At 72.1% G+C, this 55,164-nt stretch carries 54 protein-coding genes and 2 pseudogenes (1 of these 56 cut by a window edge); 23 read left to right on the top strand and 33 right to left on the bottom strand.

Annotated features, from left to right (window positions below; genetic code table 11):
• Positions 1 to 112 precede the first annotated feature (112 nt).
• The 5 genes from FGW31_RS06335 (at position 113) to mgt (ending at position 5,504) form a co-directional block, all read left to right on the top strand.
• On the top strand, positions 113 to 1,051 hold the full coding sequence (locus FGW31_RS06335; RefSeq protein ID WP_142192335.1) for a carbohydrate ABC transporter permease: 939 nt from the start codon (positions 113 to 115) through the stop codon (positions 1,049 to 1,051).
• Positions 1,048 to 1,881 (top strand): carbohydrate ABC transporter permease, encoded by an 834-nt coding sequence (locus tag FGW31_RS06330; protein WP_142192334.1) that lies wholly within the window; start codon positions 1,048 to 1,050, stop codon positions 1,879 to 1,881. Before FGW31_RS06335 ends, FGW31_RS06330 begins: the two co-directional genes overlap by 4 nt.
• Positions 1,881 to 3,161, top strand: a complete 1,281-nt coding sequence (locus FGW31_RS06325) for an ABC transporter substrate-binding protein (RefSeq protein ID WP_142192333.1) — start codon at positions 1,881 to 1,883, stop codon at positions 3,159 to 3,161. Before FGW31_RS06330 ends, FGW31_RS06325 begins: the two co-directional genes overlap by 1 nt.
• A gap of 277 nt (positions 3,162 to 3,438) precedes the next feature.
• Entirely contained in the window at positions 3,439 to 4,218 is a 780-nt protein-coding gene (erm, locus tag FGW31_RS06320; protein ID WP_142192332.1) for an ErmE/ErmH/ErmO/ErmR family 23S rRNA (adenine(2058)-N(6))-methyltransferase, read from the top strand.
• A gap of 89 nt (positions 4,219 to 4,307) precedes the next feature.
• Positions 4,308 to 5,504: a macrolide-inactivating glycosyltransferase gene (gene mgt / locus FGW31_RS06315; protein WP_142192331.1), complete on the top strand. Its 1,197-nt coding sequence runs from the start codon at positions 4,308 to 4,310 to the stop codon at positions 5,502 to 5,504.
• A 99-nt stretch (positions 5,505 to 5,603) separates the two neighbouring features.
• On the opposite strand, the gene FGW31_RS06310 is transcribed toward mgt, so the two are convergent.
• A complete protein-coding gene (locus FGW31_RS06310) occupies positions 5,604 to 6,368 on the bottom strand; it encodes an SDR family oxidoreductase (RefSeq protein WP_142192330.1) in 765 nt (254 codons plus the stop codon).
• A 100-nt stretch (positions 6,369 to 6,468) separates the two neighbouring features.
• Here FGW31_RS06310 and FGW31_RS06305 point away from each other — a divergent pair, with 100 nt between their 5' ends.
• On the top strand, positions 6,469 to 7,317 hold the full coding sequence (locus tag FGW31_RS06305; RefSeq protein ID WP_142192329.1) for a helix-turn-helix transcriptional regulator: 849 nt from the start codon (positions 6,469 to 6,471) through the stop codon (positions 7,315 to 7,317).
• Positions 7,318 to 7,390: 73 nt separating this feature from the next.
• On the opposite strand, the gene FGW31_RS06300 is transcribed toward FGW31_RS06305, so the two are convergent.
• Both FGW31_RS06300 and FGW31_RS06295 read right to left on the bottom strand, forming a co-directional pair.
• Positions 7,391 to 8,821, bottom strand: coding sequence for a M64 family metallopeptidase (locus FGW31_RS06300; RefSeq protein ID WP_142192328.1), 1,431 nt, complete (start codon positions 8,819 to 8,821; stop codon positions 7,391 to 7,393).
• Entirely contained in the window at positions 8,821 to 9,255 is a 435-nt protein-coding gene (locus FGW31_RS06295) for a hypothetical protein (RefSeq protein ID WP_142192327.1), read from the bottom strand. Before FGW31_RS06295 ends, FGW31_RS06300 begins: the two co-directional genes overlap by 1 nt.
• 510 nt (positions 9,256 to 9,765) lie before the next feature.
• Here FGW31_RS06295 and FGW31_RS06290 point away from each other — a divergent pair.
• Positions 9,766 to 10,314, top strand: a complete 549-nt coding sequence (locus tag FGW31_RS06290) for a DUF1697 domain-containing protein (RefSeq protein ID WP_142192326.1) — start codon at positions 9,766 to 9,768, stop codon at positions 10,312 to 10,314.
• Between the two features lie 22 nt (positions 10,315 to 10,336).
• Here the strand turns inward: FGW31_RS06290 and FGW31_RS06285 are convergent, their stop codons facing one another.
• The 15 genes from FGW31_RS06285 to FGW31_RS06220 all read right to left on the bottom strand — a co-directional run bounded on the left by FGW31_RS06285 (position 10,337) and on the right by FGW31_RS06220 (position 25,318).
• Positions 10,337 to 11,074 (bottom strand): sirohydrochlorin chelatase, encoded by a 738-nt coding sequence (locus FGW31_RS06285; RefSeq protein ID WP_142192325.1) that lies wholly within the window; start codon positions 11,072 to 11,074, stop codon positions 10,337 to 10,339.
• A gap of 6 nt (positions 11,075 to 11,080) precedes the next feature.
• On the bottom strand, positions 11,081 to 11,971 hold the full coding sequence (locus FGW31_RS06280; protein ID WP_142192324.1) for an ABC transporter permease: 891 nt from the start codon (positions 11,969 to 11,971) through the stop codon (positions 11,081 to 11,083).
• Positions 11,958 to 12,746 (bottom strand): ABC transporter ATP-binding protein, encoded by a 789-nt coding sequence (locus tag FGW31_RS06275; RefSeq protein ID WP_142192323.1) that lies wholly within the window; start codon positions 12,744 to 12,746, stop codon positions 11,958 to 11,960. Before FGW31_RS06275 ends, FGW31_RS06280 begins: the two co-directional genes overlap by 14 nt.
• Before the next feature lie 36 nt (positions 12,747 to 12,782).
• The gene (locus FGW31_RS06270) at positions 12,783 to 13,886 is read right to left on the bottom strand and encodes an aliphatic sulfonate ABC transporter substrate-binding protein (protein WP_142192322.1); all 1,104 of its coding nucleotides are present in this window, start codon (positions 13,884 to 13,886) and stop codon (positions 12,783 to 12,785) included.
• Positions 13,887 to 14,109: 223 nt separating this feature from the next.
• Entirely contained in the window at positions 14,110 to 15,444 is a 1,335-nt protein-coding gene (locus FGW31_RS06265; protein ID WP_142192321.1) for a sulfate adenylyltransferase subunit 1, read from the bottom strand.
• 2 nt (positions 15,445 to 15,446) lie between these two features.
• Positions 15,447 to 16,382 carry a sulfate adenylyltransferase subunit CysD gene (cysD, locus tag FGW31_RS06260; protein ID WP_142192320.1) on the bottom strand — a complete coding sequence of 312 codons (936 nt, stop codon included), beginning with the start codon at positions 16,380 to 16,382 and terminating at the stop codon, positions 15,447 to 15,449.
• A gap of 118 nt (positions 16,383 to 16,500) precedes the next feature.
• Positions 16,501 to 17,070: an adenylyl-sulfate kinase gene (gene cysC / locus FGW31_RS06255; protein ID WP_142192319.1), complete on the bottom strand. Its 570-nt coding sequence runs from the start codon at positions 17,068 to 17,070 to the stop codon at positions 16,501 to 16,503.
• A 2-nt stretch (positions 17,071 to 17,072) separates the two neighbouring features.
• Positions 17,073 to 17,783, bottom strand: coding sequence for a phosphoadenylyl-sulfate reductase (locus FGW31_RS06250; RefSeq protein WP_142192318.1), 711 nt, complete (start codon positions 17,781 to 17,783; stop codon positions 17,073 to 17,075).
• Positions 17,780 to 17,995: a hypothetical protein gene (locus tag FGW31_RS35520; protein ID WP_142192317.1), complete on the bottom strand. Its 216-nt coding sequence runs from the start codon at positions 17,993 to 17,995 to the stop codon at positions 17,780 to 17,782. Before FGW31_RS35520 ends, FGW31_RS06250 begins: the two co-directional genes overlap by 4 nt.
• Complete coding sequence (locus FGW31_RS06240) at positions 17,992 to 19,689, bottom strand: nitrite/sulfite reductase (RefSeq protein ID WP_142192316.1); 1,698 nt, start codon at positions 19,687 to 19,689, stop codon at positions 17,992 to 17,994. The genes FGW31_RS35520 and FGW31_RS06240 overlap by 4 nt, the downstream gene beginning before the upstream one ends.
• Before the next feature lie 129 nt (positions 19,690 to 19,818).
• Positions 19,819 to 19,902 carry a putative leader peptide gene (locus FGW31_RS36055; RefSeq protein WP_310740011.1) on the bottom strand — a complete coding sequence of 28 codons (84 nt, stop codon included), beginning with the start codon at positions 19,900 to 19,902 and terminating at the stop codon, positions 19,819 to 19,821.
• 127 nt (positions 19,903 to 20,029) lie between these two features.
• On the bottom strand, positions 20,030 to 20,602 hold the full coding sequence (locus FGW31_RS06235; protein WP_142192315.1) for a GNAT family N-acetyltransferase: 573 nt from the start codon (positions 20,600 to 20,602) through the stop codon (positions 20,030 to 20,032).
• Between the two features lie 60 nt (positions 20,603 to 20,662).
• Positions 20,663 to 21,955, bottom strand: a complete 1,293-nt coding sequence (locus tag FGW31_RS06230; protein ID WP_142192314.1) for a hypothetical protein — start codon at positions 21,953 to 21,955, stop codon at positions 20,663 to 20,665.
• Positions 21,956 to 22,179: 224 nt separating this feature from the next.
• Positions 22,180 to 23,445: a GAF domain-containing protein gene (locus tag FGW31_RS06225; protein WP_142192313.1), complete on the bottom strand. Its 1,266-nt coding sequence runs from the start codon at positions 23,443 to 23,445 to the stop codon at positions 22,180 to 22,182.
• A gap of 238 nt (positions 23,446 to 23,683) precedes the next feature.
• Positions 23,684 to 25,318: an acyl-CoA dehydrogenase family protein gene (locus tag FGW31_RS06220; RefSeq protein ID WP_142192312.1), complete on the bottom strand. Its 1,635-nt coding sequence runs from the start codon at positions 25,316 to 25,318 to the stop codon at positions 23,684 to 23,686.
• 89 nt (positions 25,319 to 25,407) lie between these two features.
• Between FGW31_RS06220 and FGW31_RS06215 the strand changes: the two genes are divergently transcribed.
• A complete protein-coding gene (locus tag FGW31_RS06215) occupies positions 25,408 to 26,547 on the top strand; it encodes a YihY/virulence factor BrkB family protein (RefSeq protein ID WP_142192311.1) in 1,140 nt (379 codons plus the stop codon).
• Between the two features lie 19 nt (positions 26,548 to 26,566).
• Here the strand turns inward: FGW31_RS06215 and FGW31_RS06210 are convergent, their stop codons facing one another.
• Positions 26,567 to 27,427, bottom strand: coding sequence for a Rossmann-fold NAD(P)-binding domain-containing protein (locus FGW31_RS06210; protein ID WP_233288530.1), 861 nt, complete (start codon positions 27,425 to 27,427; stop codon positions 26,567 to 26,569).
• A gap of 81 nt (positions 27,428 to 27,508) precedes the next feature.
• On the opposite strand from FGW31_RS06210, the gene FGW31_RS06205 reads away from it, so the two are divergent.
• Positions 27,509 to 28,444: an AraC family transcriptional regulator gene (locus FGW31_RS06205; protein ID WP_142192310.1), complete on the top strand. Its 936-nt coding sequence runs from the start codon at positions 27,509 to 27,511 to the stop codon at positions 28,442 to 28,444.
• 10 nt (positions 28,445 to 28,454) lie between these two features.
• Positions 28,455 to 29,144, top strand: a complete 690-nt coding sequence (locus FGW31_RS06200; protein ID WP_142192309.1) for a DUF6597 domain-containing transcriptional factor — start codon at positions 28,455 to 28,457, stop codon at positions 29,142 to 29,144.
• Here the strand turns inward: FGW31_RS06200 and FGW31_RS06195 are convergent.
• Positions 29,124 to 29,528 carry a VOC family protein gene (locus FGW31_RS06195; RefSeq protein ID WP_142192308.1) on the bottom strand — a complete coding sequence of 135 codons (405 nt, stop codon included), beginning with the start codon at positions 29,526 to 29,528 and terminating at the stop codon, positions 29,124 to 29,126. The two genes, FGW31_RS06200 and FGW31_RS06195, sit on opposite strands and share 21 nt — an antisense overlap.
• Before the next feature lie 201 nt (positions 29,529 to 29,729).
• Here FGW31_RS06195 and FGW31_RS06190 point away from each other — a divergent pair.
• Together FGW31_RS06190 and FGW31_RS06185 are read left to right on the top strand one after the other, a co-directional pair.
• Positions 29,730 to 29,834: pseudogene (locus FGW31_RS06190) on the top strand (IS5/IS1182 family transposase); the annotation flags it as partial.
• Between the two features lie 72 nt (positions 29,835 to 29,906).
• Positions 29,907 to 30,440, top strand: coding sequence for a DUF7822 domain-containing protein (locus FGW31_RS06185; RefSeq protein ID WP_142192382.1), 534 nt, complete (start codon positions 29,907 to 29,909; stop codon positions 30,438 to 30,440).
• Between the two features lie 155 nt (positions 30,441 to 30,595).
• On the opposite strand, the gene FGW31_RS06180 is transcribed toward FGW31_RS06185, so the two are convergent.
• Positions 30,596 to 31,705 (bottom strand): S8 family peptidase, encoded by a 1,110-nt coding sequence (locus FGW31_RS06180; protein ID WP_142192307.1) that lies wholly within the window; start codon positions 31,703 to 31,705, stop codon positions 30,596 to 30,598.
• Positions 31,706 to 31,787: 82 nt separating this feature from the next.
• Positions 31,788 to 32,039: a hypothetical protein gene (locus FGW31_RS06175; RefSeq protein WP_142192306.1), complete on the bottom strand. Its 252-nt coding sequence runs from the start codon at positions 32,037 to 32,039 to the stop codon at positions 31,788 to 31,790.
• A 167-nt stretch (positions 32,040 to 32,206) separates the two neighbouring features.
• On the opposite strand from FGW31_RS06175, the gene FGW31_RS06170 reads away from it, so the two are divergent.
• Positions 32,207 to 33,904, top strand: coding sequence for a helix-turn-helix transcriptional regulator (locus tag FGW31_RS06170; protein WP_142192305.1), 1,698 nt, complete (start codon positions 32,207 to 32,209; stop codon positions 33,902 to 33,904).
• A gap of 293 nt (positions 33,905 to 34,197) precedes the next feature.
• Positions 34,198 to 34,977, top strand: a complete 780-nt coding sequence (locus FGW31_RS06165) for an oxidoreductase (protein WP_142192304.1) — start codon at positions 34,198 to 34,200, stop codon at positions 34,975 to 34,977.
• A gap of 209 nt (positions 34,978 to 35,186) precedes the next feature.
• Here FGW31_RS06165 and FGW31_RS06160 read toward each other — a convergent pair whose 3' ends face one another.
• A complete protein-coding gene (locus tag FGW31_RS06160; RefSeq protein ID WP_142192303.1) occupies positions 35,187 to 36,086 on the bottom strand; it encodes a LysR family transcriptional regulator in 900 nt (299 codons plus the stop codon).
• 151 nt (positions 36,087 to 36,237) lie between these two features.
• Between FGW31_RS06160 and FGW31_RS06155 the strand changes: the two genes are divergently transcribed.
• On the top strand, positions 36,238 to 36,897 hold the full coding sequence (locus FGW31_RS06155) for a ThuA domain-containing protein (protein WP_142192302.1): 660 nt from the start codon (positions 36,238 to 36,240) through the stop codon (positions 36,895 to 36,897).
• On the opposite strand, the gene FGW31_RS06150 is transcribed toward FGW31_RS06155, so the two are convergent.
• From FGW31_RS06150 to FGW31_RS06140, 3 genes are all read right to left on the bottom strand, one after another.
• Positions 36,898 to 37,788, bottom strand: coding sequence for a transporter substrate-binding domain-containing protein (locus FGW31_RS06150; protein WP_233288783.1), 891 nt, complete (start codon positions 37,786 to 37,788; stop codon positions 36,898 to 36,900). It abuts the gene before it with no gap.
• 18 nt (positions 37,789 to 37,806) lie between these two features.
• Complete coding sequence (locus FGW31_RS06145; protein ID WP_142192300.1) at positions 37,807 to 38,556, bottom strand: hypothetical protein; 750 nt, start codon at positions 38,554 to 38,556, stop codon at positions 37,807 to 37,809.
• A 154-nt stretch (positions 38,557 to 38,710) separates the two neighbouring features.
• Entirely contained in the window at positions 38,711 to 39,760 is a 1,050-nt protein-coding gene (locus tag FGW31_RS06140; RefSeq protein WP_142192299.1) for a LacI family DNA-binding transcriptional regulator, read from the bottom strand.
• A 182-nt stretch (positions 39,761 to 39,942) separates the two neighbouring features.
• Between FGW31_RS06140 and FGW31_RS06135 the strand changes: the two genes are divergently transcribed.
• Positions 39,943 to 41,496 (top strand): carboxylesterase/lipase family protein, encoded by a 1,554-nt coding sequence (locus FGW31_RS06135; protein ID WP_142192298.1) that lies wholly within the window; start codon positions 39,943 to 39,945, stop codon positions 41,494 to 41,496.
• 201 nt (positions 41,497 to 41,697) lie between these two features.
• Positions 41,698 to 43,758, top strand: a complete 2,061-nt coding sequence (locus FGW31_RS06130) for a restriction endonuclease (protein ID WP_182674540.1) — start codon at positions 41,698 to 41,700, stop codon at positions 43,756 to 43,758.
• A gap of 125 nt (positions 43,759 to 43,883) precedes the next feature.
• Here the strand turns inward: FGW31_RS06130 and FGW31_RS06125 are convergent, their stop codons facing one another.
• The 4 genes from FGW31_RS06125 to FGW31_RS06110 form a co-directional block, all read right to left on the bottom strand.
• Positions 43,884 to 44,555, bottom strand: a complete 672-nt coding sequence (locus tag FGW31_RS06125) for a hypothetical protein (protein WP_142192297.1) — start codon at positions 44,553 to 44,555, stop codon at positions 43,884 to 43,886.
• Complete coding sequence (locus tag FGW31_RS06120; protein ID WP_142192296.1) at positions 44,552 to 45,427, bottom strand: phosphotransferase enzyme family protein; 876 nt, start codon at positions 45,425 to 45,427, stop codon at positions 44,552 to 44,554. Before FGW31_RS06120 ends, FGW31_RS06125 begins: the two co-directional genes overlap by 4 nt.
• 51 nt (positions 45,428 to 45,478) lie before the next feature.
• The gene (locus tag FGW31_RS06115; RefSeq protein ID WP_142192295.1) at positions 45,479 to 46,039 is read right to left on the bottom strand and encodes a mycothiol transferase; all 561 of its coding nucleotides are present in this window, start codon (positions 46,037 to 46,039) and stop codon (positions 45,479 to 45,481) included.
• Between the two features lie 171 nt (positions 46,040 to 46,210).
• On the bottom strand, positions 46,211 to 46,768 hold the full coding sequence (locus FGW31_RS06110; RefSeq protein ID WP_142192294.1) for a TetR/AcrR family transcriptional regulator: 558 nt from the start codon (positions 46,766 to 46,768) through the stop codon (positions 46,211 to 46,213).
• Positions 46,769 to 46,840: 72 nt separating this feature from the next.
• Here FGW31_RS06110 and FGW31_RS06105 point away from each other — a divergent pair, with 72 nt between their 5' ends.
• The gene (locus FGW31_RS06105; RefSeq protein ID WP_142192293.1) at positions 46,841 to 47,998 is read left to right on the top strand and encodes an FAD-dependent monooxygenase; all 1,158 of its coding nucleotides are present in this window, start codon (positions 46,841 to 46,843) and stop codon (positions 47,996 to 47,998) included.
• A 257-nt stretch (positions 47,999 to 48,255) separates the two neighbouring features.
• Here FGW31_RS06105 and FGW31_RS06100 read toward each other — a convergent pair whose 3' ends face one another.
• Both FGW31_RS06100 and FGW31_RS06095 read right to left on the bottom strand, forming a co-directional pair.
• A complete protein-coding gene (locus tag FGW31_RS06100; protein WP_142192292.1) occupies positions 48,256 to 48,510 on the bottom strand; it encodes a DUF397 domain-containing protein in 255 nt (84 codons plus the stop codon).
• A complete protein-coding gene (locus FGW31_RS06095; protein WP_182674487.1) occupies positions 48,507 to 49,412 on the bottom strand; it encodes a helix-turn-helix domain-containing protein in 906 nt (301 codons plus the stop codon). Before FGW31_RS06095 ends, FGW31_RS06100 begins: the two co-directional genes overlap by 4 nt.
• 28 nt (positions 49,413 to 49,440) lie before the next feature.
• Here FGW31_RS06095 and FGW31_RS35515 point away from each other — a divergent pair.
• Positions 49,441 to 49,854: pseudogene (locus FGW31_RS35515) on the top strand (ATP-binding protein); the annotation flags it as partial.
• On the opposite strand, the gene mmuM reads toward FGW31_RS35515, so the two are convergent.
• Positions 49,853 to 50,788, bottom strand: coding sequence for a homocysteine S-methyltransferase (mmuM, locus tag FGW31_RS06085; protein WP_142192289.1), 936 nt, complete (start codon positions 50,786 to 50,788; stop codon positions 49,853 to 49,855). The pseudogene FGW31_RS35515 and the gene mmuM overlap by 2 nt on opposite strands.
• Before the next feature lie 116 nt (positions 50,789 to 50,904).
• Here mmuM and FGW31_RS06080 point away from each other — a divergent pair, with 116 nt between their 5' ends.
• The 4 genes from FGW31_RS06080 to FGW31_RS06065 form a co-directional block, all read left to right on the top strand.
• Positions 50,905 to 51,738, top strand: a complete 834-nt coding sequence (locus tag FGW31_RS06080; protein WP_142192288.1) for a class II glutamine amidotransferase — start codon at positions 50,905 to 50,907, stop codon at positions 51,736 to 51,738.
• A 131-nt stretch (positions 51,739 to 51,869) separates the two neighbouring features.
• Positions 51,870 to 52,967 carry a glycoside hydrolase family 43 protein gene (locus tag FGW31_RS06075; RefSeq protein WP_142192380.1) on the top strand — a complete coding sequence of 366 codons (1,098 nt, stop codon included), beginning with the start codon at positions 51,870 to 51,872 and terminating at the stop codon, positions 52,965 to 52,967.
• A gap of 1 nt (position 52,968) precedes the next feature.
• Positions 52,969 to 54,381, top strand: coding sequence for an RICIN domain-containing protein (locus FGW31_RS06070; RefSeq protein ID WP_142192287.1), 1,413 nt, complete (start codon positions 52,969 to 52,971; stop codon positions 54,379 to 54,381).
• Positions 54,378 to 55,164, top strand: the 5' portion of a protein-coding gene (locus tag FGW31_RS06065; protein WP_142192286.1) for a rhamnogalacturonan acetylesterase. The gene runs 326 nt beyond the window's last position; 787 of the gene's 1,113 nt are visible here — the first part of the coding sequence; it begins with the start codon at positions 54,378 to 54,380; its stop codon lies beyond the right edge, outside the window. The genes FGW31_RS06070 and FGW31_RS06065 overlap by 4 nt, the downstream gene beginning before the upstream one ends.

Raw genomic sequence — 55,164 nt, 5'->3', positions numbered from 1 at the left:
CGCCCAGTGTCCCATTGGCACAGGTCGCAGGTGTGCGCGGTGCCTTGACGAGGCAGACCGCCTTCACGACCATGACCTGGCCCGACCGAGCCGCGCAGAGGGGCTGAATACCGTGACACCGGTGACCGAGGTGAGCCGACCCGCGCCCCGCGCGCCCGACCGGAGCCCCCGGCCCCGGCGGGCCGTCGACCACGGGCCCTGGTTCCTCGTCCTGCCCGCGCTGATCCCCATCCTCGTCCTCAGCGTCGGCCCCCTGCTGTACGGCATCCTGCTGGCCTTCACCGACGCCCAGTCCGGCCGCACCGAGCCCACCCGGTGGATCGGCACCCTCAACTTCCAGGACCTGCTGCACGACACGCTGTTCTGGGAGTCGTTCCGGATCGGACTGGTGTGGGCGGTCGGGGTGACGGTCCCGCAGTTCCTGCTCGCCCTCGGCCTCGCCCTGCTGCTCCACCAGGACCTCAAACTGCGCTGGCTGGCCCGCGCCCTGGCGATCGTCCCCTGGGCGATGCCCGAGGTCGTCGTCGGCATCATGTGGCGGCTGGTCTACAACACCGACGCGGGCATCCTCAACGAGACGCTGCGCGACCTCGGCCTCGGCGGCGACCGGGACTGGCTCAGCGGCCTGGCGACCGCGCTGCCCGCGGTGATCGTCGTCGGCGTGTGGGCCGGCATGCCGCAGACCACGGTCGCGCTGCTCGCCGGACTGCAGAACACCCCGCGCGAACTGCACGAGGCCGCCGCGGTGGACGGCGCCGGCGCCTGGCGCCGCTTCCGCACGGTCACCTGGCCCGCCATCCGGCCCGTCGCCCTCGCCATCACGGCCCTCAACCTGATCTGGAACTTCAACTCCTTCGCCCTGGTCTACGTGCTGACCAACGGCGGCCCCGGCGGACGCACCCGGCTGCCCATGCTGTTCGCCTACGAAGAGGCCTTCCGCTACGGCCAGTTCGGATACGCGGCGGCGATGGGCTGCGTCATGGTCGCCGCCGTCTCGGTCATGCTGGCCGTCTTCCTCGTCGGCCGGCTCCGCGGAGGTGACGACGCATGAGGACCCGCAAGAGCGCCCGCGCCGGCCAGTACGCGGCACTCCTGGCGTATCTCGCCTTCCTCGCCCTGCCGTTCCTCTGGCTGGTCTCGACGGCCTTCAAGCCGCCGCGCGAACTGGCCGGACTGCACCCGACCTGGATCCCGCAGGACCCCACCCTCGCCAACTTCCGGCAAGCCTTCGACGAACAGCCGCTGCTGCGGGCCGCCCTCAACTCCCTGCTCGCCGCGTTCTCGGCGGCCGTCGTCGCCGTCGTCCTCGCCACACCGATGGCGTACGTCATGGCCCGTCGGCGTACCGCGCTCACCCGCGTCGCGAGCGGCTGGGTCGTGGTCAGCCAGGCGTTCCCGTTCGTGCTGCTGATCATCCCGCTGTTCCTGGTGCTGAAGAACCTGCGGCTGATCGACTCCGTGCCCGGCCTGGTGATGGTCTACGTGGTCTGGGCGCTGCCCTTCGCCCTGTGGATGCTCACCGGATACGTCCGCGCGGTGCCGGCCGAGCTGGAGGAGGCGGCGGCCGTCGACGGGGCCGGGCGGCTGCGGATCCTGGTGTCGGTGACGGCGCCGCTCCTCGCGCCGGGCATCGCCGCGACGGCACTGTTCGCCTTCGTCACCGCCTGGAACGAGTTCTTCTTCGCGCTCGTCCTGCTCAAGACGCCCGAGAAACAGACGCTTCCGGTCGTCCTCACGCACTTCATCGGCGCCGAGGGAGTCGCCGACCTCGGGCCGCTGGCGGCCGCCGCGTTCCTCGCGACGCTGCCCTCCCTGGTCGTCTTCGCGATCATCCAGCGGCGGATCACCAGTGGCATGCTCGCCGGGGCGGTGAAGAACTGATGCGGACCAGAATCCTCGTGACGCTGCTCGCCGTCACCCTGCTCCTGGCCGGCTGCTCGGCCGGCGGCACCCGCGACGACGGCAGGATCACCCTGCGCTTCCAGTCCCTGGCCTGGCAGCAGGAGTCGGTGGAGGCGACCAGGGAACTGGTCGCCGAGTGGAACGCCACCCACCCGGACGTGCGCGTGGAGTACGTCCAGGGCAGCTGGGACAGCGTCCACGACCAGCTCCTCACCTCCTTCGAGGGCGGCGAGGCCCCCGACATCATCCACGACGCCTCCGACGACCTCGCCGACTTCGCCTACGGCGGCTACCTCGCCGACCTCACCGGCCTGCTGCCCGAGCGGCTCGAGGCCGACATCCCGGAGCGCAGCTGGGAGACCGTCACCTTCAAGGACGGCATCTACGGCGTGCCGTTCCTCCAGGAACCGCGCGTCCTCATCGCCAACACCACCCGGCTGAAGGAGTCCGGCGTCCGCGTCCCGACCCCCGAACACCCGTGGAGCTGGGAGGAGTTCCGCCGGGTGACGAAGCAGCTCAGCGGCGACGGCCGGTACGGTGTCGCCTGGCCGCTCAAGGAGCCCGTGTCGGCCACGCTCAACCTGTCGCTGTCGGCCGGCGGCCGGCTCTTCCACCGCGGCGCCGACGGCCGGGTGACCGTGCGGTTCGAGGAGGGCGACGAGGTCGTCCCGCGCACCGTGCACCAGCAGGTGAACACCGACCGCAGCGCCTCGCCGACCACGCTCGGCAGCGGCGGCTCCGACACCCTGCCCGGCTTCTTCGCCGGCACGTACGCGATGCTGCCGCTCGGCTTCTCCTACCGCCAGCAGATCGTCCAGCAGGCGCCGGAGGGCTTCGACTGGCAGGTGCTGCCCGCCCCGGCCGGAGCCGACGGACTCACCCAGGGCGTCAGCCCGCAGACGCTGTCCGTGGCCGAGGACTGCCCGCACAAGGAGGAAGCCGTCGCCTTCCTCGACTTCCTGCTCGAACCGGAGAACATGGTCCGTCTCGCCCTCGGCGACTGGATGCTGCCCACCGGCCGCACGGCCCTCGCCGACCCCGCCCTGCACACCGCCGAGCACGGCTGGGCCACCGGCACCGCGCTCGCCGCCCGGCTGCGTCCCGCGCCCGCCCAGACCGTGCGGGGCTATCCCGAGTGGAAGGACAAGGTGGCCACCCCGGCGCTCCAGGAGTACTACAGCGGCGCCATCGGCCTCGACGACCTGCGGAAACGACTGGAGGAGGACGGCAACCTGGTTCTGGCCCGCTACCAGCGCTGAACGCACGGCGCGAAAACCCGTTGCACACGCTCACCGGCGCCGCCTAACGTGCGAGGCGTGGCAGCGTTCAACGCGATCTTCAACTCCGGTCCTGGCCGGGGCTGCACGTACTCCGTCCGGATGCGTCGTGGCCCCGGAGCCCTGACCGGCCCGGGGAGCACCGCCGGCTGATCCGGCGCGGCCGCGCGCTCGCGCGCCTCTCCTCTCTTTCACCTCTGTCTTCCGGTCAGGGCTGTCGTCTGCCCTTTTCCCGTACGGAAGACAAGGACCGCAGGCCGTGGCCCGCCCCACCGCGACCTCTCGCGCGCTCTCACAGAACTTCCTCGCCGACCGCAGTGCGGCCCGGCGCTTCGCCCGCCTCGCCGTCCCGCATGGCACCCCGGCCCCGCTGCTGCTCGAAGTCGGCGCAGGAAAGGGCGCGTTGACCGACAGGCTGGCCCCGCTCTGCCGGGAGCTGCACGCCTACGAGATCGACCCGCGGCTCGTCGCCGCGCTGCGCGGCCGCTTCTCCGGCGCCGCCCACGTCCGCGTCGTCGGCGCCGACTTCCTCGCCGCGCGTCCGCCGCGCACGCCGTTCTCCGTTGCCGGGAACGTGCCGTTCTCCCGCACCGCGGCGGTCGTGGACTGGTGTCTGCGCGCACCGGCCCTCACCGACGCCACCCTCCTCACCCAGCTCGAGTACGCCCGCAAACGCACCGGCGACTACGGAAGTTGGACCCGTCTCACGGTGCTGACCTGGCCCCGCCACCACTGGCGGCTGCTCGCCCGGGTCGACCGGCGTTCCTTCCGTCCCGTGCCCCGGGTCGACGCCGGTGTCGTCCGCATCGAACGCCGCCCGGTCCCGCTGCTCGACGCCGCCGCCGAGGACGGCTGGCGTCAGCTGGTGGAGCTGGGCTTCTCCGGGGTGGGCGGCTCGCTGCACGCGTCCCTGCGCCGGGCCCGTCCGCGGCGTCGGGTGGACGCCGCGTTCCGGGCGGCGCGGCTGGACCCCGGCGTGCTGGTCGGCGCGGTGACTCCGGAGCAGTGGCTGCGCCTGCACGAGGTGCTGGCCCCGTGATCGCCGAACGTATCGCAACCCGGCGTGACGGCGGATCGCGTACGGTAATTCGCTTGCACGAGACGTCTCGTCTCGTCTACGGTCGTGGCATGACCAGTCCCGCTCACATCGCCATGTTCTCCATCGCCGCCCACGGGCACGTGAACCCCAGCCTGGAGGTGATCCGCGAGCTCGTGGCGCGGGGGCACCGGGTGACGTACGCGATCCCGCCGGCCTTCGCCGAGAAGGTCGCCGGGACCGGCGCCGAACCCAGACTGTGGAACAGCACCCTGCCGGGCCCCGACGCCGATCCGGAGGACTGGGGCAGCACCCTCCTGGACAACGTCGAGCCGTTCCTCGCCGACGCGATCCAGGCGCTGCCGCAGCTGATCGAGGCCTACGCCGGGGACGAACCCGACCTCGTCCTGCACGACATCGCCTCCTACCCGGCACGTGTGCTCGCCCACCGCTGGGGCGTGCCCGCGGTCTCCCTCTCACCGAACCTGGTCGCCTGGGACGGGTACGAGCAGGAGGTCGCCGAGCCGATGTGGGCCGAGCCGAAGAAGACCGAGCGGGGACAGGCGTACTACGCCCGCTTCCACGCCTGGCTGGAGGAGAACGGCATCACCCAGCACCCGGACGACTTCGCGGGCCGCCCCGCCCGCTCGATCGTCCTGATCCCCAAGGCGCTGCAGCCGCACGCCGACCGGGTCGACGAGCGCGTGCACTCCTTCGTCGGCGCCTGCCAGGGCGACCGGACCGCCGAGGGGGAGTGGCGGCGTCCCGCCGGAGCCGAGAAGGTCGTGCTGGTGTCGCTCGGCTCGGCGTTCACCAAGCAGCCCGCCTTCTACCGCGAGTGCGTCAAGGCGTTCGGCGACCTGCCCGGCTGGCACCTCGTGCTCCAGGTCGGCCGGCACGTCGGCCCGGCCGACCTGGGCGACGTACCGGACAACGTCGAGGTGCACAGCTGGGTGCCGCAGCTCGCCGTCCTCAGGCAGGCCGACCTGTTCGTCACCCACGCCGGGGCCGGCGGCAGCCAGGAAGGGCTGGCCACGGCCACGCCGATGATCGCCGTACCGCAGGCCGTGGACCAGTTCGGCAACGCCGACATGCTCCAGGCGCTCGGCGTGGCACGGAAGGTGGCGACCGAGGAGGCCACCGCCGACATCCTGCGCGGCACGGCTCTCGCCCTCGTCGACGACCCGGAGGTCGCCCGCCGGCTGAAGGAGATCCAGGCCGACATGGCCCAGGAGGGCGGCACCCGGCGGGCCGCCGACCTCATCGAGGCCGAACTGCCCGCCCGCTGACCGGCCGGTGCCGCCCGGTCCGCGGGCGGCACCGGCACCGACAGCGCGCGCGGCACCGGGAAGGCGTCCCGGCCCGGCGGACGAACGGCCCCGCGCGCACTACTTCCCGTGCGGATCGACGGCGTTGACCGTCGCCACCACCTGGTCGTAGTCGCCGCGGGCCTCGCCGTAGCGCAGGAACTTCACCCGCTCGACGAGGATCTCCTTCGCGTCGGGCCGGGACTCCAGCAGGCCGACGGCCTCGGACACGAACGCGTCGAGCGGCATGGCGTTCTCGCTCTCCTCGTGCCCGGGCAGCAGCGCGGTGCGGACCGCCGGCGGCACGAGCTCCACGACCCGCACCGACGTGCCGGCGTACTGCAGCCGGAGCGACTCGCTGAGCATGTGGATCGCGGCCTTCGACGCGTTGTAGCTCGGCGTCACCTTCAGTGGGGTGAACGCCAGGCCGGAGGAGACCGTCATGATCGTGGCGTCCGGTTGCGCCCGCAGGTGCTCGATGAACGCGGCGATCAGCCGGATCGGCCCGAGCACGTTCGTCGTCACCGTGGCCTCCGCGGAGTCGAGGAACGACGCCGGGTCGGTCCAGTCCTCGACGCGCATCACGCCGGCCATCGCCACGAGGACGTTGAGATCGGGATACTCGGCCAGCACCTGCTTCGCGGCGGAGGCGATGCTCGCGGCGTCCGTGGTGTCGATCTGCACGGTGCCGATGCCCGGGTGCTCGGCCGCGATCCGCTCCAGCAGTTCGGCGCGCCGCCCGCCGACGATCACGGTGTTCCCCCTGGCCCGCAGTTCCAGGGCGAGGGCCAGACCGATGCCGCTGGTGGAGCCGGGGATGAAGATGGTGTTTCCGGAGATGTCCATGCCTCGATCGTGGCCGCTCCGCCGCGCCGGGTGCAGAGACCGGTCATCGGGGGATCGGCGATCCCTGGCTCGCCGCCCGGCACCGGGCGAGAATCGGTCCATGGACCGTGCAGCACTGGCCGACTTCCTCCGCCGCCGCCGCGAGGCGCTCCAGCCGGAGGACGTCGGCCTCCCCACCGGCGCGCGCCGACGGACCCGGGGCCTGCGGCGCGAGGAGGTCGCCTCCCTCGCCGTGATGTCGACCGACTACTACACCCGCCTGGAGCAGCAGCGCGGCCCGCAGCCCAGCGAGCAGATGCTTGCCTCGCTCGCCCGGGCACTGCGGCTGACCGGCGACGAACGCACCTACCTGTACCGCATCGCCGGACACAACGCGCCCGTCCCGCTGTCCGCCTCGCCCCATGTCGCGCCCGCGCTGCTGCGGGTCCTGGACCGCCTGGAGGACACCCCGGCGCTCGTCCTGTCCGACCTGGGGGAGACGCTCGTACAGAACCGGATGGCCGCCGCCCTGCTCGGCGACGCCTCCGGGCACACCGGCCTCGCGCGCAGCGCCGTCTACCGCTGGTTCACCGATCCCGCGGAGCGGCTGCGCTACCCGGAGGAGGACCGGGACCGGCAGAGCCGCGCCCAGGTCGCCAACCTGCGCGCCGCCCACGGGCTGCGCGGCCCCACGTCCCGGGCGGGCACCCTCGTACGGACCCTGCAGAAGGAGAGCGAGGAGTTCGCCGAACTGTGGGAGCGACACGAGGTCGCCCAGCGCTTCGAGGACCACAAGACGCTGATCCACCCCGAACTCGGCCCGATCGAACTGGACTGCCAGGCACTGTTCACCGAGGACCAGTCCCAGACGCTGCTCGTCCTGACCGCCCCGCCGCGTACCGAGGGCTACGAGAAACTCCAACTCCTCGCCGTCCTCGGCCTGGACCGCTTCACCGAGGCGGACCACTGACGACGCCAGGGAGCATTGCCTGTCCAGGCTTCAATGGTTGAACGGGAATCGGTGCCGCCGTTCCGCTCGCGTTCTACGGCGTGGGGAACGCCGGGGCCCGGGCGGCGAGGGTGTGCGTGTTCCCGGCGCCGTCGGTGATCCGCGCGGTGGTGTCACGCGGCGGATGGTCCGAGGCGAGGCCGATGAAGAAGCTGGTCTGCCCGCCGCCCGGGCCGGTTCCGGCCGGAACGCCGGGGGTGCCGAAGTCGATGGTCAGCCGGTCGCCCTGCTGCGTGACGGAGGCGGGCCGGACCGTTCCCAGGCCGCCTTGGGTGACGACGTAGACGTCCGATCCGCCGGTCCCGTCGTAGTTGAGACGGGCGATGGGCCCGAAGTCGAGGCTGAGCGTGCGGACGGCCGACGCCGGCAGCGGCCCCGAGACCTCGGTCATGCTGACGCGGTACTCGTACGGGTACTTGCCCGCTCCGATCGTGCCGGCGACACCGCGCGGAGCCAGACGCGACTGGAGGAAGCCCGATCCCGTGGCACCGGCGAGTTGGATGGCCGGCGCGATGTCGTTCACCACGAGCGTGCCCGAGGGGTCGAACACGAAGTTGATGTCGGGGGCCCGGACGTCCACCACGCGCGGGGCCCACTCGAACGGGTTCAGCGTGCGGCGGATCGTGCGTTGGCACACGGCGCAGAAGGGCGTCAGGTTGCGCATCATGCAGTTGAACGCCGGCCGGAACAGACCGCAGTGGTAGTAGCCGGCCCCTTCGAAGGCGCCGATCGTGCCCGCCGCCACGGGGTTGGGCTGCGGGTCGCACACCGCGCAGTTGGCGTTCCTCGTCGTGGGCATCGCGGTCGCCGCCTGGACCAGCGGCGCCCATTTGATCGTGGTGCGGCCGGAGTCGAGGGTGACGTTCGGCGCGGTCGGTTCGGTGCCGCTGTAGGAGTTCTGTCCGGTCTCCCCGCTTTCACAGCCGGCCCAGGACTCGTACTCGTCGGCGAGTCCGAACGCGGAGTGTCCCAGCTCGTGTGCGGCGACCGTGACCCAGTTGCCGCTCGTCGAGGTCACCGCGACGGCACCTCCCGAGCCTCCGTACTTCGCGCTGTTGACCACCACGATCGCCTGGTGCCAGGCCGGAACCTGGGCGCTGAGCACACCCTGCGCGATCGCCGTGTCCGCGGTGAGCAGCCGGGCGAGGCCGCCGGCGCAGTACGTGGCGTCGAAGTAGGTCTTCGGAGTGGCTCCCGTCCCGCCGCAGGACGCGGGGTCGTCGGCGCCGCTGTCGGTCGAGGTGACGTCCACACGGTGGATGTTGATACGGCTCTGGACGGCCGGCTCGTTGAACGGCGGCATGGCGAGGAGTTGGCTGACGAAGAACTGCGCGTCCGTGTGCCACTGCGTCATCTCGGTGCTCCGGTAGCCCTCCGAGAGCAGCACGAGGTTCCAACGCGAGGCCGTCGGGCCGCTGTTGTGCAGCAGTGTCGTACCGAGGACGGTGCCGTCACCGGTTCCCATCAGGATCCGCCTCCCTCGGTGCCGTGTCCCAGCGGGAACCGGCCGATCGTCTGGGTCCGCACGGTGGTGCGCAGGAGTGCCACCTCCTTGGCCTCCGCCAACGCGGGCACCAGGACGAAGAAGCGTCCCTTGGGCTGGGAGACCGGCTGGTTCGTGAACGGCCGGTCCGGATCGGAGGAGACGACCTCCGCCTCGTCCTTGATCGGGTTGTCCAGCGGTCGGCTGTGGATGCGCTGCCCGCGCGCGTTCAGTATGTCGACCCGGTAGCCGATCGCGATGTCCGGCTGTGCGGCCGCGCGGGCCGGGGCCAGACCGACCGACAGGCCCTGTTGTCCGCCGGGACCGCCCGGAAGCACGAGGTCGACCCGTTCGCTGGCGACCAGTTCGATGTGGTGGCCCCGGTACTCGAAGGTGAGCCGTATCGCACCGCTCATCGCGCGTGCCTCCTCGGATCAGGTCCGACGGACATGCTCCTCACTCCAGCGAACCACCATCGGTTTCAGCCCGCCACAGCGGGCGGGTCCGGGGACGGCCGGATGCCGGTCGGGGTGGGCCGCCGCGGGCCGGCACGCCGTCGCGGAACCCACCTCACGGTCGCCGATCCCGCCGGCCGTGACAGCCGTGCCGACGCGCCGGCCGTGACAGCCGTGCCGACCGGCCGGCCATGGCAGCCGTGCTGACCCACCGGGCGGGAAGCCGTGCGGGCCCGTCGGCCGGGGCGCCGTGCGGCCCGTGGGCCGGGCGCCGTGCGGCCCGTGGGCCGGGGCGCCGTGCGGGCCCGGGGGGCTTTCCGGGCTTTCCGCAGGCTTGTTGGGAAAGTCACAGCCGCGTGTTCCGGTTGATCAGCGCCCGGCCGGTCCGACAGAGTTTCGCGCAGTCCGCCCCTGCGCGGACACGGCCGTCGTGCCCGCCCCCACGGGGCACGACGGCCGTAGGGTGGGCGGATGGCGACGAGATACGCGGCGCTGCTGCGCGGGATCAACGTGGGCGGCAGCAGGAAAGTCCCGATGGCGGAACTCCGCACCCTCCTGGAGGGCCTCGGCCTCCAGGACGTGCGCACCCATCTCCAGAGCGGCCAGGCCGTGTTCACCGCCCGGCACGGCGACGAGGAGTCACTGGCCGCCGAGACGGCGGCGGCCGTCGAGCGGCACTTCGGCTTCGGCGTGGACGTCATCGTGCGCGACCACGCCTACCTGAAGGCGATCGTCGACGACTGCCCCTTCCCCGCCGCCGACCTCGAGCCGAAACAGCTCCACGTCACCTACTTCTCCGCGCCCGTCGAACCCGAACGCTTCGCCGGGATCGACCCGGCGGCGTACCTGCCCGAGGAGTTCCGCCTCGGCGACCGCGCGCTCTACCTGTACGCGCCGGACGGACTGGGCCGCTCCACACTCGCCGACGTCCTCGCCAGGCCGCGCCTCACCAAGGGCGTCGTCGCCACCAGCCGCAACTGGAACACGGTGACGAAACTGGTGGAGCTGACCGCGGCCTGAGAACGCCCGGCGCCCCGGCCGCTCAGGCGCCGATCGCCGCCGCCACCGGCGCGCAGGCGGCGGCGTACCGCTCCAGCAGCACCCGCGCCACCTCAGGTGACGGCCCCAGCACGTCCGCCAGCACGTCCGCCTCCGCGGCGCCCCGGGCGATGCGGTCCGGGAGGAAGCCGGGCGCCAGGACGTAGGGCGCGACGGCGACGCGTGCGCAGCCGGCGGCGCGCAGTTCGCGTACCGCCTGCTCGGTGCGGGGCAGGGAAGCGGAGGCGAACGCAGGCCGCACGGCGCACCAGCCGGTGTGCCGCCACTCCCGCGCGATGTCTGCGATCACTGCGATCGCCTCCGGGTCGGTGGACCCCGCCGAGGCCAGCACGACCCCGGTCGAGGACTTGTCGGCGGGCGTCAGGCCCGCCTCGTACAGCCGGCGCTCCAGCGCCGTCAGCAGCAGCGGGGACGGGCCGAGCACCTCGGCCTGCCGGATCCGCAGCCGCGGCGGGGCCTGCGCGAGCACCGCCGGGATGTCCGCCTTGGCGTGGAAGGCGCGGGTCAGCAGCAGCGGCAGGGCGACCACGTCGCGGACGCCCTCCGCCGCCAGCGACTCCAGCACCCGCTCCACCGAGGGCAGGTTGAAGTCCAGGAACCCGGTCTCCACGCGCAGCCCGGGCCTGAGCGACCGCACCCGGCGCACCAGGGCGTGCACGGTCGCGGCATGCCGCGGATCGCGGCTGCCGTGGGCGACGACGAGCAGAACCGGACGGTGCATGGTGCCTCAGCCCTTCACCAGCAGACCGCGGCTGCGCAGCACCCACCGCTCCAGCGGGCTGAAGACCAGCAGGTCGATGGCGATGCCGACGGTCAGGATCAGCAGGATGGCCTCGAAGACCATGGCCATGTCGCTGGCGTTGCGGCCGTTCTCCAGCAACTGGCCGAGTCCCACGCCGAGATCGGGGAAGGACGCGATGATCTCGGCGGCCATCAGCGAACGCCAGGAGAACGCCCAGCCCTGCTTCAGACCGGCCACATAGCCGGGCAGCGCGGCCGGCAGCACGATGTGCCAGGTGCCCCTGATGCCCGTCGCGCCCAGTGTGCGGCCGGCCCGCAGGAACAGCGGGGGCACCTGGTCGACGCCGGAGACCAGCCCGTTCGCGATGGACGGCACCGCGCCGAGCAGGATGACGGCGTACATCATCTGGTTGTTCAGGCCCAGCCAGATCACCGCGGGCGGCACCCACGCCACCGACGGCAGCGACTGCAGGCCGGACAGGATCGGGCCGATCGCCGCACGCACGAACTTCACCCGCGCCACCAGCAGCCCCAGCGGGGTGCCGATCAGCAGCGCGAAGAAGAAGCCGAGCAGACCGCGCGAGACACTGGTCCAGATGTAGCCGAGCAGTTCGCCCTCGAGCCACGCCTGGCGCACGACGTCCCACACCGCGCCCGGCGCGGGCAGCTTGGTCGGGTCGTCGACGATCTCGAAGGAGACCAGGGCCTGCCACACCGCGAGCACCAGCGCGACGGCCACGACCGGCGGCAGCACCTTCTCGGTGAGGGTCTGCCGCAGCGGCCTGCGCCCGCTGTGCACCGTCTCCAGTGCATCCAGCCCCGCCTCCAGGCCGGCGAGGTCGCCCGGGTCCTTGGCGGTCGTGTCAGTGCTGGCCATGACGGCGGATCTCCCCACGGAGTTCTTCGGTGATCTCGACGGACAGTTCCGCGACGGCGGTGTCCTCGATGCGGCGCGGATGCGGGATGCCGACCGTCCACTCCCGGGCGATGCGGCCCGGACGGGACGACAGCAGCACCACCCGCTGCGCGAGCCGCACGGCCTCGCGCACGTTGTGCGTGACGAACAGCACCGACAGCTGCGTCTCCCGCCAAATCCTGGTCAGCTCGTCGTGCAGCACGTCCCGGGTGATGGCGTCCAGCGCCGCGAACGGCTCGTCCATCAGCAGCAGTTTGCTCTCCTGGGCCAGCGCGCGGGCCATCGCGACCCGCTGCCGCATACCGCCGGACAGCTCGTGCACCCGCTTGCCGTACGCGCCCTTCAGCCGGACCAGCTCCAGCAGCTCCTCGGCGCGGTCCCGGCGCTCGGACTTCGCGACGCCCCGCAGTTTCAGGGCGAGTTCGATGTTCTTGCCCGCGGTCAGCCACGGGAAGAGCGCGTGCTCCTGGAACATCAGCGCCGGCCGGCCGTCGGTGGTGATCGTGCCGGCGGTGGGGCGGTCGAGCCCCGCGACCAGGTTCAGCAGCGTCGACTTGCCGCAGCCCGAGGCACCCAGCAGGGTGACGAACTCGCCGGGCGCGACATCGATGCTGATGTCGTCCAGCACGAGCTGCTGCCCGGCGGGGCCGGCGAACGACTTCGAGACGTGCGCGATCCGGGCGGCGTGCGTGACCGCCTCGATGCCGTCGGCGGCCTTGGCGAGGGTCGTGGCCATGGTCGTCACCTCCTGGGAACTCGTAGTGATGGGGACTTACCGGGCGCCGAGCCCGGCGTCGTCGACGGCGGCTTCGCCCGCGGCCCGCAGCACCCTGTTGAGCGGTGCCAGGTCGTAGATGCCGGTCAGGTCCGGCTGCTCGAGCAGGCCCGCCTCGACGGCGTGCTCCGCCTGCACGGCGAGGGTCGCGGCCAGCGGGTCGTCGGTGAACCGGATCGACTCCCACGCCGGGTCCAGCACCTCGGCGGGCAGCGCCTTGCCGGAGTCGGTCTCCAGTTGCTCGTTGGCGGCGGTCTTCGCCTCGTCCGGGTGGGCGTTGATCCACGCGTTGGTCTCGACGGACGCCTTCAGCACCGCCTCGACGGCCTTCGGGTGGTCCTCCAGGAACTCCTGCCGCACCACGATGTTCGTGATCACGAACTGCCCGTCCGGCCACAGGGACGCCTCGTCCAGCAGCACCTTGCCGCCCTCGGCGACCAGCTTCGACGCGGTCGGCTCCGGCACCCAGGCGCCGTCGACCGAACCGGACCTGAACGCGTCCGGGGTGACCTTGTTGTCGCTGCGGACGACCGTCACGTCGCCCTTGCCGCTCTGCGGGTCGACCTTCCAGCCCTGCTCGGCCGCCCAGTTGAGGAAGGACACGTCCTGCGTGTTGCCGAGCTGCGGCGTCGCGATCCGCTTGCCCTCGACGTCCGCGACGGACCTCACCTTGTCCGGGTCCACCACGAGCTTCACCCCGCCGGACGCCGAACCGCCGACGATGCGCAGGTTCTTGCCGTCGGCCTTGGTGTAGCCGTTGACCGCCGGTGACGGGCCGATGAAGGCGATGTCGAGGGAGTCGGAGTTGAGCGCCTCGATCGCCGACGGGCCCGCGTTGAACACCGCGTACGCGGCCTCGGTGCCGCCGAGTGCCTTCTGGAAGAAGCCCTTGCGGTTGCCGACCAGCGCGGTGCCGTGGGTCAGGTTCCCGAAGTAGCCGATCCTGACCGAGTCGAGACCGTCGACCTTCGCCGCCCCGGCGACGGCCTTCGCGGTGTCGTCGTGCTTCGCCTGGGAGCCGTAGCCGCAGGCGGCCAGGGCGAGCAGCGGCAGCACGGCCAGGACCGCGAAGGCGCGGCGCAGGGCTGGTGTGGCAGGCACGGGAGGTGTTCCTCTCGGAGGCCCGGCGGTCACGGTCTGTCAGGGCGTGGCCGGGACGTCGGCAGGTTTTCGCCTACGGCGGCGAGGGCTGAGGGCGCGCGAGCGGCGCGCGTACGTCAGCGCGCACATCGCCCGACACCGCCCTGACCGCTGCCCAGCGAACCGCTGCCGACGCGGCCGCCCTCCTTGGCGAACAGGCAGAAAAAACCGGGGGAGTTCATGCTCAGAAGTCCCACCCGTCGTCGTCCGGCTCCGCCTTGACCGGCTCCGGCGCGGCGAACGACTCACCGACCATGCCCGCGGTGAGCGTGGTGCCGTCGCTGGGGTCGATGAGGATGAACGAGCCGGTGCGCCGCGAGTCCGAGTAGGAGTCGGCCGGCAGCGGCTCGGCGGTACGGATCTTCACCCGGCCGATGTCGTTGGCGACGAGCCGCTCGGGGTGCGGGTGCAGCGACAGGTCGTCCAGGGTCAGCCGGGACGGTATGTCCTTCACGATCGCCTTGACGGTCCGCGTGCCGTGCTTGAGCAGCACCCGGTGGCCGACGGTCAGCGGCTGGTCGGCCACGTGGCACACGGTGGCCTCGACGTCCTGCGTGGTGGCCGGCGCGTCCTCGGTCGGCACGATCAGGTCACCGCGGGAGATGTCGATGTCGTCGGCGAGCAGCAGCGTCACCGACTGCGGCGTCCAGGCGACGTCGACGGGCCGGCCCAGCAGGTCGATCCCGGTGATCGTGGTCGTCCGGCCGGACGGCAGCACGGTCACCGCGTCGCCCACGCGGAAGGAACCCGCCGCGATCTGCCCGGCGTAACCCCGGTAGTCCGGGTGCTCGGCGCTCTGCGGTCGGATCACGTACTGCACGGGCAGCCGGGCGTGGCAGTGCGCCAGGTCGTGGCTGACCGGGACGGTCTCCAGGTGCTCCAGCACGGTCGGGCCGCCGTACCAGTCCATGTGCGCGGACGGCTCCACCACGTTGTCGCCGACCAGCGCGGAGATCGGGATCGCGGTGACCTCGGGGACGCCCAGCTCGGTCGCGTACGCCGTGAACTCCTCCGCGATCGCGGCGAACACCGGCTCCCGGTAGTCGACCAGGTCCATCTTGTTGACGGCGAGGACGACGTGCGGGACGCGCAGCAGGGCCGCTATGGCCGCGTGCCGGCGGGTCTGCTCGACCACGCCGTTGCGGGCGTCGACCAGGATCACGGTCAGCTCGGCCGTCGAGGCGCCCGTGACCATGTTCCGGGTGTACTGCACATGGCCCGGGGTGTCGGCGAGGATGAACCGGCGGCGCGGCGTGGCGAAGTAGCGGTAGGCCACGTCGATGGTGATGCCCTGCTCCCGCTCGGCCCGCAGGCCGTCGGTGAGCAGCGCGAGGTCGGGGGCGTCCTGGCCGCGGCCGGCCGACGCCCGCTCCACGGCCTCCAACTGGTCGGCGAGGACCGACTTGGAGTCGTGCAGCAGCCGCCCGACCAGCGTGGACTTGCCGTCGTCGACGGAACCGGCGGTGGCGAACCGCAGCAGCGTGGTGGCCGCCAGCTCTTCGGCAGTGACGGTGCTCATGTCTAGAAGTACCCCTCGCGCTTGCGGTCTTCCATCGCGGCCTCGGAGAGCTTGTCGTCGGCGCGGGTGGCTCCGCGCTCGGTGAGCCGGGAGGCGGCGATCTCGGTGATCACCTTCTCGATGGTGTCGGCGACGGAGTCCACCGCGCCGGTGCAGGACATGTCGCCCACGGTGCGGTAGCGGACGAGCCGCTTCTCGACCTGCTCGCCGTCCTTCGGGCCGCCCCACTCGCCGGCGGTCAGCCACATGTTGTTGCGGCGGAACACCTCGCGCTCGTGCGCGTAGTAGATCTCCGGCAGTTCGATGTTCTCGCGGGCGATGTACTGCCACACGTCCAGCTCGGTCCAGTTGGACAGCGGGAACACGCGGACGTGCTCACCGGGGGCGTGCCGGCCGTTGTACAGGTTCCACAGCTCGGGGCGCTGGCGGCGCGGGTCCCACTGGGAGAACTCGTCGCGCAGCGAAAACACCCGCTCCTTCGCCCGGGCCTTCTCCTCGTCGCGGCGGCCGCCGCCGAAGACGGCGTCGAACCTCTCGCTCTGGATCTTCTCGGTGAGCGGCACCGTCTGCAGCGGGTTGCGGGTGCCGTCCGGGCGCTCCTTGAGCACTCCGCGGTCGATGTAGTCCTGCACCGAGGCGACGTGCAGCCGCAGCCCGTGCTGCGCGACCGTGCGGTCCCGGTAGGCCAGGACCTCGGGGAAGTTGTGCCCGGTGTCGACGTGCAGCAGCGAGAACGGGACCGGCGCGGGGGTGAACGCCTTCAGCGCGAGGTGCAGCATGAGGATGGAGTCCTTGCCGCCGGAGAAGAGGATCACCGGCTTCTCGAACTCGCCCGCCACCTCGCGGATGATGTGCACCGCCTCGGACTCCAGCGCGTCCAGGTGGGAGAGGGCGTACGGGCTGTCCGTGTCCTCATCGACGGTCGCGACGGTCGTCATGCTGCGCCCCTTTCGTTCTCCCCCGCACTCCGTCCGGGGGCACCCCCGTCTCCGCCCGCGCGGCGCAGAGGTGCGGCCTTCGTGGTCGTCCGCGGCCGAGTGGCCGCGCGTGCGTCGCTCACAGAAGTCCCCTTTCGCTGAGCAGGGCGAACACCGACGCCGCGGACTCCTGCACGGTCTGGTTCTGCGACTCGATCCGCAGATCGGGAGTCTCGGGCTCCTCGTACGGGTCGTCCACACCGGTGAGACCGGTGAGTTCGCCCGCGGCCTGCTTGGCGTACAGGCCCTTCACATCGCGTACGGAGCACACCTCGACCGGGGTCGCCACATGCACCTCGACGTACGGTGTGCCGTTCGCTCCGTGCCGTTTGCGGACCGCGTCCCGGCTGTCCGCGTACGGTGCGATTACCGGGACGAGCGCGGTCACACCGTTGCGGGCGAGCAGTTCGGCGACGAAGCCGATGCGCTGCACGTTGGTGTGCCGGTCCTCGCGGCTGAAGCCGAGGCCCGCGGAGAGGAACTCGCGGATCTCGTCGCCGTCGAGGACCTCGACACGCCGGCCCTGCTCGCGCAGCCGGGCGGCCAGCTCGTGGGCGATGGTGGTCTTGCCGGCGCTCGGCAGACCCGTGAGCCAGACGGTGGCTCCGGTCGTCACGTCGGTCTCCTGGTTCGTCGATGAGGCTGTCATGGTCAGCCGTGCAGTCCGCACTCGGTCTTGGAGCGGCCCGCCCAGCGGCCGGCGCGCGCGTCCTCGCCCTCCAGTACACGGCGGGTGCAGGGAGCGCACCCCACGGAGGCGTAGCCGTCCATCAGCAGCGGATTGGTGAGGACGCCGTGCTCGGCGACGTACGCTTCCACATCTTCCTGTGACCACCGTGCGATGGGGGAGACCTTCACCTTCCGCCGCCGCTCGTCCCAGCCGACGACGGGGGTGTCGGCCCTGGTCACGGACTCGTCGCGGCGCAGCCCCGTCGCCCAGGCCAGATACCCCTGGAGACCTTCCTCCAGCGGCTCGACCTTGCGCATCCGGCAGCACAGGTCGGGGTCGCGGTCGTGCAGCCTCGGTCCGTACCGGTCGTCCTGTTCGGCGACCGTCAGACGCGGTGTGAGCGTGATGACGTTCACGTCCATCACGGCCTCCACCGCATCCCGGGTTCCGATGGTCTCCGGGAAGTGGTACCCAGTGTCGAGGAAGACCACGTCGACTCCGGGCAACTCGCGTGACGCGAGGTGGGCGACCACGGCGTCCTCCATGGAGGAGGTCACGCAGAAGCGCTTGCCGAAGGTGTCGACGGCCCACCGCAGGATCTCCTGTGCGGAGGCGTCCTCCAGATCGCGGCCCGCCTGCTCGGCCAGCGCCTTCAACTCCTCGGTGCTGCGCTCTTCCTGAAGAGCCGTCATGTCCGGTCCCCTCCCGTGTCGGATCGCTCAAGCCCCCGGGCGAGCAGCCCGAGGAACTTCAGCTGAAAGGCTCGGTTGCACGCGCCGCATTCCCAGGCCCCTCCCCCACGCTCGGCTGCGCTCGCGCGGGGGGACCCCCATCCCTGTTCGGCGGGACGCAGGTCCTCGTCGCCGCAGTAGGGGCAGTGGAAGGGCACCGCACGCTCGCTCACGACAGGGCCTCCTCCGACGCGCGGCCGACCCAGGTGGCGAACCGCTCGCCGTCCTCGCGCTCCGCCCGGAAGCGGTTGAGCACCCGCTCGATGTAGTCGGGCAGTTCGTCCGCGGTGACCTTCAGGCCGCGCACCTTGCGGCCGAAACCGGCCTGCAGGCCCAGCGCGCCGCCGAGGTGCACCTGGTAGCCCTCGACCTGCCGGCCCTCGTCGTCCAGGACCAGCTGGCCCTTGAGACCGATGTCCGCCACCTGGATACGGGCGCAGGCGTTGGGGCAGCCGTTGAGGTTGATGGTGATCGGCTCGTCGAAGTCCGGGATGCGGCGCTCGAGTTCGTCGATCAGCGAGGCGCCGCGCGCCTTGGTCTCGACGATGGCGAGCTTGCAGAACTCGATGCCGGTGCAGGCCATGGTGCCGCGCCGGAACGGGGAGGGCGTGGCGCTGAGGTCGAGCGCCTCCAGGGACTCCACGAGGGAGTCGACCCGGCTCTCCTCGACATCGAGGATGATCATCTTCTGTTCGACCGTGGTGCGCACCCGGCCCGAGCCGTGCGCCTCCGCCAGGTCGGCGATCTTGGTGAGGGTGGTGCCGTCGACGCGGCCGACGCGCGGGGCGAAGCCGACGTAGAACCGGCCGTCCTTCTGGCGGTGCACGCCGATGTGGTCGCGCCACTGCTGCACCGGCTGCTCGGGCGCGGGACCGTCGGTCAGTTTGCGCCCCAGGTACTCGTCCTCCAGCACCCGGCGGAACTTCTCCGGGCCCCAGTCGGCGACCAGGAACTTCAGGCGGGCGCGGTTGCGCAGCCGGCGGTAGCCGTAGTCCCGGAAGATCGACAGCACGCCCTCGTAGACGTCCGGCACGTCCTCCAGCGGCACCCAGGTGCCCAGCCGCACGCCCAGCTTGGGGTTGGTGGACAGGCCGCCGCCGACCCACAGGTCGAAGCCCGGGCCGTGCTCGGGGTGGCGGACGCCGACGAACGCGACGTCGTTGATCTCGTGCACCACGTCGAGCGCGGGCGAGCCGGAGATGGCCGTCTTGAACTTGCGCGGGAGGTTCGAGTACGCCTTGTTGTTCAGCACGCGGCGCTTCATCTCCTCCAGCGCCGGCGTGCCGTCGATGATCTCGTCCTCGGCGATGCCGGCGACGGGCGAGCCGATCATCACGCGCGGGGTGTCGCCGCAGGCGGTGACCGTGGACAGGCCGACGGCCTCCAGCCGGTCCCAGATCGCGGGCACGTCCTCGATGCGGATCCAGTGGTACTGGACGTTCTGCCGGTCGGTGATGTCGGCGGTGCCGCGCGCGAACTCCTGCGAGATCTCGCCGATGACCCGCAGCTGCGCGGTGGTCAGCGCGCCGCCGTCGATGCGCACGCGCAGCATGAAGTACTCGTCGTCCAGCTCCTCCGGCTCCAGGATGGCCGTCTTGCCGCCGTCGATCCCGGGGCGGCGCTGGGTGTAGAGGCCCCACCAGCGCATGCGGCCGCGCAGGTCGTTGGGGTCGATGGAGTCGAAACCGCGCTTGGAGTACACCGTCTCAATGCGTGTCCGCACATTGAGACCGTCGTCGTCCTTCTTGAACTGTTCGTTGCCGTTGAGCGGGGTGAAGTGACCCACGGCCCACTGTCCCTCACCGCGGTGACGGCTCACCTTGCGGCGGGGAGTCGCGGCGGCAGGCTTCTGCGGGGTGGCGGCCATGGTTGATACGTCCTTCGGGACAGGCTGGAATGAGGCTCTGACCTGCGCGTACGCGCGCACGGGCAGACATGCGCGTCATTGCGCGAGGGAGTGGAGCGAGAAAGGGATGTCGGGCGCTGCTGGGAGCACTCAGCGCGCCGGACAGATGGCGCTGGACATGCGGCCGAGGTCGACGTGCCGCCGACTCACCAAGGCGATTCCAGATCCAGACATGACGGAAGCGTGGCACGGCGATCTGGACACAGTCCAGCTTCGTCCAAAATGCGGACACCCTTGTCTCGGAGTGCAAGACAAGGGTGTTCTTGGTCACAAGCGTCGCGGGACGTCTTGTCCGCGCAGGTCAGGCGGGGTGGGCTCCCGGCCACGGCCCCGGAGTGGCAACCTCCGGTTCCTCCTCGACCTTGGTGTCGAACAGGGTGAAGCCACGACGCCGGTAGTTGTCCATGGCGTGTTCGCCGTCCTTGCTGCAGGTGTGCAGCCACACCCGCGTGGTCGGCTTCAGGCCCGGCCACCGCTCGGCCAGGTCCCAGGCGCGCGCCGTCCCGTACGACAGCAGGTGACCGCCGATGCGACGCCCCCGGAACGCCGGCAGCAGCCCGAAGTAGACGATCTCCACGACCCCGCCCTCCTGCGCCTCCAGCTCCACGTAACCCGCGGGCGTCCCGCGGTCGTAGGCGACCCAGGTCTCCACACCGGGACGGTCCAGGTGCGCCAGCCACTGGGCGTACGTCCAGCCCAGCCGGTCGGTCCAGCGGATGTCGCCACCGACCGAGGCGTACAGGAAACGGCTGAACTCGGGCGAGGGCACCTCGGAGCGGACGACCCGCACGTCCCCCTCCGGCGCGGCGGCCGGGCGGAGGTCGGTGGGCGCGGTCTGCTCCAGGGACCAGGTGGTCACGGCGATGGTCGTCATGCCCGAAAGGGAACCATCCGGCAGGACATCTGTCGAACGCCTGATCACGGCGCGGACGGGCTACCCGTCGAGGGACCGGTCCACGTCGGCCAGGGGCAGCGCGAACAGCATGCGGCCGGACTGCGACCACACCTCGCCGGTCTCCTGCCAGTACGACAGGGACGTCGCCGGGCCGCTCCAGCAGCGGTGCGTCTCGTCCGCCCCGCACCGGGTGGTCCGCGCACCGTCCGCGTCCTGCCGCCACAGCGCGCCGCGCCCGTCCGGCGACCCCGTCATCCGGCCCAGGTACCAGCCCGACCCGTACGACAGTACACTGCGCACCTCGGTCAGTTCCGTCTCGTACACCTCGACCGGGTGCGCGTGGGCCACCGGGTCGGTCTCCAGCAGGCCCGGCCGCGCCGGGTCGGAGCTGAACGGGTACCGCCACAGCAGGGCCGGCCCGTCGCCGTCCGCCGCCGCCGAGCCGTGCGCGACCAGGCTGTCGGGTGCCGTGCTGCGGTCCAGGGAGATACCGCCCGGCCGGGGGGCGTCCGCCCCGTTCGCCCGGTAGGTGGCGACGGCCGGCAGCACGTACCGCGCCCCGGCAGCCGACGGGCCGCCGGGCCCGCGGCCCGGCGAGGTGCCGGGCGCGGCGGCCCGCTGGATCCGGTCCACGTCGTACACGTACAGCGCGCTGTCCTCGCCGCGGCCCGCGGTGACCAGCAGCTTGTCCTGGTACCAGACCATGCCGGACACGGCGGAGCCGAGCCCGCGGTAGTCACGGCCGCCGTCCACCGGCACGGCCAGCAGCACCCAGGTGTAGCGCGGCCGTTCACGGTCGCCGGCGTCGACGAACGCCACACGGGCCGGACCGTCCCCGTCCCCGGATGCGTCGGCCCGGCTCCAGCCGGAGACGACCACCCGGTGCTCGCCCCAGCGGCCGTCGTCGTCCGCGTCCCCCGAGGTGGTCACCGCGCCGGGCCGCCAGCCCTCGGTCGCCTCGTCCGGCCAGCAGTACGCCCGGGCCGCGGCCGGCTCCACCGGCAGGGCACGCCGGTCGTCGGCCGTGCAGTCCGCCGCGTCGCGCAGCGCACCGTCCGGGTCGGCGAGGACCGTCCTCACGCCGACGGGCCGGCCCATCGAGGCGGAGAGCCGGTCCAGCGCGGCGCGCGGGACGTCATGCTCGGTCAGCCGCAGCGGAGTGGTCTCGGCGGACGCCGTCAGCGGCTTCAGCGGGCCGGGATCGTCGGCGTCGGTGGCCTGCGAGGTGGTGATCATGGTGGCGGCGGCGGTCAGGGCGAGGGCGGTCCCGGCCAGTGTGGCCCGCAGCGCCCTGCCCCGCCGGCGTCGGCGGTGTCTGCCGCGATGCTTCATAACCGTCCTCCCGAGGCGGGTCAACTGCGTCCGGTGATCCGCGGGTTGACCGTGGAGCGGATGGGATGGCGCGTACCGGATGCTACGACAGCCGCCCGGCCGCCGGGACGAAGACCCTGCAATTGCACGGAACAACCACCACCCCGGCCCCCACCCGGGCACGCCTGTGCGACCCCGCACGGTCTTGACGGCACGCCCCGGTCACGGACCGTGGGGCCCTGCGCTCAGCGGCCGGCCGGCGGGCACGCCCCGCGCGGGAAGAAGCCGTGCGGGTCCTCCGGAAGCAGGACTTCCACCTCGGCGGTCTCCGTGAACCGGTAGGGCCGGTGCTCCAGGAGCGTGCCCAGATAGCGGCGCACCCGGGACATCTCCGCGCGCACCGTCACCGTACGGGCCGGGTCGCCGAAGACGTCCCTGGCGAGGTCCGCGGCGCTGCGGCCGGACCGGTGCACCGCCAGCAGGTACAGCAACTCGGCGTGCCGCGGGCTCAGTTCACGGGTCCACGAGCCGGCCCCGTCGAACACCTCCACCGACCAGCGGCGCCGCGCCCTGAGATCCAGCACGATCCGGGTCGCGGCCCGCGCCACCGGCTCGTCCGCCGCCCGCACCAGCCAGCCCCCGGCCAGCGGCTCCAGCGAGCACCGGCCCAGCGCCGGCAGCCACCGCAGCCCCGCCGACGCCGACTTGGGCAGCGCCAGACGCTCGGTGTACGGCATGCCCGTCACCGCCGCGGTCCAGCCGTTGCGGTCCACCACCAGCGCCCGCCCGTCGATCCGGGCCAGCACCGGCGCCGCGACCGCGCGCAGCCGCTCCAGCGACCGCACGTGCATCTCCCGCAGCCGCGCCTCGGCCAGTTTCGCCACCGAGTCGACCCAGGACAGCGTGGCCGGATGCATCGTCTCCAGCGGCCCGCTCACGTCCACCACACCGATCAGCCGCCCGTCCCGGGGGTCCCTGATCGGCGCGCCGGCGCACGTCCACGTGGCGTGCGAGCGCACGAAGTGCTCGGAGGCGAACACCTGCACCGGACGCCCCGTCACCGCCGGTGTGCCCACACCGTTGGTGCCCACGACCTCCTCGCGCCAGTCGGCACCGATCTCGAACCCGAGCCCGTCGGCCTTGCGCAGCACCGGCGCGCTGCCCTCCCGCCACAGCACCCGGCCGTCCTCGTCGGCCACCACCATGATGTGGTGGGCGACGTCCGCGACCGACAGCAGACCCTCCCGCAGCACCGGCAGCACATGCCGCAGCGTCGAGGCCTCCCGCCGCCGCTGCACCTCCTCACGGGACAGCAGCCTGCTGCGGAAGCCGTGGTCGGGGTCGACACCGCGGCGCATCATCCGCTCCCAGGACTGCCCGATCACCGGACGGGGGGCCACGGGCGCGGGCTGCCCGGAGAGCGCGGCGGACCGGACCTCGCTGAGCACCCGCGCCGCACGCGCCGTGTCGAGGGCGGCCAGCTGCGTCACGTCCATCGGCGAGAGTGCCACCGGACCTCCCGGAAGAAAGGCTGTCGTTCCCATACTGCCGCCTGCCCCCGGGGCGCACGGCCAGTACGGCCGTCGCGGCACGAAGTTGCAACCCATTGCAACCCTGGTGGGACGGCAGCCGACTGTTTGAAACTTGAGCGACGCCGTCCCGAGCGGCGTTCACGGCTCGTCAGGGGCCAGTGCGGCGGGGGTGGTGCCGTGTCGGCGCAGCACCACCCCCGCGTCGCGCCCGCACCCCTCAGGACACCGGCCGGGCCCGCTCCACCACCGACGCCAGGTCCAGCGTGTGCGGCAGCGTCCCGAAGGCCCCGCCCCCGTCCCCGCCCAGCCGCGCCGCGCAGAACGCGTCCGCCACCTCCGGCGGCGCGAACCGCACCAGCAGCGACCCCTGGAGCACCAGCGCCAGCCGCTCCACCAGCCGCCGCGCCCGCGCCTCGACGCCGTCCAGATCGGCCAGTTCGGTCAGCAGGTTCTTGATCGCGCCGTCCAGCCGGTGGTCGGCCCCGCGCGCCTGCCCGACCTCCCGCAGGTACGCGTCCAGCGCGCCCGGCTCCCGGCGCAGCGCCCGCAGCACGTCCAGCGCCTGCACGTTGCCCGCGCCCTCCCAGATCGAGTTCAGCGGCGACTCCCGCACCAGCCGGGGCATCCCCGACTCCTCGACGTACCCGTTGCCGCCGAGGCACTCGGCCGCCTCCACCGCGACCGGCGCGCACCGCTTGGTCACCCAGTACTTCGCCGCCGGCACCGCGATCCGCAGCAGCGCCCGCTCCTGCTCACCGCCGTCGTCGTACGCCGCCGCCAGCCGCATCGCCAGCGTGGTGGCCGCCTCCGACTCCAGCGCGAGATCGGCCAGGACGTTGCGCATCAGCGGCTTGTCGACGAGCCTCCCGCCGAACGCCTCCCGGTGCGTGCAGTGGTGCACCGCCTGCGCCACGGCCTGCCGCATCAGGCCCGCCGAGCCGAGCACGCAGTCCAGCCGGGTCGCCGCCACCATCCCGATGATGGTGCGCACCCCGGCCCCCTCGTCGCCGACGCGGCGCGCCCACGTCCCGTCGAACTCGACCTCGGCGGAGGCGTTGGACCGGTTGCCCAGCTTGTCCTTGAGCCGCTGGATGCGGAACACGTTGCGCGTGCCGTCCTCCAGCACCCGCGGCAGGAGGAAACACGTCAGGCCACCGGGCGCCTGCGCCAGCACCAGGAAGGCGTCCGACATCGGCGCCGAGCAGAACCATTTGTGCCCGGTCAGCTCGTACGTGCCGTCCTCGGCCAGCGGACGCGCGGACGTCGTGTTGGCCCGTACGTCGCTGCCGCCCTGCTTCTCCGTCATCCCCATGCCGAACAGGGCGCCGGACTTCTGGTGGGCGGGCCGCAGCGCCCGGTCGTAGATCGTCGAGGTCAGCCTCGGTTCCCACTCCGCCGCCAGCGCCGGGTCGGTGCGCAGCGCGGGGACCGCCGCGTGGGTCATCGACAGCGGACAGCCGTTGCCGGCCTCGACCTGCGTCCACACCAGGAACGCCGCCGCCCGCCGCACGTGCCCGCCCGGCCGTCCCCAGGCCGCCGTCAGTCCCGCTCCCACGCCCTTGCCGAGCAGCCGGTGCCAGGCGGGATGGAAGTCGACCTCGTCGACGCGGTGGCCGTAGCGGTCGTGGGTGCGCAGCCGCGGCGGCTGCTCGTTGGCCTGCACCCCCCACTCCTGCACCTGGGCGGAGCCGGCCGTGCGCCCGAGCCCCGACAACGCGGAGCGGCCCTCGGCCAGCAGGTCCGGCGCCAGATGCCGCTCGACCGCGGCCACCAGGGCCCGGTCCGCTTCGAACACGTCGTACTGCACCAGCGGTGGAGCCTGGTTGGTCACGGTGTGCGTGCTGCCTGCCATGTCCCGAACCTACCCCGCGGTACGCCCGCCTCACCCGATGATGCGGCCTGTGGGTGAGTGCGACCAGGCACGACGGATACCTTTAGGTCGTGCAGCCAGCAAGTGAAACCCCCGACGCGCCCTCCGGCCGCCTCCACCGGGCCCGGGCCCTGTACCGGAACGTCTCCAAGCGCAGAACCGCCTGGCTGCTGCTGAAGGACACGGTCAACTCCTGCATCGAGTACCGCATCCTGGGGCTGGCCGCCGAGGCGGCGTTCTTCACCCTGCTGTCGGTGCCCCCGCTGCTGCTCAGCATGATCGGCCTGCTCGGCTACGTCGACGCCTGGACCGGCGCCGACACCATCCAGAGCCTGCAGACCAACCTCCTGGAGGCCTCCCGCACGGTCCTGTCCGACCGGGGCGTGAAGCAGATCGCGGAGCCGATCCTGGACGACGTGGTGAAGGGCGGCCGGCCCGACATCATCTCCCTGGGCTTCCTGCTCGCCGTGTGGTCGGGATCCCGCGCGGTGAACGTCTTCATCGACACCATCACCGTGATGTACGGCCTCGACGGCGTCCGGGGCATCGTCAAGACCCGCCTGATGGCGTTCCTGCTGTTCATCGTGGCCCTGCTGATCGGCTCGGTCGCGCTGCCGCTGATGGTCGCGGGACCGGACGCCGTCGTACGGGTCGTGCCGTGGTCGACGACGGTCGTCCAGGTCCTGTACTGGCCGGTCGTGATCCTGCTGTCGATCGCCTTCCTGACGACGCTGTACCACGTCTCGGTGCCGGTGCGCTCCCCGTGGATCGAGGACGTGCCCGGCGCGCTGGTCGCGCTCGGCATGTGGGTGCTCGGCAGCTTCCTGCTGCGGATCTACCTCACCAACACCGTCGAGGGCCCCACCATCTACGGCTCCCTCGCCGCCCCGGTCGCCGTCCTGCTGTGGATCGGCGTGTCCGCGTTCGCCGTGCTCGTCGGCGCCGCCGTCAACGCGGCCATCGACCGGGTCTGGCCCGCCGCCGCCACGGCCGCCGCCCGCGAGGCGAACGAGCGGCTGCGGCAGGCCCAGGTCGCCGAGTACGTGGCCCGCACCTCCGCCGCCGGCGGGGCCGACCCCGACATGCCCTCCGAGTTCCCGGAACGCTGGTCCCGCTTCCTGCCGCCGGAGGACGTCACGGCCCGGCTGCGCACCCACGCGCGGACCCCCCACACGAGGAACGACGACGGCACCGAGCACGAGGAGAAGTGACCCGCCGGAGGCGGCCCGCTCACGCCCGCCAGGTCCCGGCCGCCGCCTCCTCCCGCACGAACGCGGAGAAGTCCCGCGGCTCCCGCCCCAGTACCCGCCGTACTCCGTCCTCCACGTGCGCATTGCGGCCGTCGAGCAGCTCCGCGAACAGCTCGGTGAGGAAAGCGGCCTCCTCCGGCGGCACGCCGAAGGCGGCCAGCGCTTCGCCGTAGTCACGCGCCGGCACCGCCCGGTACACCAGCGGCCGGCCCGTCGCCGCCGCGATCTCCGCCACCGCCTCCCGCCAGCTGAGCAGTCGCGGCCCGGTCACGGCGAGCGTCCGTCCCACGTACCGCTCCCCGCCCGTCAGCGCGGCCACCACCACCTCCGCGATGTCCCGCACGTCGACGAACGGCTCGCCCACCTCACCGGCCGGGAACACCAGCTCCCCGCGCCGCAGCTCCTCCGCCAGCGGTCCCTCGCCGAAGTTCTGCGCGAACCAGGCGGCCCGTACGACCGTCCAGTCCGCGCCCGACGCGTGCAGCGCCTCCTCGGTGGGCAGCGCCCGGTCCTCGCCGCGCGCGGACAGCAGCACCAGGCGCCGCACGCCCAGCCCGACCGCCGTACGGGCCAGGTCGCCGACCGCCTCGGCGGTGCCGGGCGCGCCGACGTCGAGAGGATGGACGAGGTAGGCGGCCGTGGCGCCGCGCAGCACGTCCGGCCAGGTCGACCGGTCCGTCCAGTCGAACCCGGTCGACCGGGACGCCGCCCGCACCGTCAGCCCCGCCGCCCGCGCGGCCCGCGCCACCCGGCTCCCCGTCCGCCCGGAGGCGCCCGTGACGACGACGGTCATGTCCTGCGTGCGCCGCACGCCCTGCGTGGTCTTCGCGTTCGGTGTCATGCCGTCGAGTCAACTGCCCTGCCCCGCAAGGAGCCATCGTCGAACGGCTCGTTGCCATGAGCCTGCGTCTACGCTGGCCCCATGGACGCACTCACCGGCCTGCTGGAGGGCCCCCGTGCCCGGGGCGCGTTCATGATCCGGGCGTGTTTCGACCCGCCCTGGGCGATCCGTGTCGCGGACCGTGCCCCGCTGACGGTGATGCTCCTCGCCCGCGGCGAGGCGTGGCTGACGTCCGACGGCGGGGAGCGGCTGCGGCTGGGACCCGGCGACCTCGCCGTCGCGCGCGGCCCCGACCCGTACACCTGCGCCGACCGTCCCGACACGGTTCCGCAGGCGCTGATCCTGCCCGGCGGCGAGTGCCACTACCCCGACGGCCGCCCCCTCAACGGCGTCATGGACCTCGGCGTCCGCACCTGGGGCGACCGGCCGGACGGCGGCACGGTGATGCTGATCGGCACCTACCGGGCGCGCGGCGAGATCGGCGGCCGGCTCCTGGACGCGCTGCCGCCGCTGCTCTCGCTCACCGCCGACGTGTGGAACTGTCCGCTCACGCCCTTCCTGGCGCAGGAGATCGTCCGCGACGCCCCGGGCCAGGAGGTCGTCCTGGACCGGCTGCTCGACCTGCTGGTCATCGCGGCGCTGCGGGCCTGGTTCGCCCGGCCGGAAGCGGAGCCGCCCGCCTGGTACCGGGCGCAGGCGGACCCGGTCGTCGGGCCCGTGCTGCGCCTGCTCCAGGACGACCCGGCCCACCCCTGGACAGTGGCCGCGCTTGCCGCGAAGGCGGGAGTCTCCCGGGCCGCCCTCGCGCGCCGCTTCACCGCGCTCGTCGGCGAACCCCCGATGACCTACCTCACCGGCTGGCGTCTGGCCCTCGCCGCCGACCGGCTGCGCGACAGCGACGACACCCTCGCCGCGATCGCCCGCCGGGTGGGCTACGGCAGCGCGTTCGCCCTGTCCACGGCCTTCAAACGGGCCTACGGCGTCAGCCCGCAGGAGTGGCGCACCCGCGCGGCGTAGCCTGGACGGCGTGTACAGGGAGCGGGCGTCGCGGCTGCCGGGCGCGGTCGTGTGGACCAACACCCCGGCCGGGGACGGTCAGGGGCGGGTGCTGCCCGACGGCTGCATGGACCTGCTGTGGAACGAGGGCCGCCTGCTGGTCGCCGGGCCCGACACGCGCGCGCACCTGACCGCCGGACCGCCGACCACCTGGACCGGCATCCGCTTCCGCCCGGGAACCGCACCCGCCCTGCTGGGTGTCCCCGCGCACGAACTGCGCGACCGCCGCGTCGAGCTGGCCGACCTGTGGCCGGCGGCGGAGGTGCGCCGGCTGACCGCCCGCGTGCACGCGGCGGACGACCCGGCGCGCGGCCTGGAGGACCTGGCGCTGCGCCGGTGGGCGGACACCGGCCCGCCCGACCCGCTGCTCGACCGCCTCGTCGCCGCCCTCGACGCGGGTCGCCCGGTCGCGGCGACCGCCGACGAACTGGGCGTGGGCGCCCGCCGGTTGCACCGCCGCTCGCTGGCCGCGTTCGGCTACGGCCCCAAGACCCTGGCGCGCATCCTGCGCCTGCGGCGCGCCCTGTCCCTGGCCCGCGCGGGCGTCCCCTTCGCCGAGACGGCGGCCCGTGCCGGTTACGCCGACCAGCCCCATCTGGCCCGCGAGGTCCGGCAGTTGACCGGGCTGCCGCTGGGCGGCCTACTCGCCGGCCGCGGGTAGCGGCGCGAACAGGTCCACTCCGTTGCCGTCGGGGTCGAGGACGACGGCGTACCGCTGCCCCCAGACGGCGTCCCAGGGCTTGAGTTCGCCGTGGTACCCGGCACCGGTCAGCTCCTCGTACAGTGCGTCCACCTCCTCGGTCGTGTCGCACAGCAGGGCGAGCGAGTGCCGTCCGCCACCGGTCGGCGGCCGCCATGCGGGGTGGAAGGAGCGGACGGTCTCCTCGGTGTCGAGCAGCAGCCGGATCCCGCCCGGCAGTCCGGCCTCGGCGTGCGGCTGGTCCTCCGCACCCTCGGGGAAGGCGAAACCGAGCCGGCGGTAGAAGGTCACAGAGGCGGCCATGTCGGAGACGACGAGGCCGACGGCGTCGAATCGTACGGTCATGGGGCCACCGTAGGCAGGGCGTGCGGGACAGGTCTTGAAGGAATCGGACACCGGGCGGGCCGCGGACCCGGGCCGCGGACCGAGCCGACGCACCGGCAGGCACCCGCGGGCCCGACGACGCGACAGCCCTCGAGAGAGGACCGCCCTCTTCGCGGCGTCTCCAGGCAGTTTCGTCTTGGGTGACAAGGCGTGCTCCTCCCGGTCCGCGAGCATCTGCGCCGGCGCGGCATCCGCGCAGTGATTCCGGAACGGGCCGGCCAACGGGCCGGCCGGAAGCGGCGCGGGCAAGCGGGCGGCAGGCCACCGGGCCTCCTTCCGACTGCGAGGAGGAGCCCGGCGGCACGGGCGCTGTCGGTCCCCGGTGTTAGCGTCGCCGCCATGGCGAACCGTTCGTATCTCTACTCCGCCGACTCGATGCCGAGTGAGGCGGACCTTCCCCCGAGGATCCGGTGCATATCCCAGCACAACTGGGACGTCCCCCTCGCGCACAAGCTCATGGTGGGGCACGGGACGACGGTCGTCCCGTCCATGATCTGGAACCCCCCGATCGGCATCGCCGCGCACTACGCCGAGGGTGCGGCTCTGCTGCTCGGTCTCCTGCGTGCGGTCGGCGAGGGCCTCGAGGACGACGCCGACTTCGCCGAATGCGTGGCCAGGACCACGGCCCACTTGGAACAGCAGCAGGCGAAGTACTTCATCCTGGAAACCGGGGAGATCGTCTCGATGACGAGCGACGATCCGGCGGCGAGCGTGCGGAGCCTGGCCGCCGAAGACATCCCCGACGCCGTCGCCGAGGCCGAGGCGGCGATCGCCGGCCAGAACGACGCCTGGCTGGCTTCCGTCCGAGCCGACTGGCAGAGCCACTTCGCTTCCTTCTACAGCAAGGCGCTGTACTTCTCCTTCCCCGAATGACGACCGGTTCCGGCAGGGGCCGTGAAGGCACCGGGGACGCCGGTGGCCAGGGTTGTGGCCACGGTGACACCAACCTGCTCGGCCCTTCACGCATGGGGGCGGCCACCCAGTACTCCCGGGTGGCCGCCCCTGTCGATCGGTGGCAGGCGATCGGGTCAGCGTTCCTTCGTACCGCCCTTGCGGTCCTTGACGGTGGCCGCCCCGGCGTACTGGACGGCGGCGGTGGCGTCCGCGATGCCCCAGCCGTGAACCGGTGAGTAGACGCCCGTCAGCCCGGTGCCCGGCTGGCGGGCCGTGTCGAGCAGCGCGGCCTCGACGTCGGCCAGGGTCCGGCCCTGTGCGAAGAGCAGGGCGGCGACGCCCGCGACGTGCGGCGTGGCCATGGACGTGCCGGCGTAGTAGTCGTAGTCCTTCTGGCCGCAGGACGCGGACCCGGTGCCGGCCGGCACCGTGGACACGATGTCGTCCTTGCAGGAGGTCAGTGCCGCGCCGCCGGGAGCGGCGACGGCCTTCAGGTCGGGCTTGTTCGGCAGTTCGGAGAACCAGCTCTTCAGCTCGTTGCGGTCGGTCGAAGCCACACAGATGGCGCCGGGCTCCCATGCGGGGGTGCTGCAGAACGGGGTGGCCGAGTTCCCGGCGGCGGCGATGACCGCCGTGCCCTTCGCGTTCGCGTAGGCGATCGCCTCGGTCACTGAGGACTCCAGGCCGGTGAGGGTGAGGGCCTGCGTTCCCGCCAGCCCGCCGAGGCTCATGTTGATGACGTCGGCACCGTGGTCCGCCGCCCACCGTATGCCGGCGGCTATGTCCTCGAAGGTGCCGCTGCCTTCCTCCAGCACCTTGACCGGCATGATGTCGGCGTTCGGCGCGACCCCGGCGACGCCGGTGCCGTTGTCGGCGACAGCGGCCACGATGCCCGCGACGTGAGTGCCGTGCTCGTCGCCGTTGTTCTGGCCGTCCGGTCCGCGGAAGTCGCCGTTCCCGCACGGCTGGGCCTGCTGGCCGCAGCCGGTGAACGTGGCGCCGGCCACCAGGTTGCCCTTGAGGTCGGGGTGGGTCAGATCGACTCCGGTGTCCACGACGGCCACGACGGCACCGGCGCCGGTGCTGGTGGCCCACGCCTGTTCGGCGTGGACCTGGTCCAGACCCCACTGGTCGCCGCGCAGCGGGTCGTCGGTGCCGGCGTGCGCGAGGCCGGCCGAAGTGCTCAGCAGTGCGGCGGCGCCGAGGAGCGACGCGGCCAGAGTGAAGGTGCGGTGGTGGGACATGGGTTCCTCTCCTGGGTGACGGACGGAGCACCGATGGTCAGCCGGCCTGCCGCCCGGTGAGGGTGAACTGGTGGTGGGCGCCTCAGAGGTGGAGCAGTCCGACCTGGGTGGCGCCCGCGGCGATCACGACCCTCTGCCCCGCAGTCGCGAAGTCGCCGGTGATCGGCCTGCACGCCGTGCCGTGGAAGAGCCGCTGCCGGTCGCCGAGTCGGCTCGCCGGCCCGGTGTGCGACGCGCCGTGCAGTACGCCGCTCCGGCGGGCCGTCGGCTTCCGCTTCCTGATCCGCGCGTCGGTGCCCGAGCGGCCGACGGTGCGCCGCAGTCGGCCCGCCACGCGGCCGCGGTCGCGCCGTTGAGCACGGACACGACCGGCGTGCGGGATGCGTTCATGGGCAGTCCTCGGCTCGGAACGGTACGACGGCCGCGGTCCGTCGACGGAAATGAAAGCCTCGGTTCCGGCTCTAGGACAATCCAAGAACTGCACCTATTCTCGCTTGAACCATGAACGACAATGTGTCCGAGGCGCGTCGCGCGCTCCTGCCGGGGACGTCCCACGCGTCCTTCGCCGCGAACGTCTCCACTGCCGTTCGGGAACAGCTGCGCAGAGCCGAGTCGGCCGCGCTCGGTGGCCGGGCGGACCACGGTTTCGACATCCTGCGCGACACCCGCGCGGGAGGAACGCCGCTCGCCGACGACGACCGGATCGCCCTCGCCGAGATGACGTCCCTGCTCACCCGGTGGGGCGCACCGGGCCCCGCACCCTGGGAGTTCCTCGACGAGTTGGCCGCCGCCTGCCACACGCCCCGCGCACGCGGCGCGGTGTTCCTCGCACAGGCACGGGCCGCGCGGGGAAAGGCGATGGCCGAGTACGGCACCCGGGCCCTCTTCGAGTTCACCGCGGCAGGCGACATCGGGGGACAGGCCCTCGCCCTCAGCCGCATGTCCTTCCCCGCCGACGCCGGCCTCAGCCCCTCCTACCGGCGGGAACTCGCCCGCCGGGCGCTGGCCCTGGCGAAGCGGTCCGGGGAGCCGTGGATCATCGCCCTGGTCGCCGGCATGCTCGCCGCGTGCGAGACGTACCAGGGACGCAAGCGCGCGCCCGGTCGCTGGCGCCAGGCCGCCTCGCTGCTGCCGGCCGACCTGGACGCGGTCACCGGCGAGGTCGCCGCGCTGAACTATCTGAACTGGGCTCTGACCTGCGTGTACTTCGGGGACTACCCGACCGCTCTGGAGGCGGTGGCGCGCGGCCGCGTGGTGGGCCGGGGGCCCTGGGTCAACAAGTTCGCCGCGGTCGAGGCGCTCGTGCGTCACCGCACCGGACACCTGGACGTCGCGCGGGAACAGGCTGCGGTCGCGAGGGCGGGCACCGCGCCGGGCATCCGTGAACTCGGCACGGCCGTCGCGGCCGCGGTGACGTTCGAGACGGCCCGCCGCCTGCCGTACGACGACCTCGAAACGGTCGTCACGGTGGCGTACGCGACCTCGCCGCCGTGCGGTGCGACCGCGGCGGCGACCCTCGCGTACATCCGGCATGCCCGCCGCGAGCCGCGCCCGGCGCGCGGACTGCCGCCGATCCTGCGGAAGGCACGCGAGGCCGAGCACCACTTCGGCTGGGAGGACGCCCTGCTCGCGCTGACGGAGATCGCACCGGACGCGGCCCGGGACGAGGCCGCCGCCATGTCCCGGTTCTGGTCTCCCTCCCCGCGCGCCGCCGCGATCCGTTCGGTCGTCGAGGGACACCTCGCCGGCAAGCGCGGCTGGGCCGCCCTGGTCGAGGGTGCGGACGCCCTGGCCGCCATGGGCGAGCCCATCACCGCCGGCCGCGCCTACCACGCCGCCGCCAGGGTCGCCCCTTCCCCGACGGAACGGACCCACGCCCGCGACCGCGCCGCCGAGCTGTTCACCACGGCGGGAGCCGACAGATCACTGGCCACCCTGGCCCGCGACCGCTTCCTGCACGGCGGCCTGCTCCACGTACCGGACAACCAACGCCACCAGGTGAACGCCGGGCTCACGCCCCGCGAGCGTGACGTGGCGGTGCTCGCGGCGCAGGGGTTCACCGCGGTGGAGATCGCCGACCGGCTGGGCATCACGGTCGGAACCGCGCGCAACTACGTCCTGAACGTCCGCCGGAAGTTCGGCTCGGTACCCAAGAGGCGCCTGGCGCTGGTACTCGGCATGGTCGGCGACGTCCACTGAACTCCGGGCCCGGCACGAAAACCGCGCTCCGTCCGGCCGAACCCGCACCACGGCCCCCGCAGCCCTCGCGAACCGGACGGCAGCGGTGGCGGTGACGCCATAGGACATCCCTATACCCCCTGCTCGAAATTCGTCTTTGCCTCCCGCTCTTTCGCGAACGTAGCGTGAAAACAGCTCGACGGGAAACGGGTCGCGATTCCTTCGGAACGGCAGTTCCTGCACGCGACCCGGTCACTTTCCCTTTTCCCTTTTCCGTCGGGCGGTCACATACACGATGCGAGAGGACCGGTGGCATGGCCACGGCTGAGAAGGACGAGAACGGAACGCAAGAGCTCGCGGGAAAGCGGGCCCTGGTGACGGGGGGCTCACGCGGCATCGGGGCGGCCGTCGTGCGTCAACTCCTGGGCGCGGGCGCCGAGGTGCTCACCACCGCGAGGTCGGCGACGGGCACGGTGCCCGAGGGGGCCGCCTTCGTGGAGGCCGACGTGCGCACCAGGGCCGGAGCGGAGGCGCTCGCCGAGGCCGCGCGGGAGGTACTGGGCGGGGTGGACATCCTGGTCGACAACGCGGGCGGGGCACGACCGCACCCGAGTGCCTCGACCATCCCCGACGAGGAGTGGCAGAACGCCCTGGACCTGAACTACCTGGCGGCGGTCCGGCTGGACTCGCTGCTGGTGCCGGGGATGCGGGAACGGCGCTCCGGGGTGATCGTGCACGTCTCCTCCGCCGCGGTTCCCACCTCGGCGCCGCCGTTCCTGCACTACACGGCGGCGAAGGCGGCGCTGGAGAACTACAGTCGCGGACTGGCGCTGGAACTCGCCCCGTTCGGCATCCGGGTCAACACGGTGACCCCTGGCAGGACCGCCACCCCCGGCGGCGAGGCGACCCGCGAGCAGTGGGCGCGCCTGGGCGCGGACTCGGGGCGGACCGCCGCCGTCGCCACCCCGCCGCTCGGACGCGACGGCGAGCCCGACGACATCGCCCACGCCGTGCTCTTCCTGGTGTCCGACCGGGCGGGCTGGCTGACCGGCAGCAACCTCGTCGTGGACGGCGGCGAATTCCCCAGGGGGTGAGGGAAACGGAATTCCGGAACGCCGTTCCCGGCATTTGGGATTCGGATGCCGTACGTCGAATACGGATCAGGGAACCGGGCACGCCGCCGATTCATGAGAAGAGGAACGGGCCCGCGATGTTCACGTTCCTGTCGCTGTGTTCGCCCATGCCGGAGTTCCTTCCCCAGCGCGACCCCGGTCGTGGTCGCGCCCGTTTCCCTCCGGGCCCGTCAGGACGCCGGTGAGGAGGAAGCGGGCACGAACCACTCTTCCTCGCGCAGGAGTTCGAGCAGGGCCGTCTCGGCCGGGCCCGCGTCCTGCCGGACCACGGCGATGACGGGCTGGGACACGGCCGGGGACACCGGGCGGACGAGGTGCTCGTGGCCGTCGGGCACCGCCGACGCCGGTACCAGGGTCACCCCCAGGCCCTGCGCGGCCCAGCGCACGGCCGTCGCCGTCTGGGACACGCGGGCGGCCGTGGCCGGCGTCAGACCGTTGTCCCGCAGCACGTTCAGCAGGACGCCGTCGAGCGCGCTGTCGCGGTCGAACCGCACCCACGGCTCGCCCGCCAGGTCGCGCAGCGCGACCCGGTCCGCGGCCGCCTGCCGCTGTCCGGCGCCCAGCACCACGACGAGCTCCTCGTCGCCGAGGTGGTGGGCCCCGGCGGGGCCCCGCTCGCACGCCGGCATCAGCGCGAAGTCCAGCACGCCCCGGCGGCACAGCCGCTCCAGCTCGGCGGCGCTCGGCTCCTCGAAGACGGTGACCTCCAGCCGCGGGAAACGGCGGCGCAGCGCACTCAGCGCGCGCGGCAACTGCTGTGTGCCGAAACCCATCTGCACGGCGACCACCAGCTCGCCGACCAGCTCGTCGGCACCCGCCCGCGCCGTCGCCCGCGCCCGCCGCGACGCGCTCACCGCGATTTCCGCCTCCCGCAGGAACGCACGCCCGACCACCGTGGGCACCAGCCCGGTCGGCGTGCGGGCGAACAACTGCACGCCGAGTTCCCGCTCCAGGCCGCGGATCTGCTGGGACACCGACGGCTGGGCGACGTGCAGCCGTTCCGCCGCGGCCGTCACCGAGCCCTCCTCGGCGACCGCCAGGGCGTACTCGAACTGGCGAAGGCTGCTCATCGGCTCCCGTCCTCTCCCGCGGCGGCCCACCGCAGACGCTGTCATCGTAAGCGGCCGACCTGGCCGACGTGGAGCTGCTCCCGGCCCTCCGCACCGGTGCAGCGGCCTCCCGCCACCGGGGTTTCCGCCGTCCTCGCATAGGCTCCGGCGCATGGCCGCCACTCCCGCGCTCCTCGTCTACACCCGCACCGCCGACTACCGGCACGACTCCATTCCGGCCGGGATCGCCGCCCTGCGCGGCCTCGGCGGCTCCCGTGCCCTCGGGGTCGACGCGACCGAGGACCCCGCCGTTTTCGAGGCGCCGCTCGACCGGTACGCCGCCGTCGTGTTCCTCTCCACCAGCGGCGAGGTCCTCACCCCGGCCGGCCGGCGGCGGCTCGGCGCGTACGTCGAGGCGGGCGGCGGTTTCGTCGGCGTGCACGCCGCGGCCTGCACGGAGTACGACTGGCCGTACTACGGCGACCTGCTCGGCGCCCGCTTCGACCGCCACCCGGCGCTCCAGCCGGGCCGCGCCGTGGTCGAGGACCACGACCATCCGGCGACCCGGCACCTGCCCGCCGTCTGGCACGTCACCGACGAGTGGTACGACTTCCGCACCAACCCGCGGGGACGCGTGCGCGTCCTGGTCCGTGCCGACGAGTCGTCGTACGACGGCGGCGGCATGGGCGACGACCACCCGCTGGTCTGGTGCCGCGACCAGGGCGCCGGCCGCGTCTTCTACACGGCCCTCGGCCACACCGCCGAGATCTACGACGACCCGGACTTCCGTGCCCACCTGCTGGGCGGGATCACCTGGGCCGCCGCCCGCTGATCAGTCCCCGCAGGAGGAGTACGTGTCCACGTCCTCCGGATCGGGACGGAACTGGTTCTCCCAGTCACCCGGGTACGCGGCGACCAGCGCGGGCAGTTGCGCCTTGACGTCGCCGGCCCACTCCTCGGCGAGGTAGCCGCGCAACGCCTTCCGGAGCTTGCGGCAGTCGCTGGTCCGGCCCTGCGGCAGCCCGATGCCGTACCGGTTGATGTTCCCGAACGACACGTCGGGCACGACCCTGAGGGGGACCTTGCTGTTCTTCTGCTGCTCGACGAAGCCGTAGAGCAGCGCCTCGTCGGTGAACACCGCGTCGACGTCGCCCTGTTGCAGCTTGCGCACGCACGTCGAGTAGGTGCTCTCCAGGTGCGGGGTCGTGTCGCCGGGCAGGGGAGCGATGGCCGACGTGGAGTTCTCGACCGTGCAGACCACCTTGCCGGCGACGTCCTTCTCCCGCTTGATGCCCTGGTAGTCCTCGCGGACCAGGAAGGCCTGCTTGGTGACGAAGTACGGGCCCACGAAGTCGACCTTCCTGTCCCGCTCCGGGGTGATGGAGTAGGTGGCGATGACGAGGGCCGACGACTCGGAGACGAGTTCCTGCTCCCGCTGGGAGGAGACGACGTCGTAGAACTTCGGGGTGAAGCCGATCTGCCGGCCGAGGTAGGCGGCCAGGTCGACCTCGAAGCCGCGGTCGGTGGGCCCCTTGCTGAGGTTGAAGCCCGGCTGGTCGTTCTTCCCGCCGATGAAGACGGTGCCGTGGAGGTGGTCCTCGTCGCCGTCGTCGGTGCCCGTGCAGGCCGCGCCGGTGAGCAGCAGCAGGGCCGCCGCCGTGAGACGGGCGAGACGGTGACCCGTCGGGCGCCGGCGGCGCGGGTGGTGCGGAGCGTGCGTCATGGCGGTCACCGGGCTTTCCTAGTCGTCCATCCGCGCCGAGGCGACGGCCAGTTTCACTTCGCAGCCCGGTTCCGCGTGCACCTGGACGGACAGCCGGGCCTCGGTCGTTCCGCGTCCCAGGCCGAAGGTGAACTCGGTGCCGGGCGCGCCGGTCTGGCTCTGGTTCCGTCCGGAGCCCGAGCGCAGCGTCACGGTCAGCTCGCTGCCCGGTGTGCACACGGGTGCGGCGGGATCGTGCGGGAGGACGTCGAAGGCGATGTCGAGCCGCGGCTTCGCGTCGCCGGTCCGCACGGTTGCCGTGGCCGTCTCGCCGTCCACCAGCGGAGGGGCGAAGTCGAGTTCCACGCGGTTCGTCACGTCCACGGGGCGGCTCTCCAGATACGTCCGGATGCCCAGCGCGGGCAGCCCCACGGTCAGCACGGCCAGCGGGATGACCACGAGGACGAACGGCGGGAACCACGGCGGTTCCCGGTCGGCGCTGTCGCGCCGGAGCAGCGGCAGCATGGCCGCGGCGAAGGCCAGCAGGGCCGCGGCCGTCGCGCCGACCACCGTGGGATCCCCGCCGAGCGTCAGCCAGATGGCGCCCGCGCCGAGGACGGTCACGAGATCGGCCAGGAGCAGCAGGGTGAGCGGCCAGGCACCCTTGGAGGCGTCGCGCACCCACAGCACCGCACGCCGCGGCCACGGGGGAGGCGTCGTCGCCGCGTCGTCCGGGGGGTTCGCACCTGCCGACGCGCTCGGTGTGGCGCTCGTCACGTCGTTGGTCACGCGGGCAGCATAAGGGCGGACGAGGTGACAGAAGGTGATGTGGGAGAAAGGTGGCTGAGAGCGGCCCGATAACGGCTTGTATCGGTCAGGCCCTGTGATATAGGGCGCCACGGTCGGCCGATGGTACGTCACCCCGGCCTGACATGACGGACGTTCACGGACATCCGGGTGCCGGCCCCGCCGTGCTCGCCCGTTCCACCAGCCGGGTCGACAGTTCCGTGCGGGTGCTCTCCGGGCGGTTGCCGTCCATCATGCGCAGGAGCAGGTGCAGGGCCGTCGCCGCCATCTCCGACAGGGGCTGACGGACCGTGGTCACGGCCGGAGTGAGCCAGCGGGCCTCGGGCAGGTCGTCGAAGCCGACGACGCTCATGTCGTCCGGGACGCGCAGTCCCGTCTCGCTCAGGGCCTCGTACACGCCGGGCACCATGCGGTCCGAGCAGACGAAGACGGCCGTCGGCGGCTCCGGCAGGTCGAGGAGTTCCCGCATGCGGCAGCGGGCGGCGTCCTCGCCGGACCCGGCCTGCCGGACGTACTCGGGGCGGTGGCGCACGCCCGCGGCGGCGAGGGCGGAGCGGTAGCCGGCGATGCGGGCGGTGACGGCCATGGTGCTCCGGTGCCCGGCGACCACGGCGATGCGTTCGTGTCCCAGGGACAGCAGGTGTTCCGTGGCCGTCACGCCGCCCTGCCAGTTCGCCCCGCCCACCGAGACGGCGCCGGGCGGCGGCTCGTGCACCGGGTCGATCAGCACGAACGGGATGCGGTGGTGCTCCAGCCACGCGTACTGCGGCTCGCTCGGTCCGGCCAGGTGGAACAGGATCCCGGCCGACCCGCGCGGCACGATCCTGTCCAGCCAGCCCCGCTCCGGGCGCTCGGCGCGAGCGCGGACCGGGGCGGTCGAGACGACGATCTCCAGGCCCGCGTCGTGCGCGGCCCGCTCGGCGCCGTGCAGCACCGCGCCCGACGCGGAGTCCTCCAGGGAGTGCATCACGAGGTCCACCAGGCGCGGCGGCCGGGCGTCGAACCGGGGTCTTCTGACGTAGCCGAGCCGGTCCAGGGCCTCCGTGACGCGCCGGCGGGTCTCCGGGGCCACGTCGTCCCGGCCGTTGACGACCTTGGACGCGGTGGGCACCGACACCCCCGCCTCACGGGCCACGACCGCCAGTGTCGGCCCGGCCGCCGTGCTCGTACTCCCCGTACGGGGCATCGGAAACCCACCTCTCCGCCGATGGAAGCGATAGAAAGCGCTTCCTACTGTAGATCCGCCGCCTCCGGGCGGGAAGAACTTGCACACGGGCCGAGGAATACCGGTAACTGTTCCGGTGCTCTTGTGTTACCGGCGGGTTCGTCCGGTGCGTGAGCGCGGTGCGGTGAAGGGCTGGTGGGCACATGACGGCAGGCCGAGAGAACCCCGTGACCAGAACCCCGTACGGTGCCGTACGCGGCCGGTGGGACCGGGGCGTGGCGGTGTTCCGGGGGATCCCGTACGCGGCGGCCCCGTTCGGCCCCCGCCGCTTCCGGCCGCCCGTCCCGCCCGAACCCTGGGACGGTGTGCGCGACGCGGCCGCCTTCGGCCCCACGGCCCCCAAACCCCCCTACTCCGAGGCCTTCGCGCAGTACCTGTCCGACCCGGTGGTGCCCGGCGACGACTGCCTCAACCTGAACGTGTGGACCCCCGACCCGTCGCCCGGCGCCCGCCTCCCCGTCTTCGTGTGGCTGCACGGCGGCGCCCTGACCAGGGGCTCGTCCGCGGTGCCCGTCTACGACGGCCGCACCTTCGCCCGCGACGGCGTGGTCTTCGTGTCGGTCAACTACCGCCTCGGCGTCGAGGGCTACGGCCTCTTCCCGGACGCCCCCGCCAACCCCGGCCTGCGCGACCAACTCGCCGCCCTGGGCTGGGTCCACGAGGCGATCACGGCCTTCGGCGGCGACCCCGCCCGTGTCACCCTCGGCGGCCAGTCCGCCGGCGCCATCAGCACCGGCGCGCTCATCGCCGCCCCGCAGGCGCGGGGACTGGTACGGCGGGCTGTCCTGCAGAGCGGGCCGCCGGAGACCACCGACCGGGAGAAGGTGCGACGGATGGTCCGCCGCATGGCGACCCGTCTGAAGGTGCCCGCGACCGCCGAGGCCTTCGCCGCCGTCGACCGCGCGCAACTCCTGCGCGCGCAGGCCGAGGTGGGCCGCCTCAGCAGCCCCGTCCTCGGCGGCCCCGCCTTCGGCATCGTCGTCGACGGCGACCTGGTGCCCCGCGATCCGCTGGAGGCGCTCACGGACGGCGCGGCACCCGGCGTCGGCCTGCTCACCGGCTGGACCCGCGACGAGTACCGCCTGTGGCTGGTCCCCGGCGGCCTGCTGGAACGCGTCGACCGCCTCGGCCCGCTCGCCCTGGCCGGCGCGATGGCCCGCTGCCGGTGCGGCAGCGAGGTCCCGCGCGGCTACCGCACCCTGCGCCCGGCCGACGGCACCGCCGAACTCGTCGGCCAGATGGTCACCGACCGTCTGCTCCGCCTGCCGCTGCACCGCCTGTCCGACGGCCGCGACGAGCCGTCGTACGTCTACGAGTTCGCCTGGCCCTCCAACCGGCCCGGCATGGGCGCCTGCCACGCCCTGGAACTCGGCTTCGTCTTCGACAGCGGCGACGAGCCCGACGCCCGCAAACTCTCCGGCGAGGGCGCGCCCCAGGAACTCGCCGACGCGATGCACGGGGCGTGGGTGCGGTTCGTCTCCGACGGCGCACCGGGATGGGACCGCTGGGACGCCCGCCACCCGGTCCAGGTCTTCGGCGACGGCACCCCGCACCTCGTCCACGGCCCGCGCGACCGCGAACTCGCCCTGTGGGCGACCCCTTCCGTGCCCGCCGAGGCGACCGGTCCTGCCACGTCCCCCGAACTCCGCTCCGTGATACGCCGCTTGCGGCGCAGCGGGGCGCTGCGCCGGGGTTGAGACCGCGTCGCGCACGGCGTGCCCGGCGGGTGTGACGCATCGACGCAGTTGGGCGGGTACTTCCTCGTCCTTGGCCGCCCAAGGCGGCTGAGCAGTTTCCTCGTGCTGGGCGGATGTGCGAGATCGCTGTCGCTGTATAGAGTCACCCCGTTACAACTGGTTGTGGGGACAACCAGAGCGCCAGGGGAGGGCATGCAGCATATGAGTCGTCGTTCTCAAGGCTTGGTCGGCGTCTGGGCTGAGATGCAGAGGCAGCAGCAGCGCCAGGTTGAGGCCGATGCCAGGCGACGGAGACAAGAAGCACAGCAAGCACGTGCCTACCAACGGCGAGCCGCCCAGAGTCACCGCGAGTACATGCAGGCGGAGGCGTTACGTCGCACTGAGGAACTGGACGCACAGGTTGCCTCGCTGCAAGGTCTTCTCGCTGCCGGTTGTCAGGCTCCGGCCTTCCGTGCTTCCTCCCTCATGCGTCCCGAAGAGGTCCAACCGTTCGCCCCAGGACCACTGGCGCAGCCGGTGCCCATGCCGAACTTCGATCATTACCAAGTGCAGAGCGGCTGGACTGCTGGTCGCCGAGCACAGGCGCAGGCCGAGGCCCGGGCGCGCTTCGAGCGGGACTGGCACGCGGCCCAGGCGGCTGAGGCTCAGCGACAGCAGCAGCTGGCGGCGTACCAGCGGGAGTACCAGCAGTGGGTCGATACCCAGCTGGCCGAGGTGCGGCGACACAACGCCAACATCGTCGAGCTGACCGAGGGAGTGCGACGCCGCGATCCCGACGCCGTGGTCGACTACTTCTCCGCTGCTCTCTACGCGTCGACCGCGTGGCCGGAGGGTTTCCCACGTCAGGTGGCAGCGGCCTACGACTCGGCAGCCCGACAGCTGGTACTGGATTGGGAGTTGCCCGCTTACGACGTCGTCCCCGAGGCCAAATCCGTTCGGTACATGTACGCGGCGGACCAGCACAAGGAGAGCCCTCGGCCGGTCACTCAGCGTCGGGCCCTTTACCGGGAGGTTCTCGCGCAGTGCATGTTGCTCGTCCTGCACGAACTCTTCGCAGCGGATGAACCGGGTGCGCTCGAGTCAGTGACGTTGAACGGGTTCGTGGACGGTCATGACCCTACGACGGGCAGGCCGGGTCACATCTACCTGGCAACCGTCATGGCTCCGCGTTCGACGTTCCGCGACCTGCACTTGGCGCAGGTGGATGCCTGCAGCTGTCTGGCCGATGCACTGCGCGGTCAGCTTGCGGCTCGTCCCGACCAACTCACTCCGGTGCGGCCGAGCCGTCGGCCGCAGGAGGTCGGGAATCGTGTCGTCACGCATGGCAGTGACGAGGAACCCGACTTGTACGAGATGGACCCGGTCGCCTTCGAGAACCTCGTTGCCGATCTCTTCCGGGCCATGGGGATGCAGGCCGTCACCACTCAGCGCTCGAACGACGGCGGGGTGGACGTCGACGCGCTCGATCCGACGCCCATCCGAGGCGGCAAGATAGTCGTGCAGGTGAAGCGCTACCGCAACACGGTGCCGCCCACCGCTGTGCGCGATCTGTACGGGACCGTGCAGGACGCCGGCGCCAACAAGGGCGTCCTCGTGACGACGTCACGGTTCGGCCCTGGCTCACACACCTTTGCCAACGGCAAGCCGCTGGAACTGATCTCAGGCTCTGAACTTGTCGACCTGCTGCATCGCCATGGGCTCCGTGGGCGCCTGGGCGATGGTGGCAGTCAATCCGGAGCGCAGCCGACGCCGACGGTTCCGGACACTCGACTGCCCGACGACTACAACGTTCTGGGCATGTCGTGGAGCGGAAGCGTCACCCTCGACGTGTGTGCTCTCGTCTGCCGCGGCAACCGCGTCCTCAGCGACGAGCATTTCGTCTTCTTCAACAACCCGCAGACACCGGACGGCTCCGTGCGCACCCTCTCCGCCACCGCACCCGACAAAGCCGCGGTCTGCGTCTCCTTCGACGCGTTGCCGGATGAGGCCGACAGATTCGTCCTCGTGGCGGCCATCGACCCAGAAGTCAACCCGGACGCCGACCTCTCCGGCTTCACAGATGCCTGTATCCGGCTTCTTGATCCGGGGATGACCGAACTCGGAACACTTGAGGTCTCCGACGGCAGGCCCGGCGAGACCGCCCTGGTACTCGGTTCCTTCCGCCGCAGGTCCAATGGAGACTGGGACTTCGTCCTCGGCGGCAAGGGCTACACGGGCGGTCTGGAGGAACTCGTCACGGACTACGGCATCGAGGTGGAGTAGGCAATCCGCCCTTGAGCCGGATGCCGCAGTGACTCGGATGGGTTCGTGAGCGCGGCGTGGCGACCCATCTCGGACTGTGCTCGCGGACCTTGTTGCTCGTGTTGTTGCGGGCCGCGCCGGGGCGGTCAGCGCCGAACGCCGCCGCCGCTGCCCGGCTCGGGGCGGCGGGTCCACAGGGACACGTCGCTGCTCGTGGCGACGGCGATGGTCTCGCCCGAGGGTGAGAAACCGAAGGCTCGAAGTTCCGAGTAGCTGGAGTGGAAGATGTGCCACCACTCCTCTCCGTGCGGGCCGGAGTGGGGAAGGCCGCCGTCGACGGAGAGCAGCACACGGTCGTTCGGCCAGGCCGGGGTGACGGCCTCCAGGGTCCAACCGTCCTCGGTGGTGGTGTGGAGCCCACCGCCGAAGAGGCCGGCGATGCGTACCCGGCTGCCGGCGACCGGTCCCAGTCCGGGGCACGTCAGGTCGGTGACCGCGTCGGGGGTGCTGTCTTCGGGATCGGGGTCGCGGTCCCTGGCGATCTTCTCGCCGGTGACGGCGTCGAAGAGACCGTGACCGTCGTGCGAGACGACCACGACCAGGTCGTGGCCGCTGTCGGGATGCGACGCGAAGCCGATGCCGAGCAGGCCACCGACAGCAGCCCCGTACGCTTCCTCGAAGACGGGCCGCCAGGGTGCGGGCGCGGGGACGACAGGGGCGGCGAGCAGCCGGTCCCGTAGGGCCCGCTGGTATGCAGTGATCGGCGGTTCACCGCTGTGTCGCTCCACCGGAGCTGTCGTCTCGGTCTCCTTCGTCACCTTTGCCGTCCCGGTGCGTTCTCCGTCGCGATGTCGAGGCCGTCGTGGGCGGGAGCCGCTCGGATGCGGGCCAGCCACTCCGTGGCCAGTCGGCGCCCGTCGGGCAGTTGGTCGTCGCGGTCCCAGCGCCATGTGGTGATGATGGCCAGTACGAGCAGCCGGCACGCGCGCAGCAACTCCCGGTCCACGTCCGGATAGTGATCGCCGACTTCCTCCGGCGCGTGGGCGAGGTCGAATTCGACGGGGCCGCGGCAGCACGTCTCCAGGTCGATGAAGAGCGGCCCGCGCTCCGTGGTGAGCAGGTTGCCCGGGTGCGGCTCGCCGTGCAGCAACTGCTCGGTGCCGCCGCGCTCGGCGATCAGGCGTCCCGCGGTCCGCAGGGTCTCGGCGAGCAGTTCCCGGTCCGGGTCGGCGAGTTCCGGGGTGCGGTCGCGGTCGGCCAGGAGTTCCTGCGCGCGGGCGACCCGTTCGGTGAAGTGCGGCGCCGCAACGCCGAGCGTGCGCATGCCGGTGTGCAGCCGCTCGAGAGCGGCGGCGAAATCGGCGGGTGGGACCTCGTGCGGGGTCACGGGCGGGTGGTAGGTCCACAGGGTGATCACGAAGCCGTCGCGTTCGTGGACGCGTGGCTCCACCCGGGGGTCGGGAGCGGCCACCGGGCATCCGGACGCGACGAGGTGCCGGGCGAGGTCGACCTCGAACTGCGCTACCTGCTCTGCCGCCGGTGCGACCCGGGCCACGACGTCGCACGGCAGCAGCCGCAGGGTCAGCTTGTTCGAGTTGTTCAGAACGGTCGCCTCGTCGGCGGTGAGGCCGAGTGCGGCGGCGGTCGACAGGGCCGCGGCCGTGGCACGACGGACTTCTGGCGCCTGCATGGTGGTCCGCTCCCTGTCGTCGGTCGAGCGTGCGCCTGGGCAGGCTCCCGCCTACTGTCCCACGCGCCCGTCGACGCACTCGCGCAGCAGGTCGGCGTGGCCGCAGTGCCGGGCGTACTCCTCGATCCTGTGCACCAGCAGCTCCCGGACGGCGATGCCTTCCTTGCCCAGGCGCTCGCCCAGATCCGTGTGCGCGGCCAACGCGGCGTCGGTCGCCGCCTGTTCGCGCTCCATGTCGGCGTACGCCGCGTCGACCACGGCCTGGTCGGCGACCGCCCCGTCGAAGTCCCCGTCCCGCCTGCCGTACAGCTTCGGCAGCGGCTCACCGTCACTGATCCAGTTGCGCCAGTCCCGTTCGTCCTCCGCGATGTGGCGCAGCAGACCGAGCAGCGACATGGTCGACGGCGGCACCGACCGCCGCGCCAACTGCTCCGGGTCCAGACCCTCGCACTTCATCCGCAGCGTCAGGCGGTAGTCCCGCAACACGCTTTCCAGCGTGGCGAGTTCACCGTCGGGCCCCGGCCCGTCGTTGTTGCGGGGGTCGTCCGCCGGGTCGGCCCACATGTCGGGGTAGACGGTCGCCTTGGTCCATCGCGCGGGTTCATCGGTCATGGCCCTCATGCTCGACGGTGCGCCCCCGCCCGCGCCAGCTCTTTTCGCCGCGTCGGACGGGACGACAGGGCCGGAGGGAGTGAACTACGCGCAGGTCCGACCGCGCGCCTCGGAGATCGTTTCACCTTGAGGCGTGGGCGGCGGAGGCCGACGGCCGGTTCGAGCAGGGGCCTAACGCAGGGCGGCGGTGACCAGGCCTTCGAGGGCCTCGCGCGGTACGTCGCCGCCGCTCACCAGCCGGTCGAAGACCAGTCCGTCGAGGCAGGTCAGCAGGGTGCGAGTGCGGTTCTCGACGTCCGTGACGCCGTGCGCGGCGAGGAACAGCCGAACGGCCTCGCGGCCGGCGTTCTCGCGGGGGACGAGGATCTCGCGCAGCTCCGGGTCGCGCACGCTCTCGACAGCGCAGGCGTAGCGGGCGAGAGAGCGGCGTCGTCCCTCGCCGGTGAGTCGCCGGCGGGTGAGCAGTGCCATGCCGTTCACCAGTTCCTCGACGGTGCGCAGGGGCGGCAGTTCCTCGGTCGTCGTGTGCAGTTCCGCTTGGTCGAGTTGGACGAGGCGTGTGACCAGTGCGGTGAGCAGCGCGGCTCGGGTGCGGAAGTAGGCCGAGGTGGTGCCGGGCGGCATGGCGGCTTTGCGGTCGACTGCGCGGTGGGTCAGGCCGCGGATCCCTTCGTCGGCGAGTACGTCGATGGCCGAGTCCGCGAGGAGTGTGCGTCGTTCCGAAGCCATGACCCCTTTCTACACCTGTAGAGACTCAGTTACGATCGCCTTCTACAGCTGTAGAAGAATCGGAGCTTCGGCATGGGCGGCACGGCAGTGGTGGTCGGAGGGGGCATCGGCGGGCTTGCCGCCGCGATCGGCCTGCGCCGCATCGGATGGGACGTCACAGTGGTCGAGCGCGCGTCCCGACTCGAGGACGCGGGGGCGGGCATCTCACTGGCCGCCAACGGCCTGCGAGCACTGGACGAACTCGGCGTCGGCAAAGCGGTACGAGATGCATCGCGAGGCCAGTACAGCGGCGGCACTCGCACGCCCCGGGGTGGCTGGCTGACCCGGATGGACGGTGTGGCGCTGGAGAAGGCGGTGGGCACGCCGATCATGGGCATCCCCCGCTCCACCTTGCACCGGCTGCTTCGCGACGCGCTGCCGGCCGGATCTCTGCTGATCGGTTCCGAGGCGGCCTCGGTCGAGCAGACCGCCCCCGGAACGGTTCACGTCGCCTTCGGCGACACGGTGCTGGACGCCGATCTGGTGGTGGCGGCCGACGGCATCGGCAGCAAAGTGCGCAGCCGTCTCTTCCCCGGCCACCCCGGCCCCGTCCACAGCGGCTCGACCGTGCTGCGCGCCGTCACCGAGCATGCGGTCGACCTGCGCACCGACTTCGAACTGACCTGGGGCCGAGGTGCGGAGTTCGGGCACATCGCCTTCCTGGACGGGCGGGCCGAGTGGCACGCCGTCCTCAGCCTCCCTGCCGGAACGCGATTCGCCGACCCACTGGCCGAACTGCGCCGACGGTTCCACGCCTGGCACGATCCCGTCCCCGCCCTGCTCGACGCGACCCGGCCCGACGCTGTTCTGCACCACGACGTCAATGAACTCCGCACGCCGCTCCCCACGTACACGGTCGGACGGATCGCGCTGCTCGGCGACGCGGCACACGCGATGACCCCCAATCTCGGGCAGGGCGCCTGCCAGGCACTGGAGGACGCGGTCACTCTGGCCGCCGCCCTCGGCGCCGGGCCCACGGTCGAAGCCGCGCTCGCCCGCTACGACGCCGAGCGCCGGCCGCGCAGCCAAGCCGTCGCGCAGGCCGCCCGGCAGGCCGGGCGCATGGGCCAGCAGCTGTCCCATCCACTGGCCGTCACGCTGCGGAACACGGCGATGCGGCTGACACCGTCCCGCGTGGCGACGCGCATGATCCTTCGACACCACGCCTGGGTCCCGCCACAGCTGAACTGATCGGTTCGCGCCCTGCCGACTCCCCACAGACACCTGCCGCGAACTTCATCGCGTGGAGTCCGGTGTTCTTCGCGACGATCGAGCGTCGGGTGGTGAGTTGCCGGTCCTGCGCAGGACGTGAGGCGGTCCGGGTATCCGTCATGTACCACCCTGCACGACGAACCGGCCACCCCGGGATAGCCTCCACCGGCTGCCCACCGGCGGCTTCGCGTGGCGGGCGCCGCCGGTGGGCGTGCGAGCGTCCTCCTCGGCGGAGGCTACTTCCCGGTGCCCGCCGACGGTATGGACAGGAAGGCCGCCCAGCTCTCCGGCGTGACGGTGAGGTAGGGGGCGTCCGGGGTCTTGGAGTCGCGGATGTGGATGGCGGTGGGGTGGGTGGCGACTTCGAGGCACTCGCCGCCCTCATCACCGCTGTAGCTGGACTTGCGCCATGTGTAGGCGACTTCGAGGCATGCGCCGCCTTCATCGCTGCTGTGGCTTGACTTGAACCACACAAGTGCAGTGCCGCTCATTGCTCTCCCAGAAGTCGGTCCAGCAGGTCCTTGGTCTCCTCCACGTTGAGGGCCTGCGTTCGCAGCATCGCATACTTCTGGGTAAGGATCGCCACCTCGTTGGGATCCGCGATCAGCTGGCTTCCGCGAGGGGTTTCGGCGTAGCCAAGCCGTTGATACTCAGGTGTCTCCAGCAGGATGAAGGGGCCGGCGAGACCAGCATGCGAGGTGCGCCCCAGCGGCAGAATCTGCAAGGCGATGCCAGGTAGATCGGCGCACGAGCGCAGGTGCCGCAGTTGTTCCATGTGCACCCCCTCTCCTCCCAGGCGGTCGCGAAGTGCGGCCTCCCAGATGACGAAGCTGGTCGTGGGCGGCGTCTTGCGTTGGAGAATCGTCTGTCGTTCGATGCGCGCCGCCACCAACTGGTCGATCCCGTCCTCGTCATAGACCGGGACGCGGCTTTGGAAGACCGCCCGTGCGTATGCCTCGGTCTGAAGCAAACCTGGGACCACGAGAGCCTCGTACCACGAGATGGCAACGGCCTCCCGCTCCCGATCCAGATACTCCTCCGCCCACAGCGGAACCAGATCCACCTCCGGCATGCGGCTCAGCGCGACCGACAACGCGCCCTTGGTGCCGAGGAGTTCGTCCAGGCGCTCGGCGAGGTCCGGCTTCAGTGGGCGTCTGCCCTGTTCGATCGACGCGATCTGCTGCTCGCTGATGACGAACCGTTCGCCCAGTGACCTCTGTGTGTGGCCGGCGGCCTGGCGGTACAGGGCGAGCAGGGCGCCCACCATCTTCATCGCCGAGGCGTTTCTCCGTGTCGTGGTGTTGCCCATGAGGCAGAACTCCCCACCCGCGCGCGTACGCGTGCCGTCGCGCAGCCGTACGGTCCAGCCGTACGGCTGCGCGGACTGTTCCATCGTGGCCACGGAGCGTGATTCTCGTCCCGTGAATCAGGAAACTTCACCCTTGCCTCAAGTCCCGTGCCCACGTGAGCGTTTCTTCCGTCGTGAGCGCCGGTCCGTGCCCGGTGCGCGGGCGTTCGCGCGGCGGGTGCTGGAGGAGTGGGGCGTGTGCGGGCGCACGCACGATGTGCTGCTGTGCGTCAGTGAACTGGCGACCAACGCCCTGCTGCACGGCGTACCGCCCGGCCGGGGCTTTCTGCTGAGGCTGCTGCCGTACACGGACTGCGTGCGCGTCGAGGTGCACGACAGCGGACGTGGTGTGCCCGCCGTGTCCCCGCCGTCGCCGGAGGACGACTGCGGGGAGAGCGGGCGCGGGTTGTTGCTGGTGGCCGGGCTGGCCGACGCGTGGGGTGTGGGGGAGCGGGTGCCGGGCAAGGTCGTCTGGTGCGAGTTCGCTACGACGACCGCAGTGTCCGCGCGATCGACGCGATCGTCTCCGGTCCCACCCGGCAGCAGCCCCCGATCAGCCGTGCCCCCGACTCCCGCCAGCCCGTCACCCGCTCGGTGGTGAAGGTCGGCCGGCCGGTCCAGTCCCGTGCGCCGGCGTCCCAGGTCTCGCCGCTGTTGGGGTAGACCACGACCGGTTTGCCGGTGGTGCGGGCGGCGAGGGCGACGGCGTGGTCGGCGTCCTCGGGGGTGCAGCAGTTCACGCCGACCGCGATCACCTCGTCCGCCCGCGCGGCCTGCGCGAACGCCTCCTCCAGCGGCTGGCCGGCGCGGGTGCGGTCGCCGGCCACCGAGTACGACAGCCAGGCCGGTACGCCCAGGCCGCGCAGCGCGCGCAGCAGGGCCTGCGCCTCGTCCGTGTCGGGGACCGTCTCCAGGGCCAGGACGTCGGGTCCCGCGGCGGCCAGGGCCTCCATGCGGGGGCGGTGGAAGCGTTCCAGCTCGGAGACGGTGAGCCCGTACCGGCCGCGGTACTCGGAGCCGTCCGCGAGCATCGCGCCGTACGGGCCGACGGAGGCCGCCACCCACAGCGGGCGGGACGCCCGGGCGCGCCGGGCCGCCTCGCGGGCGCGGTCGACACTCAGCGTGAGCAGTCCGGCGGCCTCCGTGCGGCCGATGCCGCGCCGCGCGAAGCCCTCGAACGTCGCCTGGTAACTGGCGGTGATCGCCACGTCCGCGCCCGCCGTGAAGTACGCGAGGTGCGCCCCGGTCACCGCCTCGGGGTCCTCGGCGAGCAGTCGCGCCGACCACAGCTCGTCGCTCAGGTCGTGCCCGGCCGCCGCGAGCTGGTTGGACATGCCGCCGTCGAGGACGACGGTGCCGGCGGCCAGGGCGTCGGCGAGGGACGGGGAGGTGCGTTCGGCGAGGGACGGGGAGGTGCTCATGTCGCCGACGGTAGTCGAGGCCGGTGCCCCGCGGCACAGCGCGCGCCCGTGAGGGAGGGCTGGGATCCTGAAGGGGACCGGGGAAGGAGACGACCCGCGCCGGAAGGCGGTGGACCATGTGCCGTTGGCTCGCCTACTCGGGTGCCCCCATCCTGCTCGACGGCATCCTGTACAAGCCGGCGCACTCACTGATCGACCAGAGCCTGCACGCCAAAATGGGCGTCGAGACGACCAACGGCGACGGATTCGGCCTCGGCTGGTACGGCACCCACACCATCACCCCGGCGGTGGTCCGGGACATCGGTCCGGCGTGGAGCAACCGCAACCTCCAGGAGATCGCCGGGCACGTCCGGTCGTCGCTGTTCTTCGCGCACATCCGCGCCTCGACGGGGACGTCCGTGCAGCAGACCAACTGCCATCCGTTCCGGCACGGCCGCTGGATGTGGATGCACAACGGCGCGATCGCGGAGTTCCACCGCGTCCGGCGCGAACTCGCCCTCGCCGTCGACCCGGAGCTGTACCTCGCCATCGAGGGCTCCACGGACTCGGAGCTGATGTTCTACCTGGCGCTCACCTTCGGACTGGAGGAGGACCCGCCGGAGGCGGTGGCGCGGATGGCGGGACTGGTCGAGCGGGTCGGGCACGAGCACGGCATCGAGTTCCCGCTGCAGATGACGGTCGCGGTGACGGACGGGCAGCGGCTGTGGGCGTTCCGCTACTCCAGCCAGCGGGCCTCGCGCTCGCTGTTCTACAGCACCCGCGTGGAGACGCTGCGTTCGCTCCACCCGGACCTGGAGTTCCTGCGGGAGATGTCCGACGAGGCCCGCCTGATCGTGTCCGAGCCGCTGGGCAACCTGCCCGGCGCCTGGAACGCGGTCCCGGAGAGCACGTACGGCGTGGTCCAGCCGGAAGGGGACCGCATGGACGGTTTCACGCCGGTGCCCGCGTAGGCGGCCTTCTTCGTCCCGTCGTACCCGTTGACCTGCCCGTGACGCACCCTTACCTTTTCGGCGTTCGTCATGTCAGATGACGTTCGACATCACGAACGATCGATCAGGTGACCCCACGAGAGGCAGACCGCATGAGCCGCGCCGCCGACCTGCCCGACCAGCCCGCGCCGCCCGCCCGCCGACTCCTGCTGAAGGGCGCCCTCGCCGCGGGCGCCCTGGCCGCCGCCACCCCCGTCGCGGCCCACGCCACCGCTCCCGCCGGACGTCCGAAGGCAGCCCCCTACGTGAACCCGCTCGTCCGCAACCGCGCCGACCCGCACATCACCCGCCACACCGACGGCTTCTACTACTTCACCGCCACCGCCCCCGAGTACGACCGGATCGTCCTGCGCCGCTCCCGCACCCTGAACGGCCTGGGCGCCGCCGCCGAGTCCGTGATCTGGCGGGCCCACCCCACCGGCGACATGGGCGCCCACATCTGGGCGCCGGAGATGCACCGCGTCGACGGCACCTGGTACATCTACTTCGCCGCCGCGCCCGCCGAGGACGTGTGGGCGATCCGCATCTGGGTGCTGGCGAACTCCCACGCCGACCCGTTCCGCGGCACCTGGGTCGAGAAGGGGCAGATCAAGACCGCCTGGGAGACCTTCTCCCTGGACGCCACCACCTTCGCCCACCGCGGCACCCGCTACCTCGCCTGGGCCCAGCACGAACCCGGCATGGACAACAACACCGCCATCTGGCTCTCCGAGATGGCCAGTCCCTGGACGCTCACAGGGCCTCAAGTGCGGCTCACCACACCCGAGTACGACTGGGAGCGCATCGGCTTCGCGGTCAACGAGGGCCCGTACGTGCTGCACCGCAACGGGCGGCTGTTCATGACCTACTCGGCCAGCGCCACCGACCACAACTACTGCATGGGCCTGCTGACCGCCGACGAGGACAGCGACCTGATGGACCCGGCCAGCTGGGCCAAGTCACCCGTCCCCGTCTTCACCAGCAACGACACGACCGAGCAGTACGGTCCCGGGCACAACTGCTTCACCGTCGCCGAGGACGGCCGCACCGACGTCCTCGTCTACCACGCCCGCCAGTACAAGGAGATCGACGGCGACCCGCTCAACGACCCCAACCGGCACACCCGCGTCCAGCCGCTCCGCTGGAAGCCGGACGGCAGCCCCGACTTCGGCGTGCCCGTGGCCGACGGCCCGACGGGGCAGGGGGCGTGACATGAGACGTGCGTACGCCGTACTGCTCGCCCTCTGCCTCGCACTCGCCGGTGCCGTCGTCACCGCCGGACCCGCGCAGGCCGCGCCGCAGACCATCGCCAACGGCACGCAGTTCACCGACGGTTCGGGCAGCCCCGTGCACGCCCACGGCGGCGGCGTGCTCAAGGTCGGCGCCTACTACTACTGGTTCGGCGAGCACCGCAACGCCGACAACACCTTCCGCTCCGTGGACGCCTACCGCTCCACCGACCTGAAGAACTGGGAGTTCCGCAACCAGGTCCTGACCGAGGCGAGCCACCCGGAGCTGGCCACCGCCAACATCGAGCGGCCCAAGGTCATGTACAACGCGTCCACCGGCCGGTTCGTGATGTGGATGCACAAGGAGAACGGCAGCGACTACAGCGAGGCCCGCGCCGCCGTCGCCGTCTCCGACACCGTGGACGGCGACTACACCTGGCGGGGCAGCTTCCGGCCGCTCGGACAGCACATGTCCCGCGACATCACCGTCTTCACGGACACCGACGGCGCCGGATACATGGTCTCCGCCGCCCGCGAGAACTACGACCTGCACATCTACCGGCTCACCGCCGACTACACCGGCATCGCGAGCCTCGTCGCCAACCCCTGGCCCGGCGGCCACCGCGAGGCACCGGCCCTGTTCAAGCGGAACGGCGTCTACTTCATGCTGACGTCGGGCGCCACCGGCTGGAACCCCAACCAGCAGCAGTACGCCACCGCCACCAGCCTCTCCGGACCCTGGTCGGCGATGCGCAACGTCGGCGACGCGACCGCGTTCGGCTCGCAGACCGCGTTCGTCCTGCCGGTGCAGGGCTCCTCCGGCACCTCGTACCTGTACCTCGGCGACCGCTGGGGCAACTCCTTCGGCGGGAGAGTCAACGACTCCCGGTACGTGTGGCTGCCGCTGACCTTCCCGTCCGCCACCTCGATGTCCATGTCCTGGTCCCCGGAGATCACCGTCGACACGGCCGCCGGCACGATCAGCGGTACCTCCGCCACGTACCACACGCTGACCGCGCGGCACAGCGGCCGGTGCGCGGACGTCACCAGCCAGTCGCTGTGGCAGGGCGCGCAGCTCAAGCAGTACGACTGCAACGGCGGCGGCAACCAGAGGTTCTGGTTCAAGCCGGTCGGCGGCGGCCACCACCAGCTCGTCACCCGGCACAGCTCCCTGTGCCTGACGGAGAACGCGAGCACGGTCACCCAGGAGAACTGCTCCGCCTCCTCCGCCGCCCAGCAGTGGACGCTCGGCACCAGCGGCTCGTACGTGACGCTCGTGTCCCGCGCGACCGGCGAGTGCCTGGACGTGTCCGGCGGCGCCACCACCAACTCGGCGGCACTGATCACGTACACCTGCAACGGAGGGACGAACCAGCAGTGGACACGCGGAACATGAGACTCGGCAGACCCGGCAGACCCGGCAGACCCGGCAGACCCGGGCCGGCCGGACGGGCGACCGGCCGGGCCGCCGTCACGGCGGCCCTGGCGCTCGGCATCGGCCTGACGGCCGTACCCGCCCAGGCCCAGCAGCCCGCAGGATCCGGCAGTCCCGCTCCCGGCATCGAGAACTGCACCGCCACCGCCTGCCACTTCGACCTGCCGCCCGGCACCTACGACGTGCGGGTCACCCTCGGCGGTGAGCGGGCCTCCAGCACCGCCGTCACCGGCGAGACCCGGCGCGCCCTGCTCCCGGAGACCGCCGCACCCGCCGGGGAGCGGGTCGTGCGCGCCTTCACCGTGAACGTCCGCACGCCCGAGGGCGAACCGCTCGGCGCCGAGGGCACACCGGGACTCGACCTCACCGTCGGCGGATCCGCACCCGCCCTCGCCGACATCCGCGTCACCCCGGCACGGCACCACCGGCAGATCCTCCTGGTCGGCGACTCCACGGTCTGCGACCAGCCCGGCGCCCCGTACTCCGGCTGGGGCCAGCAACTGCCCCAGTACCTGCGCAAGGGGCTGTCCGTCGCCAACTACGCCGATTCCGGGGAGAGTACGGTCAGCTTTCTCGGGAACCCGCTCCTGTGGGACACCGTCAGGCCGCTGATCCGGCGCGGCGACCTCGTCCTGATCCAACTCGCCCACAACGACAAGACGACCGACGAGGCGACCTACCGGGCCAACCTCGAACGCCTGGTGGCCGAGGCACAGGAACAGGGCGGGCGCCCGGTTCTCGTGA

The sequence above is a fragment of the Streptomyces calvus genome (assembly GCF_006782915.1).
Classification (GTDB): domain Bacteria; phylum Actinomycetota; class Actinomycetes; order Streptomycetales; family Streptomycetaceae; genus Streptomyces; species Streptomyces calvus.
Note: the sequence above shows the minus strand (reverse complement) of the source record. Positions and strands in the feature narration are given on the sequence as shown.

Bases quoted from the DNA above. Each gene is read 5' to 3' on its own strand.
- FGW31_RS06205 (WP_142192310.1), top strand. From the start codon at position 27,509: ATGGACGCACTCACCGGCCTGCTGGAGGGCCCCCGTGCCCGGGGCGCG.
- FGW31_RS06240 (WP_142192316.1), bottom strand. From the start codon at position 19,689: ATGGCCGCCACCCCGCAGAAGCCTGCCGCCGCGACTCCCCGCCGCAAG.
- FGW31_RS06165 (WP_142192304.1), top strand. From the start codon at position 34,198: ATGGCCACGGCTGAGAAGGACGAGAACGGAACGCAAGAGCTCGCGGGA.
- FGW31_RS06295 (WP_142192327.1), bottom strand. From the start codon at position 9,255: ATGAGCGGTGCGATACGGCTCACCTTCGAGTACCGGGGCCACCACATC.
- FGW31_RS06325 (WP_142192333.1), top strand. From the start codon at position 1,881: ATGCGGACCAGAATCCTCGTGACGCTGCTCGCCGTCACCCTGCTCCTG.
- FGW31_RS06135 (WP_142192298.1), top strand. From the start codon at position 39,943: ATGACGGCAGGCCGAGAGAACCCCGTGACCAGAACCCCGTACGGTGCC.
- FGW31_RS06285 (WP_142192325.1), bottom strand. From the start codon at position 11,074: ATGCACCGTCCGGTTCTGCTCGTCGTCGCCCACGGCAGCCGCGATCCG.
- FGW31_RS06235 (WP_142192315.1), bottom strand. From the start codon at position 20,602: ATGACGACCATCGCCGTGACCACCTGGTCCCTGGAGCAGACCGCGCCC.
- FGW31_RS06155 (WP_142192302.1), top strand. From the start codon at position 36,238: ATGGCCGCCACTCCCGCGCTCCTCGTCTACACCCGCACCGCCGACTAC.
- FGW31_RS06185 (WP_142192382.1), top strand. From the start codon at position 29,907: ATGGCGAACCGTTCGTATCTCTACTCCGCCGACTCGATGCCGAGTGAG.
- FGW31_RS06100 (WP_142192292.1), bottom strand. From the start codon at position 48,510: ATGAGCGGCACTGCACTTGTGTGGTTCAAGTCAAGCCACAGCAGCGAT.
- FGW31_RS06140 (WP_142192299.1), bottom strand. From the start codon at position 39,760: ATGCCCCGTACGGGGAGTACGAGCACGGCGGCCGGGCCGACACTGGCG.
- FGW31_RS06115 (WP_142192295.1), bottom strand. From the start codon at position 46,039: ATGACCGATGAACCCGCGCGATGGACCAAGGCGACCGTCTACCCCGAC.
- FGW31_RS06170 (WP_142192305.1), top strand. From the start codon at position 32,207: ATGAACGACAATGTGTCCGAGGCGCGTCGCGCGCTCCTGCCGGGGACG.
- FGW31_RS06070 (WP_142192287.1), top strand. From the start codon at position 52,969: ATGAGACGTGCGTACGCCGTACTGCTCGCCCTCTGCCTCGCACTCGCC.
- FGW31_RS36055 (WP_310740011.1), bottom strand. From the start codon at position 19,902: ATGTCTGGATCTGGAATCGCCTTGGTGAGTCGGCGGCACGTCGACCTC.
- FGW31_RS06160 (WP_142192303.1), bottom strand. From the start codon at position 36,086: ATGAGCAGCCTTCGCCAGTTCGAGTACGCCCTGGCGGTCGCCGAGGAG.
- FGW31_RS06110 (WP_142192294.1), bottom strand. From the start codon at position 46,768: ATGGCTTCGGAACGACGCACACTCCTCGCGGACTCGGCCATCGACGTA.
- FGW31_RS06180 (WP_142192307.1), bottom strand. From the start codon at position 31,705: ATGTCCCACCACCGCACCTTCACTCTGGCCGCGTCGCTCCTCGGCGCC.
- FGW31_RS06280 (WP_142192324.1), bottom strand. From the start codon at position 11,971: ATGGCCAGCACTGACACGACCGCCAAGGACCCGGGCGACCTCGCCGGC.
- FGW31_RS06330 (WP_142192334.1), top strand. From the start codon at position 1,048: ATGAGGACCCGCAAGAGCGCCCGCGCCGGCCAGTACGCGGCACTCCTG.
- cysC (WP_142192319.1), bottom strand. From the start codon at position 17,070: ATGACAGCCTCATCGACGAACCAGGAGACCGACGTGACGACCGGAGCC.
- FGW31_RS06105 (WP_142192293.1), top strand. From the start codon at position 46,841: ATGGGCGGCACGGCAGTGGTGGTCGGAGGGGGCATCGGCGGGCTTGCC.
- mmuM (WP_142192289.1), bottom strand. From the start codon at position 50,788: ATGAGCACCTCCCCGTCCCTCGCCGAACGCACCTCCCCGTCCCTCGCC.
- FGW31_RS06290 (WP_142192326.1), top strand. From the start codon at position 9,766: ATGGCGACGAGATACGCGGCGCTGCTGCGCGGGATCAACGTGGGCGGC.
- cysD (WP_142192320.1), bottom strand. From the start codon at position 16,382: ATGACGACCGTCGCGACCGTCGATGAGGACACGGACAGCCCGTACGCC.
- FGW31_RS06095 (WP_182674487.1), bottom strand. From the start codon at position 49,412: ATGGAACAGTCCGCGCAGCCGTACGGCTGGACCGTACGGCTGCGCGAC.
- mgt (WP_142192331.1), top strand. From the start codon at position 4,308: ATGACCAGTCCCGCTCACATCGCCATGTTCTCCATCGCCGCCCACGGG.
- FGW31_RS06120 (WP_142192296.1), bottom strand. From the start codon at position 45,427: ATGCAGGCGCCAGAAGTCCGTCGTGCCACGGCCGCGGCCCTGTCGACC.
- FGW31_RS06300 (WP_142192328.1), bottom strand. From the start codon at position 8,821: ATGGGAACCGGTGACGGCACCGTCCTCGGTACGACACTGCTGCACAAC.
- FGW31_RS06305 (WP_142192329.1), top strand. From the start codon at position 6,469: ATGGACCGTGCAGCACTGGCCGACTTCCTCCGCCGCCGCCGCGAGGCG.
- FGW31_RS06080 (WP_142192288.1), top strand. From the start codon at position 50,905: ATGTGCCGTTGGCTCGCCTACTCGGGTGCCCCCATCCTGCTCGACGGC.
- FGW31_RS06195 (WP_142192308.1), bottom strand. From the start codon at position 29,528: ATGACCGTACGATTCGACGCCGTCGGCCTCGTCGTCTCCGACATGGCC.
- FGW31_RS06275 (WP_142192323.1), bottom strand. From the start codon at position 12,746: ATGGCCACGACCCTCGCCAAGGCCGCCGACGGCATCGAGGCGGTCACG.
- FGW31_RS06250 (WP_142192318.1), bottom strand. From the start codon at position 17,783: ATGACGGCTCTTCAGGAAGAGCGCAGCACCGAGGAGTTGAAGGCGCTG.
- FGW31_RS06075 (WP_142192380.1), top strand. From the start codon at position 51,870: ATGAGCCGCGCCGCCGACCTGCCCGACCAGCCCGCGCCGCCCGCCCGC.
- FGW31_RS06310 (WP_142192330.1), bottom strand. From the start codon at position 6,368: ATGGACATCTCCGGAAACACCATCTTCATCCCCGGCTCCACCAGCGGC.
- FGW31_RS06230 (WP_142192314.1), bottom strand. From the start codon at position 21,955: ATGAAGCATCGCGGCAGACACCGCCGACGCCGGCGGGGCAGGGCGCTG.
- FGW31_RS06220 (WP_142192312.1), bottom strand. From the start codon at position 25,318: ATGGCAGGCAGCACGCACACCGTGACCAACCAGGCTCCACCGCTGGTG.
- FGW31_RS06150 (WP_233288783.1), bottom strand. From the start codon at position 37,788: ATGACGCACGCTCCGCACCACCCGCGCCGCCGGCGCCCGACGGGTCAC.
- FGW31_RS06265 (WP_142192321.1), bottom strand. From the start codon at position 15,444: ATGAGCACCGTCACTGCCGAAGAGCTGGCGGCCACCACGCTGCTGCGG.
- FGW31_RS06210 (WP_233288530.1), bottom strand. From the start codon at position 27,427: ATGACACCGAACGCGAAGACCACGCAGGGCGTGCGGCGCACGCAGGAC.
- FGW31_RS06130 (WP_182674540.1), top strand. From the start codon at position 41,698: ATGAGTCGTCGTTCTCAAGGCTTGGTCGGCGTCTGGGCTGAGATGCAG.